This is a genomic window from Vibrio mytili (assembly GCF_049563345.1).
GTDB classification, from domain to species: domain Bacteria; phylum Pseudomonadota; class Gammaproteobacteria; order Enterobacterales; family Vibrionaceae; genus Vibrio; species Vibrio mytili.
The window spans coordinates 57672-115342 of sequence record NZ_CP110481.1; the positions used below are offsets into that span (position 1 = coordinate 57672).

Below are 57671 nucleotides of genomic sequence, written 5' to 3' on the forward strand. Positions count from 1 at the left end.
CAACCGCAACGCGTTTTGGTTGCTCTGCTAGGTCGAAGAAGCCATTTGAGTCGATGCCGTATTCAGCGCCTGGAATGTTTGGAATAGTAGGACGACCACCAACTGCGATCAGGATGTGATCCGCAGTATAATGTTCGCCATTTACTTCCACTGTTTTTTCGTCAACAAACTTAGCAAAACCTTTAATGACGTTTACTTTGTTGTTGCCAAGAACGCGATCGTAAGATTGGTGAATACGACCAATGTACGCCTGACGGCTCTCAACCAGTTTGCTCCAGTCGAAACCTTTCACGTCGACATCAAAACCGTAATCTTCTGCGTACAGGTTCATTGCTTCTGCGATTTGCGCGCCATGCCACATCACTTTCTTCGGTACACAACCCACGTTTACACAGGTGCCACCGAGATCTTGAGCTTCGATTAGCGCAACTTTCGCGCCGTACATCGCCGCACGGTTTGCAGATGCGATGCCGCCACTGCCGCCACCGATACAGATATAGTCAAAATGAGTCGCCATTACTTTCTCCAAGAGCTTATAAATTTTATCTGGTAAATAGATAGATTGGGATGACCTTGCCCGAACTCAATGCCATCCTTATCCCACTATCATAAATCGAATGTAACGAATTCCTAAATGGGAAAAAGTGATCTTGCTTATGACAAATAGCGATGAGAGGCACAAAAAGAACAATCAGCGCGATCAGATGGCGGGGTTGAGAGCATACAAAAGCGCAACGAGAATGTCGTTGCGCTGGTGGACTGTGGTGCCAAAGTATTACTCTGGCACAATCCAGTCCACTTTCCAGTGACCAGTTGCTGGCGCGATGGCCTCTTGTAGGAATGGCAGAATCTCTTTCATCTGGCTTTCCAGTTTCCACGGTGGGTTAATCACAATCATGCCGGAGGCGGTCATACCGCGTTCATCACTGTCAGGTGCCACACCAAGCTCAATTTGCAGGATTTTGCGAATTCCTAACGCCTCTAGCCCTTCGATCATATCTTCAATGTCGCGGCGGTTTACAACCGGATACCAAATCGCGTAAATGCCCGTTGCCCATCGCTTATGGCTCTGATAAATCGCTCTCACCACATCGCGGTACTCTTTCGCGAGTTCGTACGGCGGATCAATCAGCACCAAACCACGACGCTCTTTTGGTGGCAAGCTGGCTTTCAGACGTTGGAAACCGTCTTCTTTGTAGATACTCACTTGGCGATCACGATGGAATTCTTGCTCCAATAGCGGGTGATCGGCGGGGTGCAGTTCGGTTAAGACCATGCGGTCTTGCTCGCGAATTTGTGCACGCGCTACGCGAGGTGACCCTGGGTAATAGCGAAGCTTTTCACCATTATTCAGTGCCTTGATCGATTCTATGTAGCTTTGAATGTCTTCGGGAAGGTTTGGGTTATCCCAAATTCGCGCGATGCCTTGTTTGTATTCGCCGGTTTTTTCAGACCACTCGTGCGTGAGATCGTAGCGGCCGACACCCGAGTGGGTATCGTGATAAACGAACGGCTTGTCTTTTTGTTTCAGCGCGTCAAGGATGAGGCTTTGAACGATGTGTTTGACCACGTCAGCATGGTTGCCTGCGTGGAAGCTGTGGCGATAACTTAACAAATTAAACTCTCGAAACACTCTTTGTCTGAGTGTGGTCTGTGATTTCAGATACAATAATCGGTGTGCTTGGCGGTATTATACCCAACATCGTGGCAGATGCAGAATCTGACTTTGCTCTGATGCCAGTGTTTATGCTCTGAATCGTGCAACTTGATGTCATTTGGGGAGCGGGCACTATTGAAATACCGTTAGTTCACCCATACTTAAGTAATCGTAATACAATTGAACTAGATGAAATTATCGTGTTCAAACTGAGTGCGAAACATCTACAAATAACAGACTCAAGGACAGAGTTGCTTTGATTAACCCTCTGGTCATCACAGCGTAGAAAAGGGAACGGAGATCCCCTACATCCATGTTGTTGGCTTCCCTGTGCATTGAGTTAGCCTGCCTTGGTAGGTCATCACAGAGTCATAACACAAAAGGAATTATTCATGTCTAATCCACTTCTGACGTTTACGGATTTGCCTCCGTTTTCTCAAATTCAACCTGAACACATTCACCCAGCGGTAGAGCAAGCGATTAGCGATTGTCGCGCAAAAATTGATGAAGTTTTAAAAGACAATGCCAATCCAAGCTGGGAAAACGTCATCGCACCAATTGAAGAGGCGGATGATCGTCTTGGTCGTATTTGGTCACCAATCAGTCATATGAATTCGGTGGTGAACAGCGAAGCGCTCCGAGAGGCCTATGAAGGTTGTTTACCTGCGCTCTCTGAATACAGCACGTGGGTGGGGCAACATAAAGGGTTGTATGAAGCCTATAAAGCAATTAAAGCCAGCGATGAGTTTGCAACACTGACCCGCGCACAGCAAAAAACCATCACTGATGCACTGCGTGACTTTGAATTGTCTGGCATTGGTTTGCCGTCTGACGAGCAACACCGCTACGGTGAGATCAGCAAGCGTATGTCAGAGCTTGGTTCTAAGTTCTCTAATAACGTACTCGATGCGACGATGGGATGGACCAAGCACATTACCGATGAAAAAGAGTTGGCGGGTATGCCAGAATCGGCATTGGCAGCCGCCAAAGCTGCGGCTGAAGCGAAAGAATTGGATGGTTATCTCATCACTTTGGATATCCCGTCATATTTACCTGTCATGACTTATTGTGATAACCAAGAACTGCGTAAAGAAGTGTACGAAGCTTACGTGACTCGCGCGTCAGATCGTGGTCCAAACGCAGGCAAATGGGACAACAGTGAAATCATCACTGAGCAGCTAAAACTGCGCCATGAAATTGCACGCATGCTCGGCTTCAATACTTTTAGTGAAAAGTCATTGGCAACTAAAATGGCAGAAACGCCAGATCAAGTGTTGGGCTTCCTCAATGACCTTGCGACCCGCGCTAAACCTCAAGGTGAACGCGAAGTTGAAGAACTGCGTCAGTTTACTAAGAGCGAATTCGGCGTTGAAGAACTGAACGTATGGGACATCGCGTATTACAGCGAAAAGCAGAAACAACATCTGTTCCAAATTTCCGATGAAGAACTGCGTCCTTACTTCCCTGAATCCAAAGTGGTGAGTGGGTTGTTTGAGGTATTAAACCGTGTGTTCGGTATGAGTGTCAAAGAACGTTCTGGTATTGACACATGGCATGAGTCGGTTCGCTTCTTCGATATCTTTGATGCTGAAGGCGCGCTGCGTGGTAGCTTCTACCTCGATCTTTACGCACGTGAACACAAACGTGGCGGTGCGTGGATGGATGACTGTCGTGGCCGTCGCATTACGCTATCTGGCGAACTGCAAACCCCAGTGGCTTACCTGACTTGTAACTTCAACCGACCAGTGGGTGACAAGCCTGCGCTGTTTACCCACGATGAAGTCGTGACCTTGTTCCACGAGTTTGGCCACGGCATTCACCATATGTTGACTCAAGTCGATACGGGAGCTGTATCTGGCATTAACGGTGTACCGTGGGATGCGGTTGAGCTGCCAAGTCAGTTCCTAGAAAACTGGTGTTGGGAAGAAGAGGCATTGGCCTTCATCTCGGGTCACTATGAAACGGGCGAACCGTTACCAAAAGCGATGCTCGACAAAATGTTAGCCGCGAAGAACTTCCAATCGGCAATGGGTATTCTGCGCCAGCTTGAATTCGGTTTGTTCGATTTCACCTTGCACACGGAATACGATCCTGATGTAGGTGCTCAAGTGCTGGAAACGTTAGCGAAAGTGAAGCAAAAAGTGGCGGTTGTACCTGCGGTAGAGTGGGCGCGTTTCTCACACAGTTTTGCACACATTTTTGCTGGCGGTTACAGCGCTGGTTACTACAGCTACTTGTGGGCAGAGCTGCTCTCTTCAGATGCGTACTCACGCTTTGAAGAAGAAGGTATCTTTAACCAAGAAACGGGACGGAGCTTCCTTAACAACATCCTAGAAATGGGTGGCAGTGAAGAGCCGATGGAGTTGTTTAAACGCTTCCGTGGCCGTGAACCACAAATTGATGCCCTGTTGCGCCATTCAGGTATCGCCGCTTAAGCGCGAAGATAAACACAGAGGCCAACCATACGGTTGGCCTTTTTAATACCTGGGCCGAATTATGGATTCACGTTACGGTTGATGGGGTTTTGCAGAGAGATCAAGGTCTCAGTGGACTGGACTTCATCAATGGCTTGCAGCTTATCGATCAAAACAAACTGTAATTCTTCAATTGATCGACACATGAGTTTGACGAAAATGTTGTATGCCCCGGTGGTGTAATAAGCTTCAACGACCTCGTCGAGTGCATTGAGCTTTTCGAGTGCAGAGTGGTAATCACGAGCGGCATTGAGATTGATACCAATAAAACAGCACACGTCGTAGCCCAGCTTTTTGGTATTCACGATCACCTCGGTACCCTCAATGATCTCGGCTGACTTCATTTTTTCGATACGCACGTGAATAGTGGCAGGGCTAACATCGAACTGCTTGGCCATTTCTGCGTACGGTGTTCTCGCATCTGCCATTAGGGTTTTCAAAATTGCGCGATCGAGATCATCGAGTTTCGGTAAGCTCGCATTCATACGATTCGTTCCATAGGGTTTAGGACAGTGGGTTCATTTTAGCCCGCTTCGCAGTTACTGCAACAAAACCCGTTGTAAGGTAAACTCAGCACCAGTAAGTACGATTTTTATTGGAGCCCTCTTTTGCTACTGCAATTGATTTGTGAAGACCCGTCTCAACAAGCACACCTTGATGAGCTTGCTGCTCGTTGGAAACTGACTCATAGCGAAGACAGTGAGTTTGCTTTGGTACTGACTGCTGAACGTTTAGAGCTACGTAAAGTTGATGAGCCTAAGCTGGGTGCGATTTTCGTCGACTTGATCGGCGGTGCGGTCGGTCACCGTCGTAAATTCGGTGGTGGAAAGGGTCAAGCCATCGCAAAAGCCGCTGGCTTGAATAAAGGGGCAACGCCCACGATACTTGATGGTACTGCGGGCTTAGGCCGAGATGCGTTTGTGCTGGCCTCTCTGGGGTGTAACGTGCAAATGGTAGAGCGTCATCCCGTCGTTGCCGCTTTACTGGATGATGGCTTAGCACGAGCAAAACAAGATCCTGAAATTGGAGTTTGGGTCTCGGAACGAATGTCATTGCTTCATGCTTCCAGCCATGATGCGTTGGAGAAACTGGCGCAAGACAACGATTTTGTCAGGCCCGATGTGGTCTATCTTGACCCCATGTACCCACATCCGGAAAACAAAAAGAAATCGGCATTAGTCAAAAAAGAGATGAGAGTATTCCAATCACTGGTTGGCGCGGATTTGGATGCCGATGAACTCTTACAACCTGCCATGACATTGGCAACAAAACGTGTTGTTGTTAAGCGTCCAGATTATGCCAATTGGCTGCACGATAAAAAGCCAAGTATGGCAATCGAAACCAAAAAAAATCGCTTTGATGTGTACGTCAAAGCTTCAATGGCATAACTTTCTGACACGATTCATTTTCTTGTTCACAGCGTGGTTTATCGCGCTGTGACGACACCTTTCTTTTCATCTTTCCCTGAACAGTTTTTTCTTGCCTAATTAGCGGGCTGACTGTATATCTAAGTAAGAATTATTATTATTTCATAGTCAGTGAAGTAATCATTAGCTTGCTGGAGTCTGTATATGGCGAAACGCTTATGTAAAATGAATCGTAAACAGATCGCGACCAACCTTGGTGATATTCATCGTTTGGTGGTGGCGCCAAAGTTTGTTTGTCGCTCGTGTGCGCGCTCTTCCGCCTCTAAAGATACTTTGTGTAAGCCTGCGGCTATTCCACCGCAAGCTTGCCAAGACAAGTCACTTAACGAGCAGCAAGAGTGCGGGCTGTTGGCTGAAGCGTTGCCGACACCTCCATCTCTGGTTACAACCAAGCCTGCAGTTGAGAAAGCGGCGATTGTTCAGCGCGTCGTGGAAAAAGTAAAAGAGAAAAAACAGGCGGAAAAACGAACCTCTTCAGCCAGTCTTTCAGTCTCTGAACGATTTGATTTCACAGATAAGAAATCATTGAAAAAAGCTAAAAAGGCACTGAAAAAACAGTACAAGCAGCAGAAGAAGCTACTCAAATTAGCGAAGAAGCAGCAAAAGTTGCTCAAGCGTCAACGTAAGTTAGAAGTGCGCAATGCGAAGCTCGAAGTGCTGCTCCCAATGCCCAGCCCTGTGATAAACGAGCCCCCTCACGGCAAGGTACACTGAGTATGGTCAGATATAGATAAAAACGCTCTCCATTGGGAGAGCGTTTTTTTGAATTGAGTTTGTCTTACTTGTTGGCGTAACTCATCTCAGCCCGCTTTTTGACCCAAGTTTCGTTGACCCAAAGAGAAAAGATGATAATGGCACCACCAATCGCCAAGCGAGTGATGTCGACATCTCGATTCCAAATCACGATATTGACAATCAAGCCCGCTGGAACCAGCGCGTTATTCATGACTGCAAGTGCGCCTGCATTGACTAAGGTCGCGCCTTTATTCCAGGCGAAGTAACCAAAGCCTGACGCGATTAAACCAAGGTAAGTGAGAATACCCCATTGTGTTGCGGTGGTTGGTAGCTTGTCGAGGTTACCCATCAGTGCAAATGCCACGGTGGCAACGCACAGTGCACCGAGGTAAAAGTACCCAAAGACGGTATGCTGAGGGAGATCAATAGGTTCACTTTCCATAATGTATTTGTATCCCACCTGACCGATAGCAAAGCACAAGTTCGCTCCCTGTACGACGAGAAAACCCATTAAAAAGTTTTCGTTCACACCGGAAAATTTAATCCATGCGGCGCCGACGACAGCAATGAGTGCTGTCAATAAATACCACGGTGAAAAACGCCCTTTGAGTAAGTCATAGATCAGTGTGACGTAGATTGGGGTAAATACGGTGAAGAGCAGCACTTCTGGTACAGAAAGGAGTAAAAAAGACTGGTAGTAGAAGCAGTACATTAATCCAAGCTGGAAACCGCCCACGATCATCAGTTTTGCGATCAACGATTTACTTACGCCACGGAATTTTAAAAACGGAATAAACACGAGACTGGCGAGCGCCACACGCATCCAAACCGAAAACCAAGAATCAACCTGACCAGCGAGATAAACGCCGATCAGGCTAAATGAGAATGCCCAAAGTAGGGTGACTGCGGATAGATAAGCCATGGATGAGAATCTTTATCAACAACAAATGTGCTCGCAGTCTAACCAAGTTTTACCGCCGCGCCAATCAGTCTTTTAGCGGTACGACCAGCATATCGACTGGAGAGCAGTTGATCAGCTGTCGAGTGGAGGAAAGAATCTTGCTCCAGAAGTCTTGGTGGTGACCACACACAACCAAGTCAATCTTGTAATCTTTAATGGTGTCGCACAGTTCATTGCTTAAGTCACCGCTACCAACCAGCGTATGAGTGATAGGGTATTCAGCGTATTCTGTAAAATTCGCTAATTGTGTGCGTGACGCTTCCATTGCTTGGTGTTGCGCTTCCGCCATATTGATGTCAATCAGACCTGTGTAGAGTTCTGCGTAGTTCACATCGATGTGAATGAAAGAGACTTTCGCATCCAGAGGTTTTGCCAGTGACACGGCCTTCTTAATTAATACTTTACTGTCGTCTGACAGATCGACGGCCACAAGTATGTGTTTGTAACTCATATTGCTATCTCCTTGGTAAGGTCATAGTTTCAGATTAGCACTAACCCTTAATAAATTTTGCTAAAGTGATCTCATATCATTATATGTGAGTACATATGTTTATTATCAGTTCACGGTCTTATGTGACTAATCATGTTATAGTTATATGAATCGCATGCATATATTTAGGAGTTAACATGTTGTCTCAAACTATGGTCGAGCAATTGAATGAGCAAATTAACCTAGAATTTTTCTCATCCAATCTATACTTACAGATGAGTGCTTGGTGTGAAGACAAAGGTTTTGAGGGTGCGGCTGAGTTTCTACGCGGCCATGCGGCTGAAGAAATGGAGCACATGCAGCGTCTATTTACCTACGTAAGTGAAACGGGTGCATTGCCAATCTTAGGCGCAATTGATGCTCCAAAACACGATTTCGCAAGCCTTGGTGATGTCTTCCGTGAAACATACGAACATGAGCAGATGATTACGGAAAAAATCAATAAGCTTGCGCACGGTGCGTTTACCAGCCAAGACTACTCAACGTTTAACTTCCTACAGTGGTACGTGGCCGAGCAGCACGAAGAAGAGAAGTTGTTTAAAGGGATTTTAGATAAGATCGAATTAGTTGGTGAAGATGGAAAGGCACTGTTCTTCATCGATAAAGATCTGGCACAAATGGCGAAAGAAGGTTCATCTTCAATTTTGGATGCTCCAGCTGTATAAGGCGCTTACTAGCGTGAACTACAGCGGTTAAAAGACGCAGTACATGTTCGTCTTTTTCTCTTGAGCATTTTTGAAGATGTAGGGAGGAAAAGATGATCAGTGTAGACACAATCTTATTTGCGCTAATGGTAGTAACAGGGGTCAACATGATCCGTTACCTTACCGCTCTTCGTTCTCTGATTTACATCATGCGTGAGGCGCATCCGCTGCTGTACCAACAGGTGGACGGTAATGGCTTTTTTACCACCCACGGCAACGTGACGAAGCAGGTGCGTTTATTTCACTATATCAAGAGTAAAGAGTACCACCACCATCACGATGAAGTGTTTACGGGCAAGTGTGAAAGAGTGCGAGAATTGTTTGTCCTTTCCACAAGCTTACTCGGCGTAACTCTGCTCGCGGCATTTATTCTGTAAGTTTTATGTCTTGATAAGGGAAGCCTTGAGAGGGCGCTTGGAATTTAAGCGCTTTTCCCGAGATAGATTTCTCGGTAGAATATTGGCCAACAAAGCAAGGATGTGCACTCAGCACATCCTTTTTTATTTTGTATTTTGGATATCTGAGCGTTACCGATGAGCAAGAAATTTGATGTTGTAGTGATTGGCGCGGGTGCTGCGGGGTTAATGTGTGCGGCAGAAGCAGGCAAGCGAGGTCGACGTGTATTGGTGCTCGATCATGCCAAAAAACCTGGGCGAAAAATCCTTATCTCAGGCGGTGGTCGTTGTAACTTCACCAATTACGACGTCTCAGCGAATAACTATTTATGTCAAAATCCACACTTCGTTAAGTCGGCGCTCTCTCAGTACACTAACTGGGATTTTATCGCGATGGTCAGCAAGCACGGTATTGAGTTTGAAGAGCGTGATCATGGCCAGTTATTTTGTGTTGACGCCTTTACTGCCAAAGATATCGTCAAAATGCTGCTAGCAGAATGCGACATGCCAAATATTGAGCAGCGCTACCAATGTGATGTCCACTCGATTGAGAAAGTTGAAGAAGGCTTTCGCCTGCTTTCGGGTACGGAACAGGTCGAGTGCGAGACTCTGGTTATCGCGACGGGTGGTTTATCGATGCCAAAGCTTGGGGCGACGCCATTTGGTTACAAAGTTGCACAGCAGTTTGGTCTTCCTGTTATTCCAACGACGGCGGGTCTTGTGCCATTTACGCTGCATAAAGAAGACAAAGAAGACTTTGCTGAGCTGTCTGGCATCGCGGTACCTGCGGAAATCACCGCGGAAGATGGAACCATGTTCAAAGAGGCCCTGCTGTTCACGCACCGAGGCTTATCAGGCCCTGCTGTTTTACAGATTTCTTCATTCTGGCGAGCAGGTCAGCGGGTATCGATTAACCTAGTTCCAAACGATGATGTTGCCGAACTATTAGAGCGCAGCCGTGAAAAACATCCCAATCAATCGCTTAAGAATACCCTTGCGAAGGTACTACCCAAACGCTTAGTTGAAGTCTTGATAGAGCGTAAAGAGCTGATCGATAAACCGCTCAAACAGTTCAATCAGAAAGAACTTTCCGCAATAGCTGAACGTTTAGAGCATTGGGATATCGCGCCGAATGGGACTGAAGGCTATCGAACGGCAGAAGTGACTCTTGGTGGTGTGGATACCGATCACTTGTCATCGAAAACCATGGAGTGCAAAAACATCAAAGGGTTGTACTTCATTGGTGAAGTCATGGACGTAACGGGTTGGTTAGGCGGCTACAACTTCCAGTGGTGCTGGTCGAGCGGTTTTGTTGCGGGCCAGTGGGTGTAGAGCTGGATATTGATAAATTGATAAAAAGGAGCACGTAATCGAACTTAGTGCTCCTCTTTTTCGTTTTGCACAGGCTACTCGTCTTGATACTTCTCGAGTTTGTTATAGAGCGTTTTAACGCTGATACCTAGCTCCTGAGCGGATTCTGTTTTGTTACCTTGATTTTCTTCTAGCGTGTTGAGAATGGCGGCTTTTTCTAAATCTTCTAGAGATACGCCTGCTGGCACTAGATCTTCGATACTGGTGCCACTTTCGAGGGGTGGGGTATCAAATATCAAGTGTTCATCGCAAATGGTGTCATCGGCTAAAATAAACGCACGCTCAATGGTGTGTTTCAATTCACGCACATTCCCTGGCCAGTCATGCATGGCGATTTTCTGGATCGCAGAATCGAGAATGGTTTTGGTTTTAGATTCATGCGCATTGCGGTGGGCGATAAAATGTTTCGCGAGTCCAACAATATCACTGCCTCGTTCTCGCAATGGTGGGATGGTCAATGGGAAGTGCGATAACCGGAAAAACAGATCCTCACGCAAGAACTGTTCTTCGATAGCGATTTTAGGATCTCTGTTCGTCGCGGCAATGATTCGAGTATTAGCAATATGAACCGTATTGCTGCCGACTGGACGGTACTCACCGGTTTCCAATACACGTAATAACTTCACTTGGTGTTCTATCGGCATTTCGGTGATTTCATCTAAAAATAACGTACCACCTTCTGCCTGTTTAAATACGCCCTGGTGCGTTTTGTTCGCTCCGGTAAATGCGCCCTTTTCATGCCCAAACAATTCACTGTCGACCAACTCAGGGCTGATGGCTCCACAGTTAATCGCGATAAATGGTTGTTGCTTACGATCGCTTGCCAAATGAATAGTTTGCGCCACCAACTCTTTACCTGCACCACTTTCACCAACAACAAGCACGTTAGCTTCTGTTTTCGCTACGCGTCGGATCATGCGATAGAGTTGGTGCATTGGCGATGAAGATCCGACTAAAAGACCAAATTGATCCAAGTCGCTAGTGGAAACTTTAAGCCCTTGGTCCTGCTTGTGCTGATAGTATTGGCTGACTTCGCTTAAGGTATCGGACAATATAGAAATGTTGACCGGCTTTCTATAGTGGAACGCCGCTCCTAAGTTCATGAGCTTATCGAGGTTTTCGTTTGGAGCGCCAGAGCTAATAATGATCAAGTCAGCATCGTAATTATTTTCGATATCGGAAAGGCGCTGGTAATCGGCATGAGTAAAGCGGTCTATTTCAACAATCGCAACTTCCGGTTTGAGGTGAAGATAGTTTTCAATCCAATTGTCTTCGGCATCTGAATCATAAAGACGGAATTTGTTCAGCTCCTCGCAAGAAGTAATGTCATCCTTGAGTATCGGGTCTTGTATTTTTAGAAACAGGCTTGGCAACGACATAGAAATGTCCTCTTTACTATGAGAGAAACAATGTACGTCGATTACTCTACCTGCACAAGAAAAAATACGGTTAAGACTATTTTAGGGCATTATCAGGTATTTATATGTTGAAGACGTTTCCTCTATTTATTAATAAAAGACTGAATGCGTTCTTTATCATTAATTAACGGTTTTCATGCGGTCAAAATTAACTTTTTAATTAGCCTTACTTCGAAAAAACTTTACTTATGTACTGTTTCTTGGTTGCTAGCTTATTTGGGTTGACTACTGATAAAAATTTACACTTCGTCTGTGTAAATAATTCATATCTGTGCCAGTTATCTTCCCTCCGATGTGTGTGTTTTTGGTTTTAGTTCTTTATAAACAGTGTTTTATGAAGTTGGCATGCGCTTTGCTTTATTAAAATACAACGTCATAAAGGAGAGCAACCATGAAAAACATCGCATCTAAAATTGTCCTGACTTCTGTTCTTGCAACGTCATCAACAGCAGTTCTAGCGAATCAACAATGGGAAAAAGAATCCATGGACGCTTGGTTAGATGGTAAAGCGGAAACCACGCTTCTGTTAAATAGCAATCTCAACTCTTTTGATATTAATACCGATGTTGAAAACCAAGTGGTTACTTTGTCTGGTTCGGTAGACAACGAACTTGAAAAATCATTAGCGGAAGAACTTGTTTCTGGTCTTGATGGCGTCAAAGACGTGAAAAATAAATTGTCGGTAGTGAAAGACGATAAAAAAGAAGTTGATTCAGAAGCACTCGCTACTTTGACAGATTCTAAGATTACGACAATAGTCAAAACACGCTTACTTATGGATACCAATGTGAGTGGTACAGATATCGAAGTAACGACCAATAACAAAACAGTGACGTTATCGGGCCATGTGAGTTCAGATGCGGAGCAAGATCTCGCACTATCAATTGCAAATAATACCAATGATGTCAATAAAGTGATTGATAACCTTAAAGTCGTTCAATAATCGCGAGTCGCGTGAACGGACACTTTATCTGGATATCTGGAGGGAAACACTATGGTTCGTTGGATTTTTATTTTTTTAGTCTTGGCACTCGTTTCTGCCGTATTGGGCTTTACCGGTATTGCAGGCGCAGCGGCATCGATCGCTCAAGTGATATTTTACCTATTCTTGCTGTCATTAATTATTTCAATCGTGATGGTGTTGATAGGCAGAAAAAACGTCAGTAAATAGACAGGAGAGTATGTATGCAATTTAAATCATTTATTTATCGTATCGCTGCTGTATTAGGTTTAGCACTCGCCCTGGCTGCCTGTAGTGATGAAGGCCCAATGGAGAAGGCTGGCGAGAAGCTTGACGAAGCAGTAACCGACACTCAAAACGCGGTTGAAGATAGCTGTGAAAAAGTGAAAGAAGACTTAAATGCGGAAGATCAGGATTGTTAGAAGCTCATCGCGCACTTCACAGCCAAACAATAAGAATAGCAAGCAATAAGAATAGATAGCTAAGAGTAGGGCGGTTAAGTGCCGCCCTTCTTTTTGGCCTGCTGTTCACAATCAACCGCCCACAATCAAATGAGGAATCAAAGATGAAAAACATATTTGATGTACTGAAAGAGAGTCATGAAAAGCAACGCCTTTTACTCGATGCTCTGATGGAAACGTCCGGTGATTCCCCTGCTCGTGAAGAGTTTTACCACAATCTAAAGTCTGAGCTCGAACAACATGCGGCTGCAGAAGAGCGCTTTTTTTACGCGCCACTGATAGAAAGTGATAAAACCATCGATCTCACTCGTCACGGCATTGCTGAGCACCATCAAATCGACAAAGTTATCGCCAAGCTTGATGAAACCGACATGAGCTCACCGGCGTGGTTAAACGAAATGAAAACGCTACGCCATAAAGTCCTGCATCATCTTGAGGAAGAAGAGCAACGATTTTTCCAACTCGCGGGTAAAGTGATGTCTGACAAGCAGAAGCGTCAGCTTGCCAATGGTTATTTGGACGAAATGGCCAGCTAACGGTTTTGCAGCCTTTCGTGTCGGATCGATACGAAAGGCTGCCGTTAAAGTTTACTTAGTCTCTTCTTCTTTTTCTTTGCATTTTCACTAACTCACTCATTTTCGCCTAATTTTAATATAAACCTGAGATTCATTCACCGAATCGTGCACTCGCTTAAAGCAAGGAGAGCGAATGTTTATCATCAAATATTATATTCTTGGTGCGCTAGTAAGTTTATTGGTCGCGATTTATACGCCTCAAATCATTATTAGCCTGTTGTTCTTGTGGGTTTCGCTCTCGCTTGCGTTAGTTTGTGTCGCCTATGTTTTCGACATACCTTCGATTTTCAGAAAAAACCAAGATGGTAAAATTATCTGGTGGATTCGCTGGGCATTCATCCCGTTTTTATTGGGAGCTAAAGCCTATAACGCATGGGAAAGACGTCGAGATACGGTACCACCCATTCAAAAAGTCAGTGACAATCTGTTCCTATCCCGCCGCTTGTTCCAGAGTGATTTAGATTTCCTCGAGTCGCAGGATATTTCTTGTATTGTCGATGTTACGGCGGAATTTGCTGGATTAGAAAGTGCGATGACAGATAAGCAATTCCACTATCTTTCTATTCCGGTGTTAGACCATAAAGCTCCAACGCTTGAACGGCTGCGCCATGCGATTAACTGGATTGATACTCAAATCGCATGTTCTCGCTCTGTTGTTGTACATTGCGCTTTAGGCCGCGGTCGGTCCGTGTTTGTGGTCGCGGCGTATTTGCTGAGTAAAGATTCTTCACTGACGGTTGAGTCTGTCATGAAAAAAATCAACAATGTGCGTAGCACTGCAAGGTTAAATAATTTGCAGCTCAGAACCTTACGCGCGATCAGTGAAAAAGGTGTCCTCGGTATAGAACCATCGACTTGGATGGTGGTCAATCCTGTCGCTGGTGGTGGAAAGTGGCAACAATATGAACAGCATCTGATTCGTGAGTTAACCAAAAAATACCGTCTGGATATTCATCAAACCAGTGAAGCTCTCAGAGCAGACCAACTCACGCAGCAGGCAAAAGAACGTGGAGCTAAGCAGGTGATTGTTGCTGGTGGAGATGGCACAGTCACGGAAGTGGCGAGTCAGTTGATTGATAGCGACATCAAGCTCGGCATTGTCCCGCTTGGCACTGCCAACGCGTTGTGCCATGTGCTTTATGGCGTCGGAGCAAAATTATCACCAGTAGAAAAAGCGTGTGAAGCCCTGCTTAAGGGGCAGTGTCAGCGTATAGATACCGCGGAGTGTAATCAGCGATCTATCTTGTTAGTGCTAGGGATTGGTTTAGAGCAAAAAATGATTGAGCATGCACAGCGAGAAGAAAAGAATGCGTTGGGACAGTTGGCATATCTAACGGGTTTTTTTGATGCGGTAGTGGCGGAAGAAACGCAAACCTTGACCATATCGATAAAAGGTTCATCAGATAAAGAACTCAGCGATAACCAACAACAAACGCTTGATGTACATAGTTTTGTTGTTGCGAATACCGCCCCGTTTAGTACCTTACTGGCGCAAGGTGGTGGTGCTCCGCAGCCCGATGATGGCCAATTACATATTACCTACTTAGACAATACGGAATCATTGGGTGATCGACTCATTGCATTGTCTGATCTGACATTGACCAGTTTAGGAGCGCAGAATGAATCGACCCTGTTTAAGTACGCTACCGCTCAGCAGATCACCATTGCTGCAGATAAACCTATTGATTATGTGATTGATGGAGAGCTTTATTCGGACAAAAAATTGGTTATCAATATTCGTCCTAAATCCTTAAGCGTGTTTGTCCCATGAGGAAAGCGTATCTCCTGTCGAGATGAGCTAAGCGTTTGGCCATCTTGCTATGTTCTAACAGCTAGTGTTCTAACAGGTAGAAAGAAAGAGAGTTCACCGAGGAAGCGTGTCACTTTTTACCACTCTCAACTCGGTTAAAAAACACAAGTCGGTTAAAAAACATGAGATAAAGATAAGGTCGCAGTGTCGCAGTTTTGACGCTGCGGCTTTTTGGTATTCGATCGAATGTTACTTCGTGTTTGAAATACTACTTCGTGTCTGATGGGGGGGCTTGTTACATCGACAGGGGTACATCGACAAAAACATCGAACTCGCCGAGCATCTTTAACGGGCAAAGATGCCATCAACGGTGATGAGAGTTAAATCAGGGTAGGTCTACCTACCCTGAGGTTTGAGGTAAGTGTTTTTCAATTTCATCATTTTCGACTTGTAAAGCGGCTAACCAGTAAGAAACTAAGGCCGTTACATTGGTGTCATCGATGGTTTTGAGTAGCACTTTTACTTCGTCCAATAACACCTTATTCATGAAATGCATCTCTTTATAATTACCAAGCTCGGCGACACCATGCTCTGTGGCATTTTCTGCAATGAATTGTTCACCGTCTTGATCGAAGAATAACTCAGCCATCTTTTTTATCATCACTTTCTCTATCTTCACGAATCGATAGGCTGCTCTTGCCAGTGTCATGTGCGATTGTGGATTCACCAGGGGCAGACACGTTTGGCGGTGATGTGTCATTTTTACGAGTAGCTCCCTTACTCGATGATTATCAAATGTCATACAAACCTCTTTAAGTTGTAGAAGTACAACAGCAATGGTCAAACGACGTGACCATTGCTTTGCTCTTGATGACTCGCTGGTGATTGTTTTATTACCAATTCTCTATCGGTTGTTACCAACTAGCTGATTAGGCTGATACTGCTGAGTTTTTCTTTCGCACTCTTGATATCACTACGAACTTTGAGTAGCACGGCGTTATCCGCTTGATCTGGTTGGTCTACAATCAGTTTTTCAATTTCTTTGAGTACCTTGCTTTCCACTCCTTCAAGCTGTTCGAGGTACATGGTTTCTTTGTCTGTCGAGACCTCTTTCATCACATCACTGTACACTTCACGAGCCTTGATGGTGTACGAAACAGGCGTATCATCCGCCGAATCATCTGTGTTTCCCACAGCGTGAGGTTGCAGTTCAAGCACGGCACGTTTGCGTGTTTGAAGCAGTTCCAGCAGCACCTGGTTCAGAGCGGTATTGTCAATGTTGTTAATCGCTTTGTCATAAATGTCATTGCCACTCTCAATGAGCTCAATGATCGAGGAGATATTTTCATTTTTCATCGCTCACTCCTTTAATGAATTTGCTAATGATGAAGGCTATTAGTGAAAGCCCACATCTATTGGTCAAGTTAATGTAGTGCGTCCAGATAATGTGGTGAGTTAGCTTTTTTCGCCTCACTTACCACTTATTCAAAGGTTAAAGTTTTACGCTCGCTAAGCGCTCAGCTTTGCACAAATCATTACACACGATTATTTGAACGTAAGCAGGGAGTGTGCCAATGGCATTTTATTTATTTTAATCAATCGGTTATTTATTTTTGTTGTGGTGATTCATGGTGTCACCGAGCAACGCTAAGAAAAATTTACAAGCATGAAGAAGAAAAACTGGAAATAATTACAAAGAAAGAGGGCGGTTTTGTGTGGATTTGTTTTTAATGTGTTTAAAAACAATAAGTTGTATTTTTGGCACGGTTATCGCTTTGTGTAGGAGTAGGTGAGTAGGAAAAGCAGATTCACTTGTTTTCTACTCAATACCTTAGCTTTACTCAATACATCAACGGAGGCTAGTCATGGCTAATACAAAACAAAGCACAGCGAAAACTCAAGAGCAGTTGGAAGAAGCATATCATTTAGCCGAGCAGGCAACGACTGAAGCGGTAGGTGCAGTGAAAGAACAGGCCAAAGAAAAGTTTGATGTGGGAGCGGAGCGAGTGCAACAAGCGACTAAGTCAGCAGAAAACGTGATTAAGGAACGTCCACTATTGAGTATCGGTTGCGCGTTTCTGGCCGGTTGGGCGGTATCAAAACTGATTAAGTAATTTCAGTTATCGCATTTAACGCATTAAGCCACTTAACAACAGGTAATCGTTCAAATGAGTAACTCTGGACCCGTACCGCATCAGCAACAAAGCGATCCAAGACAAGATACGCAGCCAGGCTCGACCACGGGGGATTGTGGTCGAGATCCCAACGGAGCTGAAGAGCAGGATATTCAACAAACCATTAATGGACTGAACTCAATTTTTTCTCAATTGGATACATTGACTCAGTCGTTAAAAGCATGGTCAGGCTCGACGTTAGAGCTATTCTTGTTGGAGGTCAAAGTGAACGCTTCTGCTGTTCAACAACTCTTGTTGAGCGCGGTTATCTTCACGTTGCTCTCGGTATTGTTCGTGTTCAGTTTGTGTCTTGCATCTGGTGTGGTGGCTTATCAACTGACTTTGAACGTGTACATTGCCGTGTTGGTATTCATCACCTCGCTAGCCTTAGCACTATTCGCTTTGGCTTGGTGGCAAAAGCGTTTAGTTGGTTTTCTTGGATTCAAAAATACCACTGAGCAGTTGCAGGAGGGTTGGGATGCACTCGCTAAGAAAGCTCAATCGAGCCGTGAAGATTAAGCGAATGGAAGGTAAGGCATCGTTGAAGCAGTGTTGCCTGACGATGGAAATGTTCACGTTTACGTCCAAGAAGTTTGTCAGAGAGCATCCTTGGACAACCTTAGGTATCAGTACCGTTCTTGCGATCGCTGCTGCGAAAACGGGTCGATTGTCGCGTTTGGCGTCTTCCATTTCTTCAATGGGGTTTCTCGCAAGCAGCGTATCCGATATTACTGAGTCACTCGCAAAACCAGTGAGTGCTGCTTCTCCTAACTCAGTCGACAGTGGCGATCCTCAATAACGGCTGTTAACTGACCTCAACCGGGCATACCTTATGACTGCAAAACTGAATCCGTCAACCAATATGATGATTGGCGTCGCTCTGCTGGTTCTTTTACTTGTGCCTGGGCTGTATTTTGCGAAACCCTTGGTGCTTCCTATTGTCCTAAGTGCTTTTATTTCTCTTTTGTGTAGCCCTTTAATCAATTACTTTGAAGACAAAGGTTTTCCACGTAGCATCACAGTCGTTACTACATTGACACTCTTGGTCGGCGTGTCCGTCGTGGGTCTCGTCGCCATGTTTGAACCAGCTAAACAGTGGTGGTCGGAACTACCTAGCATTGTTAAAAATGTGTCGCAAGAGGTAAGCGAGGTAACTCGAGCGTCGGCAGAACACATCGACTCCTCACTGAATATAACCAATGATATGAGTATGGGGGAGATGGGACACAATACGGTGTTTTCTTTGATAAAGACGCTCGCGACCACCGCTCCAACCATTTTGACCCAAGCGATGCTCGTGCTGTTTATGGTTTACTTTATGCTCAGTCATGGGCGGAGTTTGTTCCGTAAGTCCGTATCCAATCTGCATGACTTTTCGCAGCAGCGTAAAGCGGTAGAACTTGTCAGAGCATTGCAGAAAGATTTATCCCGTTATATCGCTACAATTACCCTAGTCAACGTATTGTTGGGAGTCACTGTCGGCTTGGTCTTTTATGTACTTGGCCTTGAAGACCCGTTCTTATGGGGTGCTTTTGCCAGTGTCATGAACTTTGCACCGTATTTAGGACCAGTTATCTCTATGATCTGCTTTGGGTTTGCTGCCTATTTACAATTTGAGTCTGTCAGTTTTATGCTCACCGTGGTGTCTTTGTATTTATTGCTCAATTTGGTTGAGAGCCAATTTGTCACTCCGACGTTATTAGGCAAACGGTTTAACTTAAATCCATTAGTCATCTTTGTTTGGCTGGTCTTTTGGGGATGGCTGTGGGGAGGCATGGGACTGTTAATCGGGATGCCGTTATTAGTCTGCATTAACATTATAGTTGAGCGGTTGGAGCTGTTTAAACTCAACCACATTGCTTCGTCAGAAGTTGCACACAGCGAATAACCGCGGTGATTGCTGATCTTTTAACCTCTCTCGGTTGAGGCTCGGTATGTGCTTATTTGCATTTGAGTTCCCAATCCATGATTACGTTACACTTGATGCTTTTTCTTTCTTGCCCAAGGTGACCTGCTGAATGACTAACCCAGTTATAATCAGCAGCAGACCTATGAGAGTGGAAGGGTGAATTTCTTCGCCAATAATGGTGGCGAGCAGCATCAGAGAAATGAACGGCGAAGCGAAAATCAGGTTACTAATGCGCGCCGTGTTCTGTGTTGATTTCAATGCGCTTAACCACAGGACAAACGTGATCCCCATTTCAAATAGACCAACATAAGTGACCGCTGCCCAACCTTTGGCTGAAATGGCTGCCCAACTCGCTCCCTCGTAGAGGCTTAAAGCGATGGTAAATGGGATCGCTACCAAGAAGCCGAGTAAAACGCCAACCACCGGGTCGGCCTTGTTTTTCGTGTTGAGAATCCAATAGCCAGCCCACAAAAGTGTCGAGAGCAAAGCTAAGCCGACGCCCAATGGACTCTCAAACGTCATGCTCAGTACATTGCCTTGTGTTGCGATGACAATGACCCCTAAGTAACTGAAGCTGCAGGCTATCCAGTCTTTACTACGAATTTTTTGTCCGAGAAAAACTGCGGCCATTAAGGTTAGCGTGATCGCCCAACTATAGTTGATGGCTTGTGCCTGCGATGCGGGAAGTAGATCATAAGCTTTGAATAAGATGAGGTAATAGGCCAGCGGATTAATCAGACCAAGCAGTAGGTAATACCAAGGGTTGGAGAGAAATGTATCGCTGAGTTGACTTAATTTGCCTTGCACGCTGCATACGGTGATAAGAGCAATAGCAGAAACCATGCTGGCGATACACAACATTTGGATCGGCGTAAACTCTGCAAGCGTGAGTTTAAATGCGGTTGCAACGGTTGACCAAAGTAATACTGCTGAGAGCCCAAATCCTAGGGCGTGACGCTCATTCATGATGCCTCTGTATATGTGAGATAATTGTATTGCGCGAGATAGCTCGAGAGATAAACCGTTTAAGTAATAAAAAGTTAACCTAGCCAAGCATACTATTTTGAATACCCAGTATATGCGAGGAATACATAGTGTATACGAGGAATACATAGTGTATGCGAGGATTTTTCATCCAACAAACTGGACATTTATCCAGTGTCTAAATACCATTGTTATAGATATAAAACACAGGCTAACTCGCTATTATGCAATGGATTCTTGAGCACCAATCTCTCCTTCTTTCTTCTCTTTGTGCCGCCGCTGTCAGTGGAGTGGCGGCGGGTTGGTGGGTAAAACAGCGATTTATCACCCAAACTCAGCTTCTGGAGCAGCAGTTAATCTCTGAAAAACAACTGCATCAACAGCAACTTGAGCAAGTTAAGCAAAGCCTTGCTGATGCTCAGCAAGAGCTTGATGAACTGGATGACGAAAGGGATAAAGCCGCATTTGAAGTTCGCCAAACCCACGGTAAATTGATGGCAGCAATGGAAAAGTTGCGCTACTTCGACGCCGTGAAGCAGGAACGGCAACAGTATTTTGATGAACTTGGGCAAATGCGTGAACACAAATCACGCTTAGAAACCCAACTAAGAGAGCAGCAAGCACGCCATGAACAGATCAATCAAGCGAATGCAGAAAAGTTACAAATCTTAGAGCAAGCGGAAGCGCGCCTGAAACAACAGTTCGAGCATCTTGCCAATCAACTTTTTGAAGAAAAAACCGCCAAAGTGGATGTACAAAACCGCCAGAGTTTAGACGCGTTGCTCACTCCACTCAGAGATCAATTAGATGGGTTTAAAAAGCACGTTAATGATAGCTTTAGTCAGGAAGCGAAAGAGCGTCATACCCTGGTTCATGAGTTGAAGAATCTGCAACGTTTAAATGAACAAATGACACGTGAGGCGGTCAATCTTACTCAAGCACTAAAGGGGGATAACAAGCAGCAAGGTAACTGGGGTGAAGTCGTATTGGCACGAGTTCTGGCTGAATCAGGGTTACGCGAAGGGCATGAATATCAAACCCAGGTTAACCTGCAAAATGAAGCGGGCAAGCGTTATCAACCAGATGTGATTGTGTATCTTCCCCACAATAAACAGGTGGTCGTGGACTCGAAGATGGCGCTAGTGGCATACGAGCGTTATTTCAACGCTGAAACCGATGCTGAACGTGATCAGGCACTGAATGCGCACTTGGTTGCTTTGCGCGCGCACATCAAAGGTTTAAGCATGAAGGATTACCACAAGCTCAAAGGTATTCAGAGCTTAGACTATGTGTTGATGTTCATCCCAGTAGAGCCAGCGTTTCAGGTGGCGATTCAAGCCGATCCTAGCCTCATCAAAGACGCGATGGAGCAGAACATTATTTTAGTTAGCCCTACGACTCTGCTGGTGGCGCTGCGCACCATCGATAATTTGTGGCGCAATGAACGTCAGAATGAAAACGCCAAAATGATCGCTGAACGAGCGACCAAGTTGTACGACAAACTGCGCTTATTTGTTGACGATATGGAAGGGTTAGGTGGGGCTCTGGACAAAGCCAATCAAACCTACCAAGGCGCAATGAATAAACTGGCCACAGGACGTGGTAATGTGATCCGCCAAGCGGAAAGTTTCAAACACTTAGGTGTGGAAATTAAGCGACCAATATCCTCAGACATCGCACAGCTCGCCCAGAGTGAATCATTTTCGGAAAATGAATCACCAAATGAACCGTTAGTAGAAAGACATCCGGCTGAGGATAAAGTAAACTAATCGCCCGCAGTATAGTGGGCGAATATCATTTGTCAGCAAACGCCCCGCAGTCAAAGAGTGCTGCCGAAGAGGAATTAGAATGACGGACAAAAGCGTGCAATCCAATACAGTATTAGACAACGAAACCACCCACTTTGGTTTCTCTACCGTGGCGAAAGACGAAAAAGTAACCAAAGTTGCGGAAGTTTTCCATTCAGTGGCAGCGAAATACGACATTATGAATGACCTAATGTCGGGTGGTATTCATCGTTTATGGAAGCGTTTTACTATCGATTGTAGTGGTGCTCGTCCAGGTCAACGCATTTTGGACCTTGGTGGTGGCACGGGCGATCTCACCGCAAAATTCTCGCGTATTGTCGGTGACCAAGGTCATGTCATCTTAGCGGATATTAACAACTCCATGCTCAATGTTGGACGCGATAAACTGCGCGACAACGGCATTGTCGGCAACGTGCATTATGTTCAGGCTAATGCCGAAGAGCTGCCATTCCCAGATGATTATTTTGACGTGATTACCATCAGCTTCTGTTTGCGTAACGTCACCGATAAAGATAAAGCGTTACGTTCGATGTATCGCGTACTTAAGCCGGGCGGCCGTCTGCTGGTGCTTGAGTTTTCTAAACCCATTCTCGACCCATTATCCAAAATTTATGACGCGTACTCGTTCCACTTATTACCAAAAATGGGTGAATTGGTGGCGAATGATGCGGAAAGCTACCGTTATTTGGCTGAATCTATTCGTATGCATCCAGATCAGGAGACTCTGGAAGGCATGATGCAAGAGGCCGGTTTCGAGAACACCAAATACTACAACTTAACCGGTGGTATCGTGGCGTTACACCGTGGTTATAAGTTTTAAGGGAGCAGGCATGCCATTTGAACCTCTTATCACGGCTGTTATTGAGACTTCTTTGAATACTCTGGTTAACGACGATCCTGCTTTGGTGCGTCGTCTTTCCCGCCTTAAAGGTCAGGTAATTCAAGTTCATCTTAAAGAGATCAACAAGACATTGACGTTTGTCTTTAGTCAGCAAATTGATGTGCTTGGGCACTATGAAGGTGAGCCAGATTGCTATCTATCTCTTCATTTAAGTGTGCTGCCTGAGCTGCGCGATCAAGCCAATATTACTCGTCTCATTAAGCAAGATAAGCTTGAGTTAGAAGGGGATATCCAGTTGGCACAGAAATTCTCTCAATTGATGGTGGATTGCAAACCGGATATTGAAGAATGGTTATCGCGAGTGACAGGCGATGTCGTGGCTCATACGGTGGTTCAAGGCTCAAAAAATGTGGGCAGCTTTTTAGTCTCGCAAGCCGAAAAACACCAGCGCCATATCGCCGAAGTGATCACCGAAGAGTGGAAGTTAGCCCCTGGCCCCTTGGAAGTCGCCTACTTTTGCGATCAAGTCGACGATGTTCGCAGCCAAGCTTCGCGTGTAGAAGCACGTTTGAATGCGATGTTGAATAATCAGGGTTTGGATAAGCCAATGTTGGAGAAATCATGACTCCAGCCGAATTAAAACGTTTATATCACATCGTCAAAGTTCAACTGGAATATGGGTTAGATGAGCTACTACCAGAGCATCAATTGACGAAAGCCCCACTATTGATGCGCAAAAGCTTATTCTGGATCAAAAACAAACACCCAGATAAACCGTTAGGTGATCGTCTACGCTTAGCCCTGCAAGAGCTGGGTCCGGTTTGGATTAAATTCGGTCAGATGATGTCGACGCGACGTGACTTGTTTCCTCCGCATATCGCCGATCCTCTAGCGTTGCTTCAAGATCAGGTGGCCCCATTTGATGGCAAGTTGGCAAAACAGCAGATGGAGAAAGCATTAGGTGCTCCGTTAGAAAACTGGTTTACCGAGTTTGATATCAAACCATTGGCGTCAGCGTCGATCGCTCAGGTGCATACTGCGCGTCTAAAAGAGACTAACCAAGAAGTGGTATTAAAGGTTATCCGCCCAGATATTCGCCCAGTGATTGATTCAGATCTAAAACTGATGCACCGAATGGCGCGTATAGTCGCTGGTGCAATGCCTGATGCACGTCGTTTAAAACCGGTTGAAGTGGTTCGTGAATACGAGAAAACCCTCCTTGATGAATTAGATTTGCGTCGAGAGGCGGCGAATGCCATTCAATTACGTCGCAATTTCGAGGGCAGCGAAGAATTGTATGTTCCTGAAGTTTTTCCTGACTTCAGTAATGAAACTGTCATGGTTTCTGAGCGAATATATGGCATTCAAGTTTCTGATATAGAAGGCTTGAAAGCAAATGGCACCAATATGAAATTGCTTGCTGAGCGCGGTGTGAGTGTGTTTTTCACACAGGTGTTCAGGGACAGCTTCTTTCATGCTGACATGCATCCAGGTAATGTTTTTGTCAAGCCAGCACATCCTGAAAACCCGATGTGGATTGGGCTGGATTGCGGAATCGTTGGTACACTCAATAGTGAAGACAAACGTTATTTGGCGGAAAACTTTTTGGCGTTTTTCAATCGTGATTATCGCCGAGTCGCTGAGTTGCATGTCGACTCAGGATGGGTTCCGGCAGACACCAATGTCGATGAATTTGAGTTTGCGATCCGCGTTGTTTGTGAGCCTATTTTTGCTAAGCCGCTGTGTGAGATCTCCTTTGGTCATGTGTTATTGAATCTGTTCAATACTGCGCGCCGATTCAATATGGAGGTTCAACCACAATTAGTCCTGTTGCAAAAAACGTTACTCTACGTGGAAGGCCTTGGCAGACAACTGTATCCGCAACTCGATTTGTGGGAGACCGCAAAGCCATTTCTTGAAGAGTGGATGATGAACCAAGTGGGGCCGCAAGCTTTAGTGAATGCCATTAAAGATCGCGCGCCATTTTGGGCGGAAAAATTACCGGAGTTACCTGAGCTACTTTATGATAGTCTCAAACAAGGTAAAGCCATGAACCAACGTATGGATCAGCTTTATCAAGGTTATCGTCAAAGCAAACGGCAACAGGCGACAGGTAAGTTTTTATTTGGTGTTGGCGCTACTTTAGTCGTATGCTCGGCAATATTGGTGGATAACGCTTTTGACCAGCTATCGTTAGCCTGCGGCATGGCAGGTGTCACATTCTGGTTGTTTAGTTGGCGAGCTTACCGTCGTTAAACGGTAAGCTCTTGAAATACATTTTTGTTTAAAGACCCGAGGTAAAAAGCATGGGTGGTATCAGTGTTTGGCAACTTCTTATCATTGCTGTAATTGTTGTATTGCTATTCGGAACCAAGAAACTGCGTGGTATTGGTAGTGATCTAGGCGGTGCCGTTAAAGGCTTCAAAAAAGCAATGAGCGAAGACGAAGATACAGCGAAAAAAGACAAAGACGCGGACTTCGAGCCAAAGAGTTTAGAAACGCAGCAACAAAAAGAAGCTGCTTCTGAAACGAAAAAAGATAAAGAGCAGGCGTAAAACGTGTTTGATATCGGTTTTTGGGAACTGGTATTAATATCTGTTGTAGGTCTTGTTGTTCTTGGGCCAGAGCGTTTGCCGCATGCGATACGTAGTGTATCTCGCTTCGTCGGTGCTGCTAAAAGTATGGCAAATAACGTCAAAGACGAATTGTCTCACGAGCTGAAAGTCCAAGAGTTGCAAGAAAACTTGCGCAAAGCTGAAAAGATGGGGATGAATGATTTATCCCCAGAACTGAAATCTTCGGTTGAAGAATTGAAGAAAGCGGCGCAATCTGTCAACCGCCCTTACGCAGAAAAAACTGATTCAGACGCTGATACTGTGAAAGCAGAGTCGGAGGAGGATTCAGCAAATAAAGCGGAAGAAGTTAAGGTGACAGCGGCAGATAAGAAAGCCGAATAGTCTCATTAGGAGGAGCTGCTAGGTCACAGACCTTATGTTGGTGGCTCCTTTTTGATCTGTTTTTTTATAAAGAGGTTTGCCATGTCTACCGTTGAGCAGACACAACCTTTAATTAGTCATTTGTTGGAGCTTCGCAACCGACTACTGCGCGCAATCTTGGCAGTATTGGTGGTGTTCGTTGGACTAGTTTATTTCTCGAATCACATTTACGAATTTGTTTCTGCACCTTTAGTTGAGCGATTACCTGAAGGGGCGACAATGATTGCAACGGATGTTGCGTCACCGTTTTTCACACCGTTGAAACTGACGTTGATCGCATCGGTGTTTCTCTCGGTTCCCTTTATTTTGTATCAGATATGGGCTTTCGTCGCGCCAGGCTTGTACAAGCACGAGCGTCGCTTGATCATGCCGCTGCTTTTTTCGAGCTCATTGCTGTTTTATTGTGGTGTTGCGTTTGCCTATTTTGTTGTTTTCCCGCTAGTGTTTGGCTTCTTTACTGCTATTTCTCTCGGTGGTGTGGAGTTTGCGACAGATATATCGAGCTATCTAGATTTTGTTCTGGCGCTGTTTATGGCATTCGGTGTGGCATTTGAAGTACCCGTGGCAATTATTTTGCTGTGTTGGACAGGAGCCACAACGCCTGAAGACCTGAAAACAAAGCGGCCTTATATTATCGTTGCGGCATTTGTGGTGGGGATGGTACTCACGCCACCGGACATGATTTCTCAAACCTTACTTGCGATCCCGATGTGTTTGTTGTTTGAAGTGGGCTTGTTGTGCGCTCGTTTCTATACACGCAAAGAGGAAGACGAAGAGATAGAAGAGTAGAACATTGATTTAATTTGCAAGAGAAAGAGCGAGCTGCATAAGCTCGCTCTTTTTGTCTCTAAGCTCAATAAAAAACTAATTTCTGCCAATACGTTCTGACAGAGCTCGGGCCGTAATACCGTGTAGTAACAGGCTGATAGTCACGGTACACGTTACCGTGAGGACGATGAACTTGCTTCCTGGTAATTCTGCATCGAGTACGATGATGGCAAAAACGATACTGGCCAGCCCTCGTGGACCAAACCACCCCATAAACCAACGATGACGAGCAGGGACCGAGCTACCGAGGAAAGAGAGATAAATGGGTAGCATGCGCACGAGGGTTAGGCTGATGATGGCATACACAATCATATTTGCCGAGAACAAACCAACGAATTGTCCAACCACCGAGGCTCCAAACAAAATCCAAGTCAACATTGCCAGTAATTCGGCAATACTTTCTGTGGTAAGAATCAGCTTATGTTTATGACGAGAAACGAGGTGCCCAAACAGCAATCCCCCGGTAAAAGAGGCGATATAACCACTGCCGTGAAGTGTTTGTGCGAGGCTAAAGCTTGTCAGAGCGATAGTGGCAACGGTTAGTTGTAGCCAGACTTCACTCAACCAACCTTTTTTCGCACTCCAGAACAGCAACTTGGTGCCGATGAAAGCCAAAGATACACCGACTAAAACACCAATGCCCAGCTCCTCGGCAAATACCGTTAAGGCATCGACGGTGCTGACATCAGCAAGGTTATTACTGGTGGCGATAGTAATTAATAGCAGCAGTATCGGTACGCACAGCCCATCATTGAGGCCGCTTTCTACATTCAATCCTTCGCGAATTGGCGCGGGGACTTTATGGTTGGCAATGACGGCTTTGCCTAATGCTGCATCGGTTGCAGCCAGCATGGTAGCAAGAATGGCGGCTTCTACTACGGTAAGCACATCGAACAAGACGACGGCTAACAAGGTACCTAAAAGGATTGCTCCAGGTAGACCCAGCAACAGCATGCGAAGAGGATAGATGGCTTTCTGTTTTAGAATACCCAGGTTGGAGTTGGCAGCATCTGAGAATAAGATCAGTGCTAAAGTTAGGTCGGCAAGCAGCCGCAAATCGTTCGCTTCTGCCGAGGTGCCAAGGATGTTCAAGCCATGTTCACCCAGTAGCAACCCGAGCAAGACGTACACAATGGGTCCAGAAATACTCGAATGCTCGATGCGTTTGGCAATCAAGGTATATAAGAAAACAATGCCAGCGAGAATACTGATAACCAAATAAACACGTTCTAAATCCATCGGTACTTCCTTGTCCGTGATTTGCTTGATAAATTGGGAGTATGACTCATTTTAGAACCTCAATTGAGCCTGTTCCACGTCTAATGCATTTATTTGCCTTGCTGTGCTTACCGTCTTGCTTGAATTATTGCTGCTGACTTATTGATTCAGATTAAACAGTGTTTCTGCATTGCTTGTTGTTTGCCGATCGATGTCGTCGATACTGACACCTCTCAGTTCCGCAATTCGTTGAGCAACGAGTGAAGTATAGGCGGGTTCGTTACGTTTACCACGATGAGGCACTGGCGCTAAATAAGGGCAGTCGGTTTCTAGGATAACCCACTGCATATCAAGGTGTGGGATGACTTTGTCCATACCGCCGTTTTTAAATGTCGATACACCGCCCAAGCCAAGATGAAAGCCTAACTTGTTAATCGCTTGTGCTTCTTCCAAGCTGCCACCAAAGCAGTGGAACACTCCTCGCAGCTGGCCATCTTGTTCTTGACGTAGCAAGGAGAGCGTTTCTTCAATGGAATCACGAGTGTGGATCACGACTGGTAAGTCCAACTCTTTGGCCCAGTTGAGCTGGGTGACAAACGCCTTTTCCTGTTCGGCGCGATAGGTTTTATCCCAATACAGGTCGATACCAATTTCGCCCACAGCAATGAACGAGTGTTTTTCAAACCAGCCGCGGATAATTTCTAGGCTTTGCTCGACGTTTTCGTCGACATAACAAGGATGTAGCCCCATCATAGAGCGACAAATCTCAGGATAAGCGGCTTCAGTTTGCAACATTGGTTCAATCGAATCCAAGTCAATATTTGGCAGCAAAATCTTATTGATGCCTTGTTCTAAGGCGCGGTTGACGACTTCATCTCGGTCGCCATCAAATTCACTGGCGTAGATATGTGCATGGGTGTCGATCATGGTTGGTCTCTAGCTTCTTTGTATGGGTGCTAATCGCAGTATACTTGAGTGTGAGTGCTGGGTCATTTTCCGATTTTTCCTCACCTTTTTTCTAATCATCACTCGCAACATGAATCAGGAGTGATATGATTTTGCTCACCAGATGATTTGATCATCATAACCGTCCAGACAAGGAGAACATGGTGTCTGTATCAATTCAAGGTCCATTCCCTGCACGCCGCATGCGTCGTTTACGTAAGCATGATTTTAGCCGCCGCCTAATGGCTGAAAACCAAATTACTGTTAACGATTTGATTTACCCGATGTTCATTCTCATGGGCAAAGATCGTCGTGAAAGCGTTGAATCCATGCCGGGTGTGGAGCGATTGTCGATTGATTTAATGCTAGAAGAAGCACAATACTTAGCCAATCTTGGTGTGCCAGCAATCGCCCTTTTCCCTGTCGTGAATCAAGATGCAAAAAGCATCTGCGCGACAGAAGCCTACAATCCAGAAGGTTTGGTCCAGCGTGCCGTACGCGCATTAAAGGAACATATTCCGCAAATTGGTGTTATCACCGATGTGGCTCTCGACCCATTTACTACCCATGGTCAAGACGGCATCATCGATGAAGATGGCTACGTAATGAATGACGAAACGACAGAAGTATTAGTCAAGCAAGCCTTGTCTCACGCCGAAGCCGGTGCTGATGTGGTTGCACCATCAGACATGATGGATGGTCGTATCGGTAAAATCCGTGAAGCGCTAGAAGCAGAAGGCCATATTCATACGCAGATCATGGCTTACTCCGCAAAATACGCTTCTAATTACTATGGTCCATTTCGTGATGCTGTGGGGTCTTCTTCTAACCTAAAAGGGGCGAATAAGAAGAACTACCAAATGGATCCTGCCAATATTGACGAAGCGATTCATGAAGTCGCGCTAGATATCAACGAAGGCGCTGATTCCGTGATGGTGAAGCCAGGTATGCCTTACCTAGACGTCGTTCGTCGCGTGAAAACCGAGCTCCAAGTCCCAACGTTTGCCTATCAAGTATCAGGTGAATATGCCATGCATAAAGCGGCCATTCTTAATGGCTGGCTCAAAGAGCGAGAGACGGTAATGGAGTCACTGCTTTGCTTCAAACGTGCTGGCGCTGACGGCATTCTTACTTATTTTGCCAAAGATGTCGCAGAGTGGCTGGCTGAAGAAAATGCACAAGCTGCCCAGCACCTTAAATAACGTTGTATCTAAAGTAACTGTGTATATCAAGTAACGTTGGAAGCGATTTAAGCGAGCGATGAAAAATAAATGATATTTTTTCTCATTTAACTATTGACTGTGAAATGAGAATCATTATTATTAACCCTGTCTTAGGGAATGAGGAAAGTTCTTAAGAGCGTTTGATTGCTGATTGACGATAGTTGAGAAGATAATGAAACGGTTTCAGGATCTGTACTAATTCTTTTTGACACGACATTGCTCACATTGCTTCCAGTGTAATTTATAGCTTATTGGTTAAGCGACCACATCGATGGTATCGACTTTACCGCTTCTGCTAGGCGACCCAATTGGGTCGCTTTTTTCTTCCCTACGATTTTATTTGACGTCACTATCTGTAACTTTTCCACATGTAAGGATCGTTTTAGGATCGTCGATCTTTTTATCCTATCCCGATCTATTTCATATAAAACAGTTGGTTATATTCATTGTTTCGCGTTTTTTTTGCTTTTGGATAACCAGTGGATAATTTCTATGAACAGAGTTATCCACAGGGTGAGGTGTGTTTTAGTGTATATACTCGCAAAATTTACGCGATCTGGATCGAGCGAACAAGATAGATTCAGATCAGCAGTCATGGCATCCTAGACCCATCTCTCAAGTACTAAATTGGATACAGACAAATATGGCAAGTATTCCTGAAAATCCGTTGATTCTTATCGACGGTTCTTCTTACCTCTATCGCGCATTTCATGCCTACCCTGGCACAATGAGCAATGGGGAAATCCCGACCAATGCGGTTTATGGCGTAGTGAACATGTTGCGCAGCATGATGCGTCAGTTTGCCTCCGAGCGTATAGCCGTGGTTTTCGATGCGAAAGGAAAAACTTTCCGTGACGATATGTATCCAGAATACAAAGCCAACCGCCCGCCCATGCCGGATGATCTTCGCTGCCAAATCGAACCGTTGCACAATGTAATTCGTGCGATGGGGTTACCTTTAATTTGTGTACCGGGTGTGGAAGCCGATGATGTGATTGGCACACTGGCTCATCAAGCGTCGCAAAAGGGTATGCCCGTACTAATCAGTACTGGTGATAAAGATATGGCGCAGTTGGTAGATGATAACATTACGCTGATCAACACCATGACGAACGTTGTCATGGATAGAGAAGGGGTAGTGGAAAAATTTGGTATCCCACCAGAGCTGATCATCGACTATCTGGCACTGATGGGCGATAAAGTGGATAACATTCCGGGTGTTCCGGGTGTTGGGGATAAAACGGCAACGGCCTTGTTGCAAGGTATCGGCAGTTTGGAAAAGCTGTACGAAAACTTAGATGATATAGCCCCATTGGGTTTCCGTGGTTCTAAAACGATGGCAAAGAAACTTATCGACAACAAAGAGAATGCAATGTTGTCTTACGAGTTGGCGACCATCAAACTGGACGTCGAGCTTGAAGAAACCCCAGAGTCGTTAGTTAAAGGTGAACCGAATAAAGATGAGCTGATTCAACTGTATGGACAGCTGACCTTTAAATCGTGGCTGAATGAGCTGTTAGAAGGTGGCTCAGGCTCGACGGAAGCGGTTGAACTCGCAGGCTCGACACAAGCTCATTCATCTTCTGCTCAGTCTGAGTTGGAAGCATCTGCAGTCACCATTGACCGCAGTCAGTATGTAACGATTTTGGATGAAGAGACGTTTAACGTATGGTTAGAAAAGCTTAAAGCCTCTGACCTGTTTGCATTTGACACGGAAACCGACAGCCTCAATTACATGGTAGCTAACCTCGTCGGTTTATCATTTGCCACCGAAGAAGGTGTTGCTGCGTATGTACCAGTTGCACATGATTACTTAGATGCGCCTCAGCAACTGGATCGCGATTGGGTATTAGCGCAATTAAAACCAATCTTAGAGGATGAGTCTCAAGCCAAAGTGGGCCAGAACTTGAAGTATGATGCTTCTGTGCTCGCGCGCTATGACATTGAGATGAAGGGCATTAAACACGACACCATGCTTGCTTCTTATGTCTATAACAGTGTGGGTGGCAAGCATGACATGGACAGCTTGGCGCTGCGCTTCCTGCAACACAGCTGCATCTCATTTGAGCAGATCGCTGGTAAAGGTAAAAACCAGTTAACCTTTAACCAAATCGAACTTGATCAAGCAGCACCTTATGCGGCGGAAGATGCCGATATCACGTTACGTTTGCATAACCGTTTGTTTGCCAACATTGAGCAAGATGAAAAGCTGAAATCAGTTTATGAAGAGATCGAAATGCCGTTGGTGCCAGTTCTCTCTCGCATTGAACGTACGGGTGTATTGATTGATGACATGAAGCTGAGTGCGCAGTCGGTAGAAATTGCCGCACGCCTTGAAGAGCTCGAACAAAAAGCTTACGAGATCGCAGAGCAAGAGTTCAATATGAACTCACCAAAACAACTGCAAGCGATCCTGTTTGATAAAATGGGTTTGCCAGTTGTGAAGAAAACCCCTTCTGGCACACCATCGACCAATGAAGAAGTGTTGCAAGAGTTGGCGTTGGATTATCCATTACCTAAGCTGATTTTGGAATACCGTGGCTTAGCGAAGCTCAAGTCAACATATACAGACAAGCTACCGAAGATGATCAACCCAACCACAGGGCGAGTGCATACGTCGTACCATCAAGCGGTAACCGCTACAGGACGTTTATCTTCGACCGAACCAAATTTACAGAACATTCCAATTCGTAACGAAGAAGGGCGTCGTATTCGTCAGGCATTTGTTGCGCCTGCTGGATGCAAAATTCTTGCGGTTGACTACTCGCAAATTGAACTGCGTATCATGGCTCACCTTTCCGGTGACCAAGCTTTGTTGGATGCCTTCCGTGATGGAAAAGACATTCACACCGCCACAGCTGCCGAAATCATGGGCATCGATATTGAGCAAGTGTCTAGCGAGCAACGCCGCCGAGCAAAAGCGGTTAACTTCGGCCTTATTTATGGCATGAGTGCGTTTGGTTTAGCAAAGCAATTGGGTATCCCGCGCGGCGAAGCTCAGACTTATATGGATAAGTATTTCGAACGTTATCCAGGCGTTATGCAGTATATGGAAGATACGCGCAGCACTGCAGCAGAAAAGGGGTATGTTGAAACCATTTATGGTCGCCGCTTGTACTTGCCTGAAATTAAGTCACGTAACGGGATGCGTCGTAAGGCTGCGGAGCGTGCTGCGATCAACGCGCCGATGCAAGGTACCGCGGCAGACATCATTAAAAAAGCGATGCTTTTGGTGGCGGAATGGATTCAAGCTGAAGGTGATGGCCGAGTGAAGTTGTTGATGCAAGTACACGATGAACTGGTATTCGAAGTCGAAGAGTCAGCATTGTCCGAAATTGAAAGTAAAGTACAGAAACTCATGGAGTCAGCTGCCGAATTAAAAGTCCCTCTTGTTGCGGAAGCGGGGCATGGAGAGAGCTGGGATCAGGCTCATTAGTCACTTTTAAAGCAAAATGTTCAATTAAACATGAGCCAGCGCACAAACGCTGGCTTTTTTTTGATGTTAAAAAAGACGGGGAGTTCTGATGCTTAATGTTGCTTAATAAAAGTTTAATGAAAAAAAACTACAAAAATTCTTTGCAATTATGACTAATTGTTGTACATTAATACTCGTAGGGTACAGAGGTAAGATGTTCTATCTTTCAGACCTTTTGTTTCACGTTATTGGATTAGGCTGATTCAGCCGCCCCAGTCAGTTTTTGACTGGGGCGTTTTTTATTGGGCGAAAGAAAATTTTTTAGCTCAATTATGTTGAGGTTGCTTGGGCATGAAAAAAGGGAAGCAAGCGGCTTCCCTACATCATTGATTCATTCGCCGATCGCTGAAGAGCATTAACATCGCCGCGAGGCATCTATTTCCTTAGCGAGTAGGTTTGGGCAATATTGCGCGATGTTTGCTCTACATTTTCAGCCGCTTCTTTCAAGGCTGTGGCGAGATCTGTTGCTCTATTTACGACCGCAAAGACGGCATCAATACCGTGTGCGTGAACCACACTGCAATCGGACGACAAGCAACCAGCGATGCCAATGACAGGTAAGCCATATTGTTTCGCGCTACGGGCGACGCCAATCGGTGTTTTACCGTGAATGGTTTGACTGTCGATTCGGCCTTCTCCGGTAATGACTAAGTCAGCATCTCTAAGAACGTCACTAAGATTCACCGCATCCATGACAATGTCGATGCCCGGTCTTAGCTCTGCGTCTAATAGTCCAAGCAGCGCTGCGCCTAAGCCACCTGCTGCTCCCGCCCCTGCCATCTCTTTTACGTCTTTACCGAGTTGTGCTTTCATCACCTCTGCGTAATGGTTTAAGTTGTGATCAAGCTGCTCGACCATCTCTGGTGTCGCGCCTTTCTGAGGACCAAATACATGTGATGCGCCTTTCGGACCACATAGTGGGTTATCTACATCACAAGCGACTTCCAAACGAATATTTGCTAAACGAGGGTCGAGGTTTGAGGAGTCGATGGTTACTAAGTTCGCCAGTGCACCACCACCATGAGTCAGTGACTGACCAGCAGCATCTAGCATGCGAATGCCTAAGGCCTGAGCCATACCTAAGCCGCCATCATTGGTTGCGCTGCCGCCAATACCAACAATGATATGCTCTACGCCACGATCAAGCACTGCTCGAATCAATTCACCAGTACCGTATGTTGTTGTCAGTAACGGATTGCGGAACTCAGGTTCAACTAGGTGTAGACCGGATGCTGCCGCCATTTCAATAATGGCCGTTTTACCGTCGCCTAACAAGCCGTAGAAGCCTTCTACTTGTTGGCCAAGCGGGCCGGTGACGTGATGTGAGACGATTCTTCCACCAGTCGCATCCACCAGGGATTGAACGGTACCTTCGCCACCATCTGCCATTGGCAATTTTATGTATTCCGCGTGAGGTAATACGTGTTTGAAACCTTTCTCAATAGAGGTTGCCACTTCCATTGCGGTCAAGCTTTCTTTATACGAATCAGGAGCAATTACAATTTTCATTTTTTTACCTCAATGCCTTAAACAAACAGACCGAATACACCAAACATCATCACTGAGACAAATGCGATCATTAATCCAACCGCAGACTCATAAGGAATAAGTTTAAGACGCTCACGGATGTCCATATGTACCGCCCCACCTGTTGCATGGAAAAAGCTACCGTGTGGCATGTGATCTAATACGGTTGCACCAGAGTGAATCATGGCTGCGCCAGCAAGTGCAGGAACGCCAAGTTCGAGAATAGTGTGACTAAATACGTTTGACGCTACCGCTGTACCTGCGGTAGTTGATGCGGTCGCAAGCGACATCATCGCACCAGAAATTGGAGCAAGTAGGTAAGAAGGTAAACCAGATGCGGTAAGAATATCGATCAGACCGTCTTTAAGGCCAGAGTTGGCGATAATACCAGCCAGTGTTCCTGTACCAAGAAGCATGACTGCAACAGGCGCCATACGGCTTAGGCCTGATACTGCGAAATGGTTAGTGTCTTTGAAACGACCCATCACAACTGCACCAATAAGACCGCCTAACGGTAAGGCGATTAAAGGGTCGACGTTAATACCCGCAATAGGACGAAGAGCGAGTAGGGCGATAGCAACCAGTGGGGCAATAATCGCAGCGGTGAAAGTCGGCAGTTTGCTATGATCGACCGCGACCACTTCACTTTCCGCGACTTTAGTGCCTTTGTTGACCAATTTTTTAGCGATGAAATAAGCCAGAATTAGACCACATAAACCCGGTACAACACCTGCTGCCATGACCGAAGTCAGCGGAACATCAAAGGCATCGGCGGCGGCAATCGCATTTGGGTTTGGCGACATGACGTTACCCGCTTTACCGCCACCGACCATAGCGAGCAAGATAGCGGTTTTTGAAATGTCCGCACGGCGAGCAATAGCGAGCGCAATAGGCGATACAGTAATAACGGCAACATCAACAAATACTCCGACAGCCGTCAGGATCATCGTTGCTAGCGCCAGAGCCAGCAGCGCTCGAGTTTCTCCGACCTTTTTGACAATAGTTTCTGCGATAGATGTGGCAGCACCAGATTCGATTAACACGCCAGCAAGAACACCGGCGGCCAGTATACGCAGAACGGCAGTAACAATGCCTTGAGCGCCACCAATCATTAAACCAACGGTTTCAGTGAGCGACACACCGCCAACCACCCCACCAACTAGGGCACCGATGATCATACCGTAAGCAGGCGGCACTTTTTTCAGAATTAATGCTATCGCGACAACGAGTGCTGCGAGCGCGCCGAGAGTAGAGACTTCAATCATGTTCTATTTCCATAGTTGTAAGAATTATTTTTAGCCAAATATAGGGATTGAAGTAAAAAGCGTCTTTAGCCATTCGGACAAATAACCCTGTTCAAATAGTTGTATTTTTGTAGGTTTGCACAAATCGACTAGTTTTTATCAAAAAGCGTGATAGCCAAGTAAAGCTGTAATTTGTCATTTAAGTTATTGATTTTTAATGATGTAATTTGTTCGGTTTTTTCTAGTCGGTATCTGAGGGTATTTCTATGAATATGCAGAGTTTGGCAGGTCTGACATGCGTCACAATTTTGGATAAAATACTCACTAACTGTGCGGATTAATACTCCCTTAGTGTCATATTTTTTCAATAAGTCATAAGGTTGGCGCAATTGTTCCGCTTTCCATGGCTCTTCTAGGATAGAACTCATCAAACCGGGCAGTTTATGATCTTGATAAAAGAACACCTCACCCGGTTGATTACGAATCAACTGCATAGTCAATTGCGCCGTTTCATAAGATTTAGTTAAACCATCAACGCCTGAAAAGTACTCACCTAGAGCGATTTTTATCGAGAAGTTACTGAGTTTTTTCACCCGTCTTAACAACTGATTTATTCGCTTGGTCTCTACTTGCTTTGACCAGCCATCGTCTGTAAGAGAAATCGGTTTAAGAACCACAACTTCGTTTTTAGACACCGAAAGAATACCCACTAAGTTATCTCGCTCTGGGTATTCCAATAAATGCACCAGTTGTTGTAGATGCTCTAAAGAGAACGTGTGATTTTTATCGGGGATGACTTTGACTACCGCGGCTATTCTGGGCTGAGTTAAATCGAGTCCGAGCCTTTCTGCGATCGTGGTGAGCTGGTTATCATTAAGTCTCGCACCTCGGATTAACTGTAATACCAGCTCTTCACGATGGCGTTTATTCCACTCGACTTGGGACATCAACGCCGCTTGCTCAACGATCAGTTCTGCCGTCATTTTCACTAACTCGCCATAGTGGCGTATTTGGTCTGGATTCCCAGAAATACCAATGACACCAATGATTCGTTCGAGATAGATAATAGGGAAGTTGATGCCAGGTTTGACGCCTTTAAGATGTAGAGCGGTTGCTTCATCAATGTCCACCACACGACACTCATTAATAGCAAGCACGGCTCCTTCGTGTTTTTGATGTAGTCGAGTTCGATCGCCTGAACCAATGATTCTTCCTTTATCATCCATGACGTTGATAGAGTGAGGAATGATTTTCATTGTTCGTTTGACTATCTGATTGGCGATGGCCTCATTCAACTGCATGTGAAATCCTATAGAGATTTATCTGTAGAGTAGTAGAACAATCATTGCATTCCCAAAGCACTTTGTCGCTACTGTAGATTCGATATCAAAGGGAAAGCCATTATCTGGGTCAAAGCCATATGGTTTGATAGGGTGATTAGAGAAGAATATGATTGCTAGTTTACCGATAGAGGGCTGCTCGGCACAATATGACGAACGTACGCTCAAATATCTACTTTTTGTCCAAGAGCGTTAGGTAGTATCGTCTGTAAATTTATTACAATCACACTATGGTTTATTCTCGAAAGAAACTAAGTTAGCTAAAAACATAAATGGTACTCTTGTAACCGTATGAATATAAATGTTTTTAGTGCATATTGATGAAAGAAGGGAACAGTAGGAATACGCGATGGACGTTTTTTATGCTATTGAAATGATGCAAAAGTTAGGTAATGCTTATTCAGCATAATAATAACGACTACTACTATTTCTCTCCCGTTATCCCCGCCAGGAAGGTGGGGATTTTTATTATCTGTCGTCTAGGTTGTGAATAGTCGCTTAAGAAGTGAAACATAGAAGATAATGACTGTTGAATAAATGGGAAGTCTCGGACGTATAAACAAAAGCCCCACCAAATGGCAGGGCTAGCGCAGAAAATTTAACATTTTTTGTTAATTAATCTTCATGATTTGAGTGCGGTGCTAACTCTGGTGGGGTTACCAATTCGTCCTCTTCCATAAGGTGTGTCAATGCTGGCGCAAACCAAGTGTCCAGTTTGGCGCGCAACTGATCGACTCCTAAGCCCTTGAGAGAAGAGAAAACGTCTACAGCAACATCGCCACCGAATGTTTCCACTTGCTTACGGATTTTTAATAAAGTTTGCTTACGAGCACCACTTTTGAGTTTATCTGCTTTAGTCAGCAGAACTTGTACAGGAATGTGGCTATCGATTGCCCAGAAAATCATTTGTTGGTCGAGATCTTTCATTGGATGGCGAATGTCCATTAAGACCACCAAGCCCTTAAGGCATTGGCGTTTCTGTAGGTATTCACCGAGAGATTTCTGCCATTTGTTTTTCATCTCGATAGGGACTTGAGCAAAACCGTACCCTGGCAAGTCGACGATGTGGCAACCGTCTTCAACTTTGAATAAGTTGATCAATTGGGTACGACCAGGCGTCTTAGATGTCTTGGCTAAACTTTTTTGGTTAGTTAGACGATTAAGTGCGCTCGATTTACCCGCGTTTGAGCGTCCTGCAAACGCAATTTCGACACCTTCGTCCTCAGGTAAATGACGAATATCGGGTGCACTAGTGATGAAATGCGTGTTTTGGTAATGAATTTTTACGCTCACTGTTAACTCCATCTCGACTTTGTGTAGTCGATTGATTACTTTTTTGTGAAATTGTGTAAAATAACCGTGCTCGGCATAAGGTCGCCTATTGTACCATGAGTGTACACGGTATGTTCATATTCCGTGGTACTGGAAGCTTGATAATTATAATGGAATGTCATGAAGAAATTAGCGCTAATTTTGAGTCTTTTAGCCAGCTGCTCAGTATGGGCCCAAGGTAGTATTGAGGCTGGTAAAGCAAAATCACAAACTTGTGTTGCCTGCCACGGTGCAGACGGCAACAGTCTAATGGATATGTATCCGAAGCTTGCTGGTCAGCACGCTAAATATCTCGAGAAGCAGTTACAAGAGCTCAAGCTTGGGATGACCAGTGGAGGTAAGCAAGGTCGTTATGATCCCGTTATGAGTGGCATGGCAATGCCACTTACTGATGAGGATATTGCGGACCTTTCTGCATACTATTCTTCTCTACCAATTTCAGAAAACTCCACTCCTGAAGACGTAGTTGCTAAAGGTAAAGTACTGTATACCGCTGGGGATGCAGAGCGTGGTATCACCGCATGTATTGCCTGCCATGGTGCGCGAGGTAATGGTACCGAACTGTCAGGCTTCCCTAAGATTTCTGGTCAGCACGCGGCTTACGTCAAAGCTCAGTTGGAAAAATTCCGCGATGGAAGTCGTAATAACGACATGAACGGTATGATGCGTGATATCGCGAAGAAACTGACAGATGACGATATTGAAATTCTGTCGAAATACGTAGGTGGTCTGCACTAACAGACCCATTGTTCGAGCAAATGATACACAATGCCTCAGCACATTCGCTGAGGCATTTTTTTTGTGATGTCCATCACTTTGGATACGGAGGCTCACTGAGGCAGATTACGTCGCTGTTTGTAAGACATTTACCATGTATGCTGTCATATTCTTCTGAAGTGAAAAGCTAACATTCTGATTTGTAATTCTTTTCTTTTTCTTACGTAAAATGCGTCCAGATTTTTGTTTCAGGTCGCTTGTGAGCTCCAATAGTTGGCGTAAAGTACAAAGTGTTCGCAAGAAGTGAGCGTAAGGATTTTAGACCATGGCTTAGGTCTACATGGAAGCAAGCAGGAAGCTTGTTGAGTAAAAATGGATTTCGGCGGGCAAGGAGCCTGCTGGATAGGGATGATCATCTCGTCTGACGGTTAAGACAGTGAAAGGGACCCGGCATAGGAAGTTGCCCAGAACACAGGAAGTGAAAGGATAGCCAAAATTCATCAGGGAGATGAAAAACAATAGATTTGGCAGGGAAAGCTCGAAAAACAAAAGGACTCTTGATGCACCAATATTGTGCAGAAAAAATTTCGCCACTCGGGTGGCTTTAGAAAGCGACAGTTTATCTGTCGCTTTTTTTATTGCTCTGATTTTGATTAATGGAGTCGGTCATCGGTGGCAACTCGTGGACAGAGAGTTTATACCACCCAGAATCGTTTTTTTTAACAAAAACTGATGAAAAAATACTCAGCAACACTCCAATCTGCGTCCAGTTTCTGGTATGTTTCGCATCCCTGTTTGAGGAAGTCAGCATGTATACCTGTCCTTTATGCCACAATCAGCGTATTCATCACTATCATGAAGATAAGCAACGTGAGTATCTTCAATGTGAGCAATGCCATTTGGTGTTTGTCCATCCAGATCAACGTTTGGATGCGCAAACGGAAAAAGCTCACTATGATCTGCATGAAAACAATCCGGAGGATGTGGGGTACCGGCGTTTTTTATCGCGTATTGCTGACCCAATCTCAGAGCGAATTTCACCTCAATCGAAGGGTATCGACTTTGGTTGTGGCCCAGGCCCAACGCTGTCTCTAATCTTAGAAGAAGCGGGGCACAACATGGCGTTGTACGATCTTTATTATCATCCGGATACGTCCGTGTTAGATAAGCAGTATGACTTCATGACAGCAACAGAGGTGATTGAGCACCTCTACCACCCAGATATGGTGTGGAAACAATGGTTGAATTTAGTTAAGCCGGGGGGCTGGATAGGCCTGATGACGAAAATGGTCATCGATGTAGAGGCTTTTAAATCATGGCATTATAAGAACGACCCAACGCATGTGGTGTTCTTTAGTCGTGAAACGTTTCAGTTCCTAGCAGAGCGGGATAAGCTCGAACTTGAATTTATTGGAAATGATGTAATTTTACTGAGGAAGACCCAGTAATGAGCCGTAGTAAAAAATCTAGAAAACCGGGTGCCGCAGGCGCACCTGAGCCTTTTGTTACTCGTAACCGCACAGAGTCTGATGTGGAAGGTCGCTTACGCAAGCGTGCTAAAAAGCGTAAAGGCCTGAAGACGGGTAACCGCAATTCAGAAGCTAATGAGCAGAAGAAACACGCAGCAGCACAGAATCGTGATCCACGCTTGGGGAGCAAGAAAAAAATCCCATTAGTTGTTGAACCAGTGAAAAAGATGAGCAAGCAAGAGCGCCGTCTTTCTAAGGAACAAGAGCTAGAGATGCTGGAAAATGATGCGCAGTTAAACGTGTTACTGGATCGTATTGAAGCGGGTGAAAACTTAGGCACCGGTCTGCAGAAGTACGTTGATGAGAAACTCGATCGCATTGAAAAGCTCATGGATCAGTTGGGTCTATTAGAACCCGAGGAAGAGGAGGACTTCACTGCGCCTTCTGAAAAGTCGTCTCGTAATGACGATGATCTTCTCGCTGACTTTGACGATATCAACTTCGACGACTACAAAGGATAATCAATCGATGAATGTAACCTTATTAGTCTGCGTGGGTGTGGTGATCATAATCGCGCTCGCTTCTTATGCAGGTTACCTTCTGCTTCAATTGAAAAAGCAAAAGGAATTGCAGTTGAAACACAAGAAATTGGCGATCGAAAAACGTAACGCCAACATCTTTGAGAACGTGCATACCTTGTGTCAGGCTGGCATTCAAGGCCAATGTGATTTATCGGAAATCAGCATTCGTGTTTACAACATCATGGACTATGTCCAAGGTGAAGAACGTGTGGATTTTGATAAAACATACCCTGCAATTTCTGAGCTTTACCATATCGTAAAAGACATGGCCCGTGGTGATGATCGTCAACACTTGGCAAAGAAAGAGCGTATGCAACAAAATTTGACCCGTCATAAAGCGGAAAGCCGCCTAACTGATGCGATCATTGAAGAGCTGAAAGTGTTGCAGAAAAACGTCAAGCCATTGAACAATCAAATCAATATTCAGATGATCTAATTCATCCCCCCTATGATGTCCATGACTTAAGTAGGGGGATCGTGATCACGCTAACAGATCTTAGGTTTTATAATTAAAAAGCGAAAAGGTATTGCACCTGCGCTTACCGTCGTATGGCAAAATAAGGCTCTGAGTATTGGGTAACGACTCGCGTTACCTCATTCATTTTACGGAAGTACCACCATGTCTAATCAACATACTGAGTCGAAACAGCAAATCGTCTGGGATCAAGCGGTATTGGATAAGTATAACTACTCTGGTCCTCGCTATACATCGTATCCCACAGCGCTTGAATTTCATGAAGCATTTACCATTTCTGACTATGACATGGCGTGCTCTCAGTATCCTGAGCGTCCACTTTCTTTGTACGTTCACATTCCGTTCTGTCATAAGCTTTGTTACTACTGCGGTTGCAACAAAGTCATTACGCGTCATTCACACAAAGCCGATGAATATCTTGATGTGCTTGAGCTTGAGATTCGTCAGCGAGCGTCCTTGCTAAGCGGTAGAACCGTGACTCAATTGCACTTTGGTGGTGGTACACCGACTTTCTTATCAGAAAAACAGATTACACGTGTGATGGATCTGCTGCGCCAAGAGTTTTCGTTTAGCTCAGATGCGGAGATCAGCATTGAAGTCGATCCACGCGAAATCGAGATGACGATGCTGGATCATTTGCGTGGTGAAGGCTTTAACCGATTAAGTATCGGCGTTCAGGACTTCAATAAAGAAGTGCAGCAACTGGTTAACCGAGATCAAGACGAAGATTTTATTGTTGCGATGGTGGCACGTGCGAAAGCGCTAGGCTTCCGTTCGACGAACCTTGATTTAATCTATGGTTTACCAAAGCAGACCCAAGCGTCATTTGCTCATACACTTAATAAAGTCTTGGAAATGCAGCCAGGTCGTTTATCGGTATTTAACTACGCACACATGCCACAATTGTTTGCCGCGCAACGTAAGATCAAAGATGATGATTTGCCGAAAGCTGAAGAAAAGATGGCGATTTTGCAAGACACCATCGCAACGTTAACCAACGCGGGTTATCAGTTTATTGGTATGGATCATTTCGCCAAACCAGATGATGAACTGGCGGTTGCACAGCGAGAAGGCGTACTGCATCGTAATTTTCAGGGTTATACCACTCAAGGTCAGTGTGACCTCGTTGGTTTTGGTGTGTCGGCGATTTCAATGATTGGTGATGCTTACGCGCAGAACCAAAAAGAGTTGAAAAAGTACTACGCACAGGTCGATGAACTCCGCCACGCGATCTGGAAAGGGGTCACGTTAGACAGCGATGATTTATTGCGCCGTGAAGTCATTAAGCAGTTGATCTGTAATTTTAAACTGGACAAACATGCGATCGAATCGTCGTTTAATGTCACCTTTAATCAATACTTCAAAGAAGATTTAGCGCTGCTGAAAACCTTTATTGATGATGAATTGGTGCAAGTCGATGACAGAGAAATACGCGTTACGTTGCGTGGTCGTTTATTGATTCGTAACATCTGTATGTGTTTTGATAAGTACCTCCGAGCAAAAGCTCGTCAGCAGCAGTTTTCTCGAGTGATTTAATCACAACGGTTGTGGCTGAAAGCTAAATGAAAAATGCCAGCAAATGCTGGCATTTTTCATATTTTAGCTGTGATTATACGCGATCTTTCACTTTTTCTTTCAGTGCGATTTTTTCGTCATCTGATAGAAATGCCAGTTCAAGGCCGTTGATTTGCGCCTGACGGATTTGTTCTTGACTCAGCCCCGCAGTTGGTGCTGCAACTTCATATTCGTAAGGCAGTTCAATACCTTCAACCGCAGGGTCATCGGTATTGAGACAAGCGAGTACACCGTGATCTAAGAACTGTTTTAGTGGGTGATTTGCAAGAGATTCAATCGTACTGGTTTGAATGTTGGACGTAAGACAGGACTCAATGCCAATGCGGTGTTTTGCTAAATAATCCATTAGTTTTGGATCTTCAATCGCTTTAACACCGTGACCGATACGCGTTGCGCCTAGTTCATTAATTGCTTGCCACATACTTTCCGCACCTGCGGCTTCTCCCGCATGTACTGTGACGTTTAACCCTGCATCACGCACTTGCTTAAAGTGAGATACGAAGCGTTCGCCTGGTTGTCCTAGTTCATCACCGGCCAAGTCAATGGCAACGATATATTCTTTTTGGCTCAATATGCCATCCAACTCTTGTTGACAGGCCTCAGTACCAAATGTGCGACTCATAATTCCTATTAGGTTCGTTTTTACGCCAAAGTCTCGCATACCCGCTTGAACACCATCGACGACGGCTTCGACAACACCTGCGACAGGTAATTTGTGCTTCATTGCCATATAGTAAGGAGAAAATCGCAGTTCAGCGTAATCGATTTGTGCATTGAGCGCATCTTCCACATTTTCATACGCAACGCGGCGACACGCATCTAGATCGCCCAATACCGCCACGCCCCAGTCGAGCTTAGAAAGAAAAGCGACAAGAGAAGGTTCAGCTTCGACAATTTGAACGTGTGGGGTTAAAGACTCGACATCGTACGCGGGTAGAGCAACGCCAAACTTTTGGCCTAGATCAAGAATCGTTTGAGTGCGAATGTTACCGTCAAGATGGCGGTGCAAATCTGTAAGGGGAAGGTTCTTAGTTATCATTGTGTTGATATCCGGCTAATTGTGAACGAGAAGTGGCCCAAACATCATCCGTGGCAATAGTTGGGGTAAAACCAATTCCAATAGGTATATGACAGGAATTGGTATAAGTATAAATAACAGTGAGGTCGGTTGTCAGTAGTAAGTGGTGAGCAAACCAGCACTTCACGGTCTTTTTTACTTCTTGTTAACCATATATGTTGACCACTCTTTATATGGCATCGGACGGCTGTAATAGAATCCTTGAGCCTGATGACAACCCAATGAAATCAACAGTTGCTCTTGTGCTTTCGTTTCCACACCTTCTGCCACTACGTTGATGTTGAGCTCTTTGGTGATATTGAGTACTGCTGCAACGATCGATCTATCTAAGTTTTCGGTGGTCAATTGATTGATGAATGTTCGGTCGATCTTTAAACAGGTAAATGGCAATGAATGTAGGTAACAGAGTGAAGAGTAGCCTGTTCCAAAATCATCAATAGCAATGCTGATGCCCATATCGCGTAATGTGTTTATGTTAGTCAATGTCGTGGCGGCACTATCGACGATACGTGACTCAGTAATTTCTAAAGTAAGGTTGCTTGCCGATAGATGCGTGTCTTGAAGTACCGTCTTCACGCTTGGAATAAACTCCGGGCAAGAGAGCTGCTGGACAGAGACATTTACATGCAGTTGAAAATCGTTGGCACAATCGCCGTTCTCGATGGATTGATATATGTCGCGGCAAGCTTGAAATAGAATTTGCTGGCCTATGGTTTTGATCGTGCCGTTTTCTTCTGCAATAGGAATAAAGTCTAACGGAGAAATTGTGTCAGAGTTACTGTGCCACCGCGCTAATGCTTCGGTGCCGCATACTTTTCCAGTGTTCAAATTGATGATCGGCTGGTAATAAGGAACAAACTCGTTTTGTTCAATTCCAGCTTGTATTTTGGTCTTCATTTTAGTTCGATGTTTAGACGCACAGGTTAAATCCGGGCTGTAATTACAGACGCCATTGTGCGTTTTCTTTTTGGCGTAATTGAGGGCGACACTGGCATTGCGCAACCAGAGGGGCATGCCATCTCTCGGCTGCGCCTTTACGATACCAATGGAAGTATTAGCGACAACCTGCTCTCCTTCGAGCATGAATGGTACCTCGAACAGTTGCTGTATTTGATGTATGAATTGTTGAACTTCATGATCGCTGTGTATGTTTGCAGCAAACAAAGCGAACTCATCCCCGCCAACTCGGGCGAGCAAGGTGTTTTTATCAAACTGCTGTTTTAATCTTTCAGTAATGCTGAGAAGCAGTTGATCGCCGTTATAGTGGCCAACACTGTCATTAATATCCCTAAACTTGTTGATTCCCAGTAAAAATAACGTGCCATGAGTGAACTTTGGTTGTCGGGTACTGATCTCAATTAGACCTTGTCGACTGTATAGGTGAGTGAGAGGGTCATAAAGTAATTGAGCACGTAATGCTTTGAATGAGGCATTAAGGTTATTCACCATTTCATTGAATGTTTGTACTAGAACCGCGGTTTCATACACATTCCCAGTTTGGGGAATATTGGACGTCCACACTCCTTTTGCTAGGTGTAAGGCGGCATCAGCAGTGGTATTAATGGGGCGAACCACGCGATTAATCACGAACCAACAGATAAGAACGCCAACCATAGCGATGATGATACCAAGTATCCAACTGTTTTGTTGACTAGGTAGGAGAGCTCCGAGTAAATCGGTTTCTGATACGGAAGTGCCGATAAACCACGTCATGCCATTTGGCGCTCGGTAAGGGGTGAGTCGGTTAAAAACACGCTGACCATTGTATTCAAACTCAAAGGAATGCGTGCGGTTGTCATGATAAAGATCGAATGAGCGAGAATGCTGTGCACTTAACTTGATGATTGGGTCGTTGCTCTCAGAGACAAATAAGCGTTGGCCTTTAGTCGTGAATTGGGTACCTGGAGAAACAATACTTTCAGCGCTTGACTGGGCAACCAGTCGATGTGTTCGATCCATAATGAAAAATGACGCTTTGGTTGAGCGTTTCAAATCGTGCAGAAAATCGCTTAAGGCTTTGACTTTTAAATCGCTGACCAACACTCCGGAAAATTGTTGGTGGGCATACACGGGAGACACAACGGATAGACTGATTTCACGTTGGCTATCGGCGTTGATGTACAGATCTGACCATACAGTTTGTTGCTTGTTTTCTGCCGCTAGATACCAAGGACGAGTACGTGGGTCATACGAATTGAATGTGTGGCTGATATTCGAACTGGCGTAGTTTGTTTCGTAAATGATCAGGTTGTCATTGGTGAATTGGTCTTTTTGCATCAAACTATATTCGTTTGAGCTATTGCGACGAAAACCGACGAATTGACCACTCTTCGCACCAAAAGCAAGGACATCCAATTGTGGGATAGAGTGGTAGAGGTTTTTGAATGCACTCAACAAGTAGGTTTTGACGCTTTCGAGATCTTGGGAGTCGGTAAGCCCGTGATAGCTTACGTTGTGGGCCAGTGCCATGACGGCGGTAAATGGCTTGCGCAAGAATTCATTTAGACGGTTGTGTACGTTGTCTGATAGTACCGAGAGTCGCCGATCACTGAGATCGGTTACTGCCTCTTGATAGTTCTGCTTTTGGACATAAATAATCACACCGATAGTCAGCAGGAAAGTCATCACAAAGGGGACGAGTAAAGCGGTACGCAGTGTCATGCGGGGAAGATTTTTCAACATGTCCTAATCGCAGTAAAAGTGGAAATTGATCATGATAATGACCACTTTGTTAATAATAGCTGGTAGTCACAGCGTTTCTGTTAACTTCTTCGAATTTTTAATTGTGGGGGGGGGGGTTATTCAAACAGCCTCAAGATGTGCATTTTCACTTATTGAGGCTGTTTAGAGGCGTTAGTACAACTCTTTCAGTTTTCTTGTTAGCGTATTTCTTCCCCATCCTAATACTTTGGCGGCATCTTGTTTGTGACCTTTAGTGTGTTCTAGGGCAGCTTCCAATAAAATACGCTCAAATTCCGGTAATGCATAAGAAAGGAGTTCTTTATCTCCCGCAGCAAGCGATTGACGTGCCCAATCCGCCAATTGTTCTTGCCAGCTGCCTTGAGTAGATTCGGACACGTTTTTCTTTTCTTGCAGCAGTTCGGAAGGTAAGTCATTGGGCAATACTTCACTGCCACTGGCCATGACGGTCAACCAACGACAGATATTTTCTAGTTGACGTACGTTACCTGGCCAGTCCAGTCGATTGAGAATTTCCACCGTCGATGGGTGTAGCGTTTTGGTTTCGACACCCAGTTCGTCGGCTGCTCTAACCAAAAAGTGTTGTGTCAATTTTTCAATGTCTTGCTTGCGTTCACGCAGCGCTGGTATTTGTACTCGAATCACGTTTAGACGGTGAAATAAATCCTCCCGAAAATCGCCTTCGTGCACCAACCGTTCTAAATTTTGGTGGGTGGCGGCAACGATACGGACATCGACATTTATTGGTGAGTGACCGCCGACGCGATAGAATTGGCCATCAGCCAATACACGTAACAGACGAGTTTGGATATCCAAGGGCATATCACCGATTTCATCTAAAAATAGTGTGCCGCCATTGGCTTGTTCGAATCGGCCTTGACGAACATTGTTCGCTCCCGTAAATGCCCCTTTTTCATGCCCAAACAGTTCTGATTCAATCAAATCTTTAGGTATAGCGGCCATATTCAAAGCAATAAATGGTTTATTCGCTCGCGGGCTATGACGATGTAAGGCATGAGCAACCAGCTCTTTACCTGTGCCTGATTCGCCGTTAATCAATACCGAGATTGAAGAGCGAGATAGGCGTCCAATCGCACGAAAGACCTCTTGCATAGCCGGTGCTTCACCAATGATCTCTGGGGTTTCGGTCGGAATGTCGTCTGACGCTAGCTGCTCACGCTTGTTCTCGTGGCTATGTGCAATGGCACGTTCCACTAAGGTTAGAGTTTCATCAATATCAAAGGGTTTGGGTAAGTACTCAAATGCCCCTTTCTGGTAAGCGTTGACGGCAGCGTCTAAATCCGAGTGTGCAGTCATAATAATGACTGGGAGATCCGGGTAGTTGCTTTGCACTTGTTTGAGCAGTTCCAAACCATCAATTCCTGGCATACGAATATCCGAAACCAGAACATCGGGTACTTCACGTTCTAATGCCATTAATACGCTTTCCCCGTCAGCGTATGTCTCGCATTTTATGTTGGCTGATGAGAGGGTCTTTTCCATTACCCATCGAATTGAACTGTCGTCATCAACGACCCAAACGTATCCTTTACTCATGTACTATTCCTTGCAGCAAAGCCGTGTACCTGACGTAGCGTTGAAGACTATCAACCTGTCAGATCGGCAAATAAATTGTAAATGTGGTGTGGCCAGGCCAGCTTTCAACGTCGATTTTGCCGTTATGCTGGTCGATCAAATTCTGTGAAATAGACAGCCCTAGTCCGGTGCCTCCCTCTCGGCCACTAACCATGGGGTAGAACAGCGTGTCTTGTAATTCTGGTGGAATGCCGGGACCGTTATCGGTTATTTCAACCCGAGCGGCTAATTTACAGCGTTTACCATGGATATTTGCTTGATGCACCGTTCTGGTGCGAACTGTGATTTTGCCATGCTCTTGGTGGGAAAGAATCTGTGCTGCATTGCTGACGATATTCAACATCGCTTGTTCTATTTGATCAGCATCCATCAATATCTCGGGCAGGCTTGGATCGTAGTCACGTTCAATGATGATAGAATGCTGAGATTCCAGTTCGACCAACTGGCGTACTTTTTCCAACACTTGATGCAGGTTTTCCTGCGTTTTTTTGCCTGGCTTTTGGGGGCCAAGTAAACGGTCCACTAACGCGCGTAAACGATCAGCTTGCTCAATGATGATGTGGGTATATTCGGTCAATGATGGTTCGGGCAGCATTTTTTCTAACAGTTGGGCTGCCCCCCGAAGTCCCCCAAGCGGGTTTTTTATCTCATGCGCTAAGCCGCGTACGAGTAATTTTGCGGCTTGTTGTTGGGCGTGCTGATTTAGCTCCTGCGTTAATCGACGTTGTTGATCGATTTTTCTCATTTCGACCAATAACATAAGCTGACCTTCCCAAGTAATTGGGCTCACGGTCACTTCCAGCATCAAAGGACGACCATCAACCACAAACGTAACATCACTGTCCGTAATGCTCTGACCGCTCTGTAGCGGTTGGGTCAGCAAGGCTAAATCTAACGATGCATGCTGGATCAATTGTGATAACGATTGTTCGATAATTCGTTTGGCACTTTGTGAGAACAACAACTCAGCAGCGGGATTGGCATAACGTATCGCCAATCCATCATCGAGAATCAGCGTCGCTGTTACCATGTTGTTGAGTATGGCACTGGGGAGATTAGTATCCACATGACGTCCTTGTTTTGCGTTAAGATTGTGCATTGCACAATAATGGTGCGCCTGAACGTTAAGTATGGCTAATGTCCCTGAGAATAAAAAGTGAAAAGCGCCATCATAATGCTATTTTCCACCCATTTATCCTAGTTTGCCCCGTTTGCGGTCGGCTTAACGCTCGCTCTATGTAAATGCACCGTTATAGGGCTAGTAGATGCAATAAGCTTGCCGCTTCTCTTGGCTTGGACAGAAAGTGTGTGGGTACCGCGATCGATATTTTTTAACTGCCAAGTAAAGCGGTTTTGTGGTGCGCCATAGGGTGATCCGTCAAGTAACAACTGTAGTTGTTCACCAATACCAAGTTTTCGATTAGCTTCTAACTGTATGTTGATCAACCCGCGGCTACTGCGTATTGTTTCGTCGTGTGTAGGGGTGAGCATGGTAAGTTGCAACGCTGGTGGTTGTTCACTTTCTTGTTGCGCTTCCGGCTTGGGTTCGCTCAATGTGTTAGTGTCTAGTGAGAGCGACTCTGTGCTTTCTACTTCAGGAGCGGGGGCGGCCGCTTCGAGGTCGGGTAGCGCAATGGCTTTAGACCTTTGATTTGGCGTATCGCTGAAATGGATGACACCATTTTCATCTTCCCATGTATAAGCGATTTGTGTCGATGCGGTGGACGCATAAAGCAGTCCACTGAGCGCGCACAGAGACGTCATAAGCTGAACTTTCATTGCTCACCTTCTTTTGATCGATGATTTCACGTTTCGGTTGCTGAGATCTTGGTGATTGTTCAAACCTGCGGTGATGGTGATTGGCCACCAGGAATCTGAGCGTATTTTTGTTATCCCTCCATGTTAAACGGCTCTTGTTTACTGACGAATACAAAAAAGGCCCGCCTGCGAGGCGAGCCTAATATTTTGTTACTGTGTTTACATTTTACACAGTAGTAACCTTATACAGAGTAGTAAAGCTCGAACTCAACTGGGTGAGTTGTCATGTTTACTTTCTCGACGTCCTGAGCTTTAAGTGCGATGTAAGAATCGATAAAGTCGTCAGAGAATACGCCGCCTGCTGTTAGGAACTCACGGTCAGCATCTAGTTCTGCTAGTGCATCTTTTAGTGAGTATGCAACCGTTGGGATTTCTGCTGCTTCTTCCGCTGGTAGATCGTAAAGGTCTTTGTCCATTGCTTCGCCTGGGTGGATCTTGTTCTTGATACCGTCAAGACCAGCCATCAGCATTGATGCAAATGCTAGGTATGGGTTAGCTGCTGGGTCACCAAAACGAACTTCGATACGACGTGCTTTAGGGCTTGGTACCACTGGGATACGGATAGAAGCGCTGCGGTTACGTGCAGAGTAAGCTAGCATAACTGGTGCTTCGAAGCCTGGTACAAGACGCTTGTACGAGTTAGTTGCTGGGTTAGCAAATGCGTTGATTGCGCGAGCGTGCTTAATGATACCGCCGATGTAGTAAAGTGCAGTTTCAGAAAGACCGCCGTACTTATCGCCAGCAAATAGGTTTACACCGTCTTTCGCTAGTGATTGGTGAACGTGCATACCTGAGCCGTTGTCGCCAACAAGTGGTTTAGGCATGAATGTCGCTGTCTTACCGAATGCGTGTGCAACGTTGTGAACAACGTACTTGTAGATTTGGATTTCGTCAGCTTTAGTTGTTAGTGTGTTGAAGCGTGTTGCGATCTCGTTTTGACCCGCAGTTGCCACTTCGTGGTGGTGTGCTTCAACAACAAGACCCATTTCTTCCATGATTAGACACATAGCAGAACGGATGTCTTGAGATGAATCGACTGGAGCAACCGGGAAGTAGCCGCCTTTAACGCCAGGACGGTGACCTTTGTTGCCTTCTTCGTAGTCAGAACCTGTGTTCCATGCTGCTTCTACGTCATCGATCTTGAAGAAAGAGCCTGACATGTCAGTTGAGAACTTAACGTCATCGAATAGGAAGAACTCTGGCTCAGGACCGATAAGTACGGTATCAGCAATGCCTGTAGAGCGCATGAAGTCTTCAGCGCGTTTTGCGATAGAGCGTGGGTCACGATCGTAGCCTTGCATAGTTGCAGGCTCTAGGATGTCACAACGAACATTTAGCGTTGCGTCTTCCGTGAATGGGTCAAGAACGGCAGAAGATGCGTCTGGCATCATTACCATGTCTGATTCGTTGATACCTTTCCAGCCAGCAACTGATGAACCATCGAACATTTTACCTTCTTCGAAGAAGTCTGCGTCGATTTGGTGAGCAGGAATCGAAATGTGCTGCTCTTTACCTTTAGTATCAGTGAAGCGTAGGTCAACAAACTTTACTTCGTTTTCTTGGATCAGCGATAAAACGTTTTCTACTGACATCTTGGATAACCTCCAGTGTTAAATAAGCGGTGAAAGCTCAATTCATGAAATATTCATTAAACTTGGCATTGATTAATCAAATTATTTTTCATTAACCGATACTGTTTTTGATAAAGCTAAAACCGTGCCAAAAAAATTATTCCATTAATTTCAAGGAATTGTGTTTTTTAATGCTAGTTTGGTGCAAACGTTTGCACCAAAATGATCTGAGCTTGCACTAAAATGGTGCGATTGCTTTGTTGTTGCACCAGGATGTGACAGCTACTGTGCTTATTCAGCCCATTTTTCCGCCAATAGTCAATGTGAATTGAACATAGAAAAGCATTATTTTTTTGTTGCTCTGAATTGGAATCGGTCTTCTAAGCGTAAAATTGACAGAAAAGCTCTGGAGGCGATCACATATTTCTAGGTTTTTTGCTAGAATCTGGTACATTATGGCCGTTTTTTTAATCAGTAAGTGTCGCCAGAGAGCACCCGTTCTCAGCATGGTGGCATTTCATCTATCTAAGTGAATCAATATCCATGGCTACTCCACAGATTGATAAATTAAGAAATATCGCGATCATCGCGCACGTTGACCACGGTAAAACGACATTGGTTGACAAGCTGCTACAACAATCGGGCACGCTTGAGTCTCGCGGTGAAGCTGAAGAGCGAGTCATGGACTCGAACGACATCGAGAAAGAACGCGGTATTACTATTCTTGCTAAAAATACAGCAATTAACTGGAACGATTACCGTATCAACATCGTTGATACTCCAGGGCACGCGGACTTCGGTGGTGAAGTAGAACGTATCATGTCGATGGTAGACTCAGTACTACTTATCGTTGACGCTGTTGATGGCCCAATGCCACAAACGCGTTTCGTAACGCAAAAAGCGTTTGCACATGGTCTTAAGCCAATCGTTGTTATCAACAAGATTGACCGTCCAGGCGCTCGTCCTGACTGGGTTATGGATCAAGTATTTGACCTATTCGATAACCTAGGTGCAACTGATGAACAGCTAGACTTTAAAGTGGTTTACGCGTCAGCACTAAATGGTTGGGCTGCTTTGGAAGAAGGCGAAACTGGCGAAAACATGGAGCCGCTGTTCGAAACTATCGTTAAAGAAGTGTCTGCACCACAAGTTGACTTAGATGGTCCACTGCAAATGCAAGTTTCGCAACTAGATTACAGCTCATATGTTGGTGTTATCGGCGTGGCACGTGTTAAACGCGGTAGCGTGAAGCCGAATCAACAAGTGACGGTTATCGGTGCTGACGGCAAGACTCGTAACGGTAAAGTGGGTACAGTAATGGGCTACCTTGGCCTAGAGCGTCACGACGTTGATCAAGCGAACGCGGGCGACATCATCGCTATTACGGGTCTTGGTGAGCTAAAAATCTCTGACACTATTTGTGCTCAGAACGCCGTTGAAGCGCTACCACCACTTTCTGTTGATGAACCAACAGTAACGATGACGTTCCAGGTAAACACGTCTCCATTCGCGGGTAAAGAAGGTAAATTCGTGACTTCACGTAACATCCTTGAGCGTTTAGAGAAAGAGCTGGTACACAACGTAGCACTACGTGTTGAACCAACTGACGATCCAGACAAATTCCGCGTATCAGGTCGTGGTGAACTTCACCTATCTATCCTGATCGAAAACATGCGTCGTGAAGGCTTCGAGCTCGCGGTATCTCGTCCAGAAGTTATCATCAAAGAAGAGAACGGCCAGTTAATGGAACCGTTTGAAACCGTGACTATCGACGTAATGGAAGAGCACCAAGGCGGTATCATGGAGAACATCGGCCTACGTAAAGGTGAGCTGAAAGATATGTCTCCAGATGGTAAAGGTCGTGTGCGTATGGACTTTGACATGCCATCGCGTGGTCTGATCGGTTTCCAAACCGAATTCATGACGCTGACGTCTGGTTCTGGTCTTCTATACCATACGTTTGACCACTACGGCCCACACAAAGGCGGAAACATCGGTCAACGTGTTAATGGTGTGCTTATCGCAAACGCGATGGGTAAAGCGTTAACCAACGCACTGTTCAACCTTCAAGAGCGTGGTCGTCTATTTATAGGTCACGGTGTGGAAGTTTACGAAGGTATGGTTATCGGTATTCATAGCCGTGATAACGACCTAACCGTAAACGCACTGAAAGGTAAGCAGCTTACTAACGTTCGTGCATCTGGTACGGATGACGCACAGGTTCTTACGCCGCCAATCAAGATGACGCTTGAGCAGGCACTAGAATTCATCGATGACGATGAGCTAGTAGAAGTGACACCTGAAAGCATTCGTATCCGTAAGAAATTCCTAACGGAAAGCGATCGTAAGCGTGCTTCACGTGGTGCGAAGTAATCTTCCGTAACGGGTAAGACTAAAAAGAAGCCCCGAGTTATGCTCGGGGTTTTTTTATTGTCTGGAGATGTTTGTGTTGTCTGGAGTTGAATGTGAATCCAATTATTATTACTGGTGGCCCTGGCGCGGGTAAAACCACGTTATTGAACGCATTAGCACAGCAAGGGTATGCGACGTTTGCAGAAAGCTCACGTACGCTGATTGAGCAGCAAAGCCAGTTAGACGGCGGCATCTTGCCTTGGACAAATCTCCCTCAGTTTGCCCGATTGTGTCTCGACTTAATGAGCAAACAAAAGCGTGAGGCCCAAGCTCATGACATTGCGTTTGTTGATCGTGCGATCCCCGACATCCTCGCTTATCTTCGAGTAGGCGGTTGTCCTGTCGATCAGACCTTCATTAAAGAAAGCGCTGGGTACCATAGCCAAGTGCTGACTTGCCGACCTGAAGCCTCTATCTATGTGCAAGATGACGTGCGTCCACACAGCTTCGAAGAGGCATTAATAATCCACCAAACCCTCGTGGATACCTACGTTGAACTTGGTTATCAAGTGGTGGAAGTACCCTGGGGTACCGTGGTGGAGAGGGTGGCGTTTGTGGAACAAATCAACCAGTTAGTCGACCAACAACAAGAGTAACACCTCCTTGTGAGGAGGTGTTTTTAACCATTACTTTTGATTCAGCTTGTGTAGAAATTTGTCTGATTCTGCGATGGCTTCATTCATCTGTTGAATAGCAAACTGGATGTCTTTCTCTAGGCTAGAGAACTCGCCCTGGAGTGAGCCAATCGCGCTGGCATTGAGGTTGTGCTTCAAATACAGGGTATTATCACGTAGCGTATTCAATACTGGTGTCATTTTTTTCTCCGCACGTTTCATCGCGCTGAGCATGGTTCGGTATGATGTTTTAGTCTCTCGCAACTTTTGTTCGCTTGAGCGGCGTAGCTTCGTATTGGTATAAAGATCGAGCTCGCCTTGCCACTCATCAAATAAGGCTTCAGACACATCTTCAATGGCTGCGATCCGGTCACGAACGTCTTGTGCTGCTTTCTCACTGTCTTCATATTTGTCGTTTATATTGTTGTAAACGCTCTCGAGTTCGCCACCATCAAAATTTGTTAGGGCAGACAGCGCTTCAAGCGCACTGGTGAATTCTTCTTGTGCATCTTGTTGAGACTCTTTGGCATCTTCAACACGATCGACCATAATGTCTCGTTTGTGGTAACCCACCTGTTCCATCGCTGAATAATAAGCGGATTGACATCCGGTTAAGGTGAAAATTGATAGTACAATGACTAATAAATAAGGCATTCTTATGTCCTCGGCGCTAATTATAGGATGAACTATGAACCAGTTATCAGAGAGTTACAAGGCGAGATTCAGCAACCTATTGCCAAGTGGTGTCACGTTCTCAAAATATCTTCTCAAACGGCTTTCGCATGACCGCGTGAACGTGAATGCCGGTTACCTTGCTTATATTACCTTGTTATCCATCGTACCTATGCTGACGGTGTTGTTGTCAATCTTATCGAAGTTTCCGGTGTTTTCGGACGCTGGCGAACAGCTGCAAAGTTACATCATCAATAACTTTGTTCCAGCTTCGGGCGAGGCGGTGCATACTGCTCTGCAAGAGTTTGTCGCGAACACGGGTAAGATGAGCGCTGTGGGTGGTGGCTTCTTATTTATTGCTGCATTAATGCTGATCTCCAATATCGATAAAAATCTAAACTATATCTGGCGGGTGAAAGACAAACGCCGTTTAGTCTTCTCTTTCTCGATGTATTGGATGGTGTTAACGCTAGGCCCAATTATGGTGGGTGCGAGTATCGCTGCCACTTCTTACGTCACGTCGTTACAAATTCTCGATAACGAAACCTTATCAGGTGCATTTAACCTGTTTTTACGCTGGCTGCCGTTGTTGCTGTCGTTTTTTGCTTTTCTGGGGCTCTATATCTTAGTGCCCAATAAAAAAGTGCATTTGATGCACGGTGCCATGGGCGCAGCATTAGCGGCGATATTGTTTGAGTTAAGTAAGAAAGGTTTTGCTTTATATATTACTCAGTTCCCGTCTTACCAGTTGATTTACGGCGCTCTTGCCGCCATTCCAATCTTGTTTGTCTGGGTTTACTTATGCTGGACGATCGTATTGCTTGGCGCAGAGGTAACCGCTGCATTGGGTGAACGAGAGCACTGGAGTGAAGATCGAGACATGTTACACTCGACCGCAGAATCTAAATTGGAAAACGAAGGAAGCGAAAGCAGTGATAGCGCTAATTCAAAGAGTCAGTGAAGCCGCCGTCCGTGTGGATGGTGAGGTAGTGGGAGAAATTGATCGAGGACTACTCGTTTTGCTTGGTGTTGAAAAGGATGATGATGAAGCCAAAGCAAAGCGCTTAGTAGAGCGTGTGACCACTTATCGTGTGTTTGAAGACGATGAGGGTAAAATGAACCTTAATGTCCAGCAGGTTGACGGTAAGGTGTTGGTGGTTTCTCAATTCA

55 protein-coding genes (2 of these 55 cut by a window edge) are annotated in these 57671 nt (G+C 45.2%); 33 read left to right on the plus strand and 22 right to left on the minus strand.

The window, feature by feature from the left end:
* Both gorA and ONE56_RS00260 read right to left on the minus strand, forming a co-directional pair.
* Positions 1-517: the 5' portion of a glutathione-disulfide reductase gene (gene gorA / locus ONE56_RS00255; protein WP_005379157.1), read on the minus strand. It extends 839 nt beyond the left edge of the window; 517 of the gene's 1356 nt are visible here — the first part of the coding sequence; it begins with the start codon at positions 515-517; the stop codon falls past the left edge of the window.
* Between the two features lie 258 nt (positions 518-775).
* Positions 776-1615, minus strand: coding sequence for a 23S rRNA (adenine(2030)-N(6))-methyltransferase RlmJ (locus tag ONE56_RS00260; RefSeq protein WP_423840036.1), 840 nt, complete (start codon positions 1613-1615; stop codon positions 776-778).
* A 434-nt stretch (positions 1616-2049) separates the two neighbouring features.
* Between ONE56_RS00260 and prlC the strand changes: the two genes are divergently transcribed.
* Positions 2050-4092 carry an oligopeptidase A gene (prlC, locus tag ONE56_RS00265; RefSeq protein ID WP_423840037.1) on the plus strand — a complete coding sequence of 681 codons (2043 nt, stop codon included), beginning with the start codon at positions 2050-2052 and terminating at the stop codon, positions 4090-4092.
* A gap of 59 nt (positions 4093-4151) precedes the next feature.
* Here prlC and asnC read toward each other — a convergent pair whose 3' ends face one another.
* Positions 4152-4616 carry a transcriptional regulator AsnC gene (asnC, locus tag ONE56_RS00270; protein ID WP_041155716.1) on the minus strand — a complete coding sequence of 155 codons (465 nt, stop codon included), beginning with the start codon at positions 4614-4616 and terminating at the stop codon, positions 4152-4154.
* A 123-nt stretch (positions 4617-4739) separates the two neighbouring features.
* Here asnC and ONE56_RS00275 point away from each other — a divergent pair, with 123 nt between their 5' ends.
* Together ONE56_RS00275 and ONE56_RS00280 are read left to right on the plus strand one after the other, a co-directional pair.
* On the plus strand, positions 4740-5519 hold the full coding sequence (locus ONE56_RS00275; RefSeq protein ID WP_423840038.1) for a class I SAM-dependent methyltransferase: 780 nt from the start codon (positions 4740-4742) through the stop codon (positions 5517-5519).
* A 183-nt stretch (positions 5520-5702) separates the two neighbouring features.
* Positions 5703-6272, plus strand: a complete 570-nt coding sequence (locus ONE56_RS00280; protein ID WP_423840040.1) for a hypothetical protein — start codon at positions 5703-5705, stop codon at positions 6270-6272.
* A gap of 64 nt (positions 6273-6336) precedes the next feature.
* On the opposite strand, the gene ONE56_RS00285 is transcribed toward ONE56_RS00280, so the two are convergent.
* Together ONE56_RS00285 and uspA are read right to left on the minus strand one after the other, a co-directional pair.
* Positions 6337-7215, minus strand: coding sequence for a carboxylate/amino acid/amine transporter (locus ONE56_RS00285; protein WP_331437296.1), 879 nt, complete (start codon positions 7213-7215; stop codon positions 6337-6339).
* 64 nt (positions 7216-7279) lie between these two features.
* On the minus strand, positions 7280-7705 hold the full coding sequence (gene uspA, locus ONE56_RS00290) for a universal stress protein UspA (protein ID WP_041155719.1): 426 nt from the start codon (positions 7703-7705) through the stop codon (positions 7280-7282).
* A gap of 176 nt (positions 7706-7881) precedes the next feature.
* Here uspA and ftnA point away from each other — a divergent pair, with 176 nt between their 5' ends.
* From ftnA to ONE56_RS00305, 3 genes are all read left to right on the plus strand, one after another.
* Complete coding sequence (gene ftnA, locus ONE56_RS00295) at positions 7882-8409, plus strand: non-heme ferritin (protein WP_331437295.1); 528 nt, start codon at positions 7882-7884, stop codon at positions 8407-8409.
* 92 nt (positions 8410-8501) lie between these two features.
* Positions 8502-8825, plus strand: a complete 324-nt coding sequence (gene uspB / locus ONE56_RS00300; protein ID WP_041155720.1) for a universal stress protein UspB — start codon at positions 8502-8504, stop codon at positions 8823-8825.
* Between the two features lie 156 nt (positions 8826-8981).
* Positions 8982-10175, plus strand: coding sequence for an NAD(P)/FAD-dependent oxidoreductase (locus ONE56_RS00305; protein WP_041155721.1), 1194 nt, complete (start codon positions 8982-8984; stop codon positions 10173-10175).
* 74 nt (positions 10176-10249) lie between these two features.
* On the opposite strand, the gene ONE56_RS00310 is transcribed toward ONE56_RS00305, so the two are convergent.
* On the minus strand, positions 10250-11593 hold the full coding sequence (locus ONE56_RS00310) for a sigma-54 interaction domain-containing protein (protein ID WP_423840041.1): 1344 nt from the start codon (positions 11591-11593) through the stop codon (positions 10250-10252).
* 430 nt (positions 11594-12023) lie between these two features.
* On the opposite strand from ONE56_RS00310, the gene ONE56_RS00315 reads away from it, so the two are divergent.
* From ONE56_RS00315 to ONE56_RS00335, 5 genes are all read left to right on the plus strand, one after another.
* Positions 12024-12575 (plus strand): BON domain-containing protein, encoded by a 552-nt coding sequence (locus tag ONE56_RS00315; RefSeq protein ID WP_331437294.1) that lies wholly within the window; start codon positions 12024-12026, stop codon positions 12573-12575.
* 51 nt (positions 12576-12626) lie between these two features.
* On the plus strand, positions 12627-12803 hold the full coding sequence (locus tag ONE56_RS00320; protein ID WP_041155724.1) for a DUF1328 family protein: 177 nt from the start codon (positions 12627-12629) through the stop codon (positions 12801-12803).
* 14 nt (positions 12804-12817) lie between these two features.
* Positions 12818-13015: a hypothetical protein gene (locus ONE56_RS00325; protein ID WP_041155725.1), complete on the plus strand. Its 198-nt coding sequence runs from the start codon at positions 12818-12820 to the stop codon at positions 13013-13015.
* 143 nt (positions 13016-13158) lie between these two features.
* A complete protein-coding gene (locus ONE56_RS00330) occupies positions 13159-13590 on the plus strand; it encodes a hemerythrin domain-containing protein (RefSeq protein ID WP_041155726.1) in 432 nt (143 codons plus the stop codon).
* A 172-nt stretch (positions 13591-13762) separates the two neighbouring features.
* Positions 13763-15400 (plus strand): diacylglycerol kinase family protein, encoded by a 1638-nt coding sequence (locus tag ONE56_RS00335; RefSeq protein WP_423840042.1) that lies wholly within the window; start codon positions 13763-13765, stop codon positions 15398-15400.
* Positions 15401-15779: 379 nt separating this feature from the next.
* Here ONE56_RS00335 and ONE56_RS00340 read toward each other — a convergent pair whose 3' ends face one another.
* Both ONE56_RS00340 and ONE56_RS00345 read right to left on the minus strand, forming a co-directional pair.
* Positions 15780-16181 (minus strand): hypothetical protein, encoded by a 402-nt coding sequence (locus tag ONE56_RS00340; protein ID WP_041155728.1) that lies wholly within the window; start codon positions 16179-16181, stop codon positions 15780-15782.
* Positions 16182-16300: 119 nt separating this feature from the next.
* Positions 16301-16735, minus strand: coding sequence for a DUF2383 domain-containing protein (locus ONE56_RS00345; protein WP_331437292.1), 435 nt, complete (start codon positions 16733-16735; stop codon positions 16301-16303).
* 509 nt (positions 16736-17244) lie between these two features.
* Here ONE56_RS00345 and ONE56_RS00350 point away from each other — a divergent pair.
* From ONE56_RS00350 to ONE56_RS00365, 4 genes are read left to right on the plus strand one after another with little or no spacing between them, the layout of a single operon-like run.
* Complete coding sequence (locus ONE56_RS00350; protein ID WP_041155730.1) at positions 17245-17493, plus strand: hypothetical protein; 249 nt, start codon at positions 17245-17247, stop codon at positions 17491-17493.
* 54 nt (positions 17494-17547) lie between these two features.
* Positions 17548-18072 carry a hypothetical protein gene (locus tag ONE56_RS00355; protein ID WP_041155731.1) on the plus strand — a complete coding sequence of 175 codons (525 nt, stop codon included), beginning with the start codon at positions 17548-17550 and terminating at the stop codon, positions 18070-18072.
* A 4-nt stretch (positions 18073-18076) separates the two neighbouring features.
* The gene (locus ONE56_RS00360) at positions 18077-18352 is read left to right on the plus strand and encodes a DUF883 C-terminal domain-containing protein (protein ID WP_423840043.1); all 276 of its coding nucleotides are present in this window, start codon (positions 18077-18079) and stop codon (positions 18350-18352) included.
* Between the two features lie 33 nt (positions 18353-18385).
* Positions 18386-19441, plus strand: a complete 1056-nt coding sequence (locus tag ONE56_RS00365; RefSeq protein WP_052481530.1) for an AI-2E family transporter — start codon at positions 18386-18388, stop codon at positions 19439-19441.
* 81 nt (positions 19442-19522) lie between these two features.
* On the opposite strand, the gene ONE56_RS00370 is transcribed toward ONE56_RS00365, so the two are convergent.
* The gene (locus tag ONE56_RS00370) at positions 19523-20428 is read right to left on the minus strand and encodes a DMT family transporter (protein ID WP_423840044.1); all 906 of its coding nucleotides are present in this window, start codon (positions 20426-20428) and stop codon (positions 19523-19525) included.
* Between the two features lie 242 nt (positions 20429-20670).
* Between ONE56_RS00370 and rmuC the strand changes: the two genes are divergently transcribed.
* The 7 genes from rmuC (at position 20671) to tatC (ending at position 26880) form a co-directional block, all read left to right on the plus strand.
* Positions 20671-22215: a DNA recombination protein RmuC gene (gene rmuC / locus ONE56_RS00375; RefSeq protein WP_423840045.1), complete on the plus strand. Its 1545-nt coding sequence runs from the start codon at positions 20671-20673 to the stop codon at positions 22213-22215.
* Positions 22216-22294: 79 nt separating this feature from the next.
* Positions 22295-23074, plus strand: a complete 780-nt coding sequence (ubiE, locus tag ONE56_RS00380) for a bifunctional demethylmenaquinone methyltransferase/2-methoxy-6-polyprenyl-1,4-benzoquinol methylase UbiE (RefSeq protein WP_041155735.1) — start codon at positions 22295-22297, stop codon at positions 23072-23074.
* A gap of 10 nt (positions 23075-23084) precedes the next feature.
* On the plus strand, positions 23085-23720 hold the full coding sequence (locus ONE56_RS00385; protein WP_041155736.1) for a ubiquinone biosynthesis accessory factor UbiJ: 636 nt from the start codon (positions 23085-23087) through the stop codon (positions 23718-23720).
* Positions 23717-25351, plus strand: coding sequence for a ubiquinone biosynthesis regulatory protein kinase UbiB (gene ubiB / locus ONE56_RS00390; protein WP_041155737.1), 1635 nt, complete (start codon positions 23717-23719; stop codon positions 25349-25351). Before ONE56_RS00385 ends, ubiB begins: the two co-directional genes overlap by 4 nt.
* Positions 25352-25401: 50 nt before the next feature.
* A complete protein-coding gene (tatA, locus tag ONE56_RS00395; protein ID WP_041155738.1) occupies positions 25402-25650 on the plus strand; it encodes a Sec-independent protein translocase subunit TatA in 249 nt (82 codons plus the stop codon).
* Positions 25651-25653: 3 nt separating this feature from the next.
* Positions 25654-26052: a Sec-independent protein translocase protein TatB gene (tatB, locus tag ONE56_RS00400; protein ID WP_041155739.1), complete on the plus strand. Its 399-nt coding sequence runs from the start codon at positions 25654-25656 to the stop codon at positions 26050-26052.
* An 81-nt stretch (positions 26053-26133) separates the two neighbouring features.
* Positions 26134-26880, plus strand: coding sequence for a twin-arginine translocase subunit TatC (gene tatC, locus ONE56_RS00405; RefSeq protein WP_331437288.1), 747 nt, complete (start codon positions 26134-26136; stop codon positions 26878-26880).
* A 75-nt stretch (positions 26881-26955) separates the two neighbouring features.
* On the opposite strand, the gene ONE56_RS00410 is transcribed toward tatC, so the two are convergent.
* Positions 26956-28158 (minus strand): cation:proton antiporter, encoded by a 1203-nt coding sequence (locus ONE56_RS00410; RefSeq protein WP_041155740.1) that lies wholly within the window; start codon positions 28156-28158, stop codon positions 26956-26958.
* A 138-nt stretch (positions 28159-28296) separates the two neighbouring features.
* Entirely contained in the window at positions 28297-29064 is a 768-nt protein-coding gene (locus tag ONE56_RS00415; protein ID WP_041155741.1) for a TatD family hydrolase, read from the minus strand.
* A gap of 182 nt (positions 29065-29246) precedes the next feature.
* Between ONE56_RS00415 and hemB the strand changes: the two genes are divergently transcribed.
* Together hemB and polA are read left to right on the plus strand one after the other, a co-directional pair.
* Positions 29247-30284, plus strand: coding sequence for a porphobilinogen synthase (hemB, locus tag ONE56_RS00420; protein ID WP_423840046.1), 1038 nt, complete (start codon positions 29247-29249; stop codon positions 30282-30284).
* 664 nt (positions 30285-30948) lie between these two features.
* Complete coding sequence (polA, locus tag ONE56_RS00425) at positions 30949-33741, plus strand: DNA polymerase I (protein WP_415679510.1); 2793 nt, start codon at positions 30949-30951, stop codon at positions 33739-33741.
* 414 nt (positions 33742-34155) lie between these two features.
* Here the strand turns inward: polA and ONE56_RS00430 are convergent, their stop codons facing one another.
* The 4 genes from ONE56_RS00430 to yihA all read right to left on the minus strand — a co-directional run bounded on the left by ONE56_RS00430 (position 34156) and on the right by yihA (position 39184).
* On the minus strand, positions 34156-35289 hold the full coding sequence (locus tag ONE56_RS00430) for a glycerate kinase (protein ID WP_423840047.1): 1134 nt from the start codon (positions 35287-35289) through the stop codon (positions 34156-34158).
* Positions 35290-35306: 17 nt separating this feature from the next.
* Positions 35307-36572: a GntP family permease gene (locus ONE56_RS00435; protein ID WP_041155744.1), complete on the minus strand. Its 1266-nt coding sequence runs from the start codon at positions 36570-36572 to the stop codon at positions 35307-35309.
* 128 nt (positions 36573-36700) lie between these two features.
* Positions 36701-37852 carry a sugar diacid recognition domain-containing protein gene (locus tag ONE56_RS00440; RefSeq protein ID WP_423840048.1) on the minus strand — a complete coding sequence of 384 codons (1152 nt, stop codon included), beginning with the start codon at positions 37850-37852 and terminating at the stop codon, positions 36701-36703.
* A 654-nt stretch (positions 37853-38506) separates the two neighbouring features.
* Positions 38507-39184 carry a ribosome biogenesis GTP-binding protein YihA/YsxC gene (gene yihA, locus ONE56_RS00445; RefSeq protein WP_331437280.1) on the minus strand — a complete coding sequence of 226 codons (678 nt, stop codon included), beginning with the start codon at positions 39182-39184 and terminating at the stop codon, positions 38507-38509.
* Positions 39185-39343: 159 nt separating this feature from the next.
* On the opposite strand from yihA, the gene ONE56_RS00450 reads away from it, so the two are divergent.
* The 5 genes from ONE56_RS00450 to hemN all read left to right on the plus strand — a co-directional run bounded on the left by ONE56_RS00450 (position 39344) and on the right by hemN (position 44001).
* On the plus strand, positions 39344-39961 hold the full coding sequence (locus ONE56_RS00450) for a c-type cytochrome (protein ID WP_041155746.1): 618 nt from the start codon (positions 39344-39346) through the stop codon (positions 39959-39961).
* A 788-nt stretch (positions 39962-40749) separates the two neighbouring features.
* Positions 40750-41388: a class I SAM-dependent methyltransferase gene (locus ONE56_RS00455; protein ID WP_331437279.1), complete on the plus strand. Its 639-nt coding sequence runs from the start codon at positions 40750-40752 to the stop codon at positions 41386-41388.
* Positions 41388-41930: a Der GTPase-activating protein YihI gene (gene yihI, locus ONE56_RS00460; RefSeq protein WP_331437278.1), complete on the plus strand. Its 543-nt coding sequence runs from the start codon at positions 41388-41390 to the stop codon at positions 41928-41930. Before ONE56_RS00455 ends, yihI begins: the two co-directional genes overlap by 1 nt.
* A 7-nt stretch (positions 41931-41937) precedes the next feature.
* Positions 41938-42426, plus strand: a complete 489-nt coding sequence (locus tag ONE56_RS00465) for a DUF2489 domain-containing protein (RefSeq protein WP_041155750.1) — start codon at positions 41938-41940, stop codon at positions 42424-42426.
* Positions 42427-42609: 183 nt separating this feature from the next.
* Positions 42610-44001: an oxygen-independent coproporphyrinogen III oxidase gene (gene hemN, locus ONE56_RS00470; protein WP_041155751.1), complete on the plus strand. Its 1392-nt coding sequence runs from the start codon at positions 42610-42612 to the stop codon at positions 43999-44001.
* Positions 44002-44074: 73 nt separating this feature from the next.
* On the opposite strand, the gene add is transcribed toward hemN, so the two are convergent.
* The 6 genes from add to glnA form a co-directional block, all read right to left on the minus strand.
* Positions 44075-45079, minus strand: coding sequence for an adenosine deaminase (gene add, locus ONE56_RS00475; RefSeq protein WP_423840049.1), 1005 nt, complete (start codon positions 45077-45079; stop codon positions 44075-44077).
* A gap of 174 nt (positions 45080-45253) precedes the next feature.
* Positions 45254-47800 carry an EAL domain-containing protein gene (locus ONE56_RS00480; protein ID WP_423840050.1) on the minus strand — a complete coding sequence of 849 codons (2547 nt, stop codon included), beginning with the start codon at positions 47798-47800 and terminating at the stop codon, positions 45254-45256.
* 171 nt (positions 47801-47971) lie between these two features.
* On the minus strand, positions 47972-49375 hold the full coding sequence (glnG, locus tag ONE56_RS00485) for a nitrogen regulation protein NR(I) (RefSeq protein WP_041155753.1): 1404 nt from the start codon (positions 49373-49375) through the stop codon (positions 47972-47974).
* Positions 49376-49433: 58 nt separating this feature from the next.
* A complete protein-coding gene (gene glnL / locus ONE56_RS00490; RefSeq protein ID WP_128814666.1) occupies positions 49434-50480 on the minus strand; it encodes a nitrogen regulation protein NR(II) in 1047 nt (348 codons plus the stop codon).
* Between the two features lie 131 nt (positions 50481-50611).
* Positions 50612-51193, minus strand: coding sequence for a DUF4124 domain-containing protein (locus tag ONE56_RS00495; protein ID WP_331437275.1), 582 nt, complete (start codon positions 51191-51193; stop codon positions 50612-50614).
* Between the two features lie 221 nt (positions 51194-51414).
* Complete coding sequence (glnA, locus tag ONE56_RS00500) at positions 51415-52824, minus strand: glutamate--ammonia ligase (protein WP_041155755.1); 1410 nt, start codon at positions 52822-52824, stop codon at positions 51415-51417.
* A 522-nt stretch (positions 52825-53346) separates the two neighbouring features.
* On the opposite strand from glnA, the gene typA reads away from it, so the two are divergent.
* Together typA and ONE56_RS00510 are read left to right on the plus strand one after the other, a co-directional pair.
* A complete protein-coding gene (typA, locus tag ONE56_RS00505) occupies positions 53347-55176 on the plus strand; it encodes a translational GTPase TypA (protein WP_041155757.1) in 1830 nt (609 codons plus the stop codon).
* Between the two features lie 92 nt (positions 55177-55268).
* The gene (locus tag ONE56_RS00510) at positions 55269-55811 is read left to right on the plus strand and encodes an AAA family ATPase (RefSeq protein WP_423840051.1); all 543 of its coding nucleotides are present in this window, start codon (positions 55269-55271) and stop codon (positions 55809-55811) included.
* Positions 55812-55841: 30 nt separating this feature from the next.
* Here ONE56_RS00510 and ONE56_RS00515 read toward each other — a convergent pair whose 3' ends face one another.
* Positions 55842-56483, minus strand: a complete 642-nt coding sequence (locus tag ONE56_RS00515) for a DUF2959 domain-containing protein (protein ID WP_423840052.1) — start codon at positions 56481-56483, stop codon at positions 55842-55844.
* A 34-nt stretch (positions 56484-56517) separates the two neighbouring features.
* On the opposite strand from ONE56_RS00515, the gene ONE56_RS00520 reads away from it, so the two are divergent.
* Positions 56518-57462 carry a virulence factor BrkB family protein gene (locus tag ONE56_RS00520; RefSeq protein ID WP_041155760.1) on the plus strand — a complete coding sequence of 315 codons (945 nt, stop codon included), beginning with the start codon at positions 56518-56520 and terminating at the stop codon, positions 57460-57462.
* Positions 57434-57671: the 5' portion of a D-aminoacyl-tRNA deacylase gene (gene dtd, locus ONE56_RS00525; RefSeq protein ID WP_041155761.1), read on the plus strand. Its footprint extends 197 nt past the window's final position; 238 of the gene's 435 nt are visible here — the first part of the coding sequence; the start codon lies at positions 57434-57436; its stop codon lies off the right edge, out of view. Before ONE56_RS00520 ends, dtd begins: the two co-directional genes overlap by 29 nt.

Bases quoted from the DNA above. Each gene is read 5' to 3' on its own strand.
- uspB (WP_041155720.1), top strand. From the start codon at position 8,502: ATGATCAGTGTAGACACAATCTTATTTGCGCTAATGGTAGTAACAGGG.
- ONE56_RS00480 (WP_423840050.1), bottom strand. From the start codon at position 47,800: ATGTTGAAAAATCTTCCCCGCATGACACTGCGTACCGCTTTACTCGTC.
- polA (WP_415679510.1), top strand. From the start codon at position 30,949: ATGGCAAGTATTCCTGAAAATCCGTTGATTCTTATCGACGGTTCTTCT.
- ubiB (WP_041155737.1), top strand. From the start codon at position 23,717: ATGACTCCAGCCGAATTAAAACGTTTATATCACATCGTCAAAGTTCAA.
- ONE56_RS00450 (WP_041155746.1), top strand. From the start codon at position 39,344: ATGAAGAAATTAGCGCTAATTTTGAGTCTTTTAGCCAGCTGCTCAGTA.
- add (WP_423840049.1), bottom strand. From the start codon at position 45,079: ATGATAACTAAGAACCTTCCCCTTACAGATTTGCACCGCCATCTTGAC.
- ONE56_RS00365 (WP_052481530.1), top strand. From the start codon at position 18,386: ATGACTGCAAAACTGAATCCGTCAACCAATATGATGATTGGCGTCGCT.
- uspA (WP_041155719.1), bottom strand. From the start codon at position 7,705: ATGAGTTACAAACACATACTTGTGGCCGTCGATCTGTCAGACGACAGT.
- asnC (WP_041155716.1), bottom strand. From the start codon at position 4,616: ATGAATGCGAGCTTACCGAAACTCGATGATCTCGATCGCGCAATTTTG.
- tatC (WP_331437288.1), top strand. From the start codon at position 26,134: ATGTCTACCGTTGAGCAGACACAACCTTTAATTAGTCATTTGTTGGAG.
- ONE56_RS00520 (WP_041155760.1), top strand. From the start codon at position 56,518: ATGAACCAGTTATCAGAGAGTTACAAGGCGAGATTCAGCAACCTATTG.
- prlC (WP_423840037.1), top strand. From the start codon at position 2,050: ATGTCTAATCCACTTCTGACGTTTACGGATTTGCCTCCGTTTTCTCAA.
- typA (WP_041155757.1), top strand. From the start codon at position 53,347: ATGGCTACTCCACAGATTGATAAATTAAGAAATATCGCGATCATCGCG.
- ONE56_RS00515 (WP_423840052.1), bottom strand. From the start codon at position 56,483: ATGCCTTATTTATTAGTCATTGTACTATCAATTTTCACCTTAACCGGA.
- ftnA (WP_331437295.1), top strand. From the start codon at position 7,882: ATGTTGTCTCAAACTATGGTCGAGCAATTGAATGAGCAAATTAACCTA.
- ONE56_RS00455 (WP_331437279.1), top strand. From the start codon at position 40,750: ATGTATACCTGTCCTTTATGCCACAATCAGCGTATTCATCACTATCAT.
- ONE56_RS00495 (WP_331437275.1), bottom strand. From the start codon at position 51,193: ATGAAAGTTCAGCTTATGACGTCTCTGTGCGCGCTCAGTGGACTGCTT.
- ONE56_RS00410 (WP_041155740.1), bottom strand. From the start codon at position 28,158: ATGGATTTAGAACGTGTTTATTTGGTTATCAGTATTCTCGCTGGCATT.
- ONE56_RS00285 (WP_331437296.1), bottom strand. From the start codon at position 7,215: ATGGCTTATCTATCCGCAGTCACCCTACTTTGGGCATTCTCATTTAGC.
- ONE56_RS00325 (WP_041155725.1), top strand. From the start codon at position 12,818: ATGCAATTTAAATCATTTATTTATCGTATCGCTGCTGTATTAGGTTTA.
- ONE56_RS00385 (WP_041155736.1), top strand. From the start codon at position 23,085: ATGCCATTTGAACCTCTTATCACGGCTGTTATTGAGACTTCTTTGAAT.
- hemN (WP_041155751.1), top strand. From the start codon at position 42,610: ATGTCTAATCAACATACTGAGTCGAAACAGCAAATCGTCTGGGATCAA.
- ONE56_RS00335 (WP_423840042.1), top strand. From the start codon at position 13,763: ATGTTTATCATCAAATATTATATTCTTGGTGCGCTAGTAAGTTTATTG.
- ONE56_RS00315 (WP_331437294.1), top strand. From the start codon at position 12,024: ATGAAAAACATCGCATCTAAAATTGTCCTGACTTCTGTTCTTGCAACG.
- ONE56_RS00330 (WP_041155726.1), top strand. From the start codon at position 13,159: ATGAAAAACATATTTGATGTACTGAAAGAGAGTCATGAAAAGCAACGC.
- ONE56_RS00465 (WP_041155750.1), top strand. From the start codon at position 41,938: ATGAATGTAACCTTATTAGTCTGCGTGGGTGTGGTGATCATAATCGCG.
- ONE56_RS00340 (WP_041155728.1), bottom strand. From the start codon at position 16,181: ATGACATTTGATAATCATCGAGTAAGGGAGCTACTCGTAAAAATGACA.
- ONE56_RS00345 (WP_331437292.1), bottom strand. From the start codon at position 16,735: ATGAAAAATGAAAATATCTCCTCGATCATTGAGCTCATTGAGAGTGGC.
- ONE56_RS00430 (WP_423840047.1), bottom strand. From the start codon at position 35,289: ATGAAAATTGTAATTGCTCCTGATTCGTATAAAGAAAGCTTGACCGCA.
- ubiE (WP_041155735.1), top strand. From the start codon at position 22,295: ATGACGGACAAAAGCGTGCAATCCAATACAGTATTAGACAACGAAACC.
- glnA (WP_041155755.1), bottom strand. From the start codon at position 52,824: ATGTCAGTAGAAAACGTTTTATCGCTGATCCAAGAAAACGAAGTAAAG.
- ONE56_RS00280 (WP_423840040.1), top strand. From the start codon at position 5,703: ATGGCGAAACGCTTATGTAAAATGAATCGTAAACAGATCGCGACCAAC.
- ONE56_RS00310 (WP_423840041.1), bottom strand. From the start codon at position 11,593: ATGTCGTTGCCAAGCCTGTTTCTAAAAATACAAGACCCGATACTCAAG.
- ONE56_RS00440 (WP_423840048.1), bottom strand. From the start codon at position 37,852: ATGCAGTTGAATGAGGCCATCGCCAATCAGATAGTCAAACGAACAATG.
- rmuC (WP_423840045.1), top strand. From the start codon at position 20,671: ATGCAATGGATTCTTGAGCACCAATCTCTCCTTCTTTCTTCTCTTTGT.
- ONE56_RS00355 (WP_041155731.1), top strand. From the start codon at position 17,548: ATGAGTAACTCTGGACCCGTACCGCATCAGCAACAAAGCGATCCAAGA.
- ONE56_RS00360 (WP_423840043.1), top strand. From the start codon at position 18,077: ATGGAAGGTAAGGCATCGTTGAAGCAGTGTTGCCTGACGATGGAAATG.
- ONE56_RS00415 (WP_041155741.1), bottom strand. From the start codon at position 29,064: ATGATCGACACCCATGCACATATCTACGCCAGTGAATTTGATGGCGAC.
- ONE56_RS00305 (WP_041155721.1), top strand. From the start codon at position 8,982: ATGAGCAAGAAATTTGATGTTGTAGTGATTGGCGCGGGTGCTGCGGGG.
- ONE56_RS00350 (WP_041155730.1), top strand. From the start codon at position 17,245: ATGGCTAATACAAAACAAAGCACAGCGAAAACTCAAGAGCAGTTGGAA.
- ONE56_RS00370 (WP_423840044.1), bottom strand. From the start codon at position 20,428: ATGAATGAGCGTCACGCCCTAGGATTTGGGCTCTCAGCAGTATTACTT.
- glnG (WP_041155753.1), bottom strand. From the start codon at position 49,375: ATGAGTAAAGGATACGTTTGGGTCGTTGATGACGACAGTTCAATTCGA.
- tatA (WP_041155738.1), top strand. From the start codon at position 25,402: ATGGGTGGTATCAGTGTTTGGCAACTTCTTATCATTGCTGTAATTGTT.
- ONE56_RS00320 (WP_041155724.1), top strand. From the start codon at position 12,627: ATGGTTCGTTGGATTTTTATTTTTTTAGTCTTGGCACTCGTTTCTGCC.
- ONE56_RS00435 (WP_041155744.1), bottom strand. From the start codon at position 36,572: ATGATTGAAGTCTCTACTCTCGGCGCGCTCGCAGCACTCGTTGTCGCG.
- yihI (WP_331437278.1), top strand. From the start codon at position 41,388: ATGAGCCGTAGTAAAAAATCTAGAAAACCGGGTGCCGCAGGCGCACCT.